Consider the following 45,334-nt stretch of genomic DNA (forward strand, 5'->3'; position numbering starts at 1 on the left):
TGGGGGAGGGGCGGAAGGTGAAGTGGTGGTGCATGACCGCGCCGCCGCGGCCGGCGACGGTGGTGGTCCGGCGGGGGCCCGCGGGCGCGACACGGCCCCGGCGGCCGTCCGGCTGGACGGGCCCCGGGGCTCAGGGGCGCAGCCGCACCGGAAGGGTCTTCCAGCCGCGCGCGTGCGCGCCGTCGGCCTGGGGCAGAGCGGGCAGCGACCCCCGCGTGATCCGCGGGAAGTGGGCCAGGAACCGGGCGAGCATGACCTGCGCCTGCATCCGGGCCAGGTGGTCGCCGATGCAGTGGTGCCGGCCGGGCGCGAACGACACGTGGGCGGGAGCGTCGCCGCGGGTGAACCGGTCGATCCGGAAGACGTGCGGCTCGGCGAACACCCGCGGATCCCGGTTGGCCGCCGGGATGGCCTGGATGACCGGGGTGCCCCGGCGCACCGCGTGCCCGCCCAGCTCGACATCGCGCAGCGCGACCCGGCAGGTCATGTGCACCGGCGGCGCGTAGCGCAGGACCTCCTCGACCGCGGCGCCGATGCGCCCGGGCTCCTCGGCCAGCCGGGTCCGCAGCCCGGGCATGTCCAGCAGCAGGTTGACCGCGTTGCCCAGCAGGTTCGCGGTCGCGTCGTTGCCCGCCGCCAGGATCAGGACGATCTGCGCCAGGATCTCGGCGTCGCCGTCGGCGTGGGCGGGGGCGAATTCGGGGCTGCGGGCGAGCGCGGAGATCAGGTCGGGGCCCGGGGCGCGCCGCCGCGCGTGCAGGGCGGCGCGCAGGTGGTCGACCAGCTCGTTGGCGGGCGCGATCCGCGGCGGGCGGGGGCTGCCCGACACCGGGCAGGGTCGCGCGTCGGTGGTGTGCAGCAGCGCCTGGCACCAGGAGCGGAAGCGGTCGCGGTCGGCGGGGTCGATTCCGAGCACCCGCGCGCTGACCGCTATCGGCACCTCGGCCGCCACCTCGCGCATGAACTCGATCTCGGAGCGGCCGCGCAGGAACAGGCGCGCGATGACGTCGTCGGACGCGTGCTCCACGCAGCCCGGGATGCGCTCGGCGGCCGCGCCGGTGAAGGCCGTCTTGAGCGCCCGCCGCAGCCGCTGGTGCCCGGCGCCGTCGCGGAAGACGGCCTGGCGCGACCAGATGTCGACGAACCGGCGCTCCTCGGGGTCGGCCGGGTCGTGCACCGCGGCGGAGGCGGACCGGAAGTCCCCGGCGCCGAAGGTCTCGGGGGAGTGGTGGATCCGGGTGATGTCGGCGTGCCGGAAGCACAGGTAGGCGCCGCGGGCGCCGATGCCCGCGTAGAAGTGCACCCCGGTGCCGGACTCCCGGAGCCGATCGTAGAGCGGCCAGGGGTCGTCGCGGCCCCGCAGCAGGCGTTCGATCAGGTCGTCCACGGCCACTGCTCACCGGTCCGGGGCGCACGGGCGGGGCGGGTGCGCGGGGCCGGCGCGGGTTTCGGGCGCCGACGGAACCCGGCCGCCGCATCGCCCCAGGGGCGGCGCGCCACCCGACGCGTCATACTGTGCTCCTCTACGGCAACGGACATGAGCGTTGCGGCCGCCTCCGTGTCCTGGCTGTGCGAGGCATTCTCCAGTATCGGGGAATGGTTATCAATGATCATTGAAAGATCTTCGGCGGCCACCCTCCGCCCGCGGTGCGTGCGGGCGGGGCCGGATGGAACGGAACGGGGGGACCACGGGCGTGCAGGGGAACATGGGTGGGAACGAGGGTGCCAGACTGTGGACCGAGAAGCCACGGCAACGGCGCAAACCGGCCATGCGCGACAAGATCATCCGCGCCGCCACCGAGTTCCTGGAGAGTGGCGGATCGCTGTCCGACCTCACCCTGACCGCCATTGCCCGCGAGGTCGGGGTGCACCAGGCGAGCCTGTACTACTACTTCTCCGACAAGTACGAACTCGTGGCCGAGCTGATGAACATCCGGGAGCTGCTCGCCGATGCCCAGGAGCCCCGTGAGGGCGAGGATTTCGGCTCCTACGCCGAGCGCCATCTCGACGCCCTCATAGCGGCCTACACCGACCGGCCGCGGGTGCTCCAGGCCGGGATCGACCTCATCTGCGCCGACCCCAAGTACCTGGCGGCCTGGAAGGACTACATGGAGTCCTGGGTGCCGCCGCTCGCGCGCACCGCGCGCGCCGACCCGCTCTACGACCCCGCCGGCCACGACGGGGAACTGGAGGAGGTCCTCACCGTCTTCATGTGGGCCGTCGAACGCAACTTCTACATGCTCTTCAGCACCCCGCCCTGGCCCGAGCGCGCGCAGGTCGAGCGGCGCAAGCGGACCGTCCTGAGGTCCCTGTTCGCCTCCCTGTCCTACCCCGCCCCGCCCGCGTCCCCGTGAGCCGGGGAACACGCGGGTCAGGGGGCGGGCGAGGGCACGGATGAGGTAGAACGTCAGTCATGACCGAAACGACCGACACCACGCCCGGCTGGCTCTCCCACGGGGAGCTGGAGGCCGCCCGCGGCCGGATGCCGATCCTCTACATCAACGCCGTCCCGGTGCGAGTGGACGAGTCTGGCACCGTGACGAGTGTCGGCCTGCTCCTGCGCGTCGGGCCGGACGGGTCGATCAGCAGGGCGCTGGTCGCCGGGCGGGTGCTCTACCACGAGCGCGTGCGCGACGCGCTCCTGCGCCACCTGGAGAAGGACCTGGGGCCGGTGGCGCTGCCGCGCATCCCGGTCTCCCCCCAGCCGTTCACCGTCGCGGAGTACTTCCCCACCCCCGGGGTGACCCCGTTCCACGACCCGCGCCAGCACGCGGTGTCGCTGGCCTACATCGTCCCCGTCTCCGGCGACTGCCAGCCGCGCCAGGACGCCCTCGACCTGGTGTGGTTCACCCCGGAGGAGGCGGCCGGGCCCGATGTGCAGCAGGAGATGGGCGGCGGCCAGGGCGCGCTCCTGCGCCAGGCCCTGGCCCACGTCGGCCGCCTGGAGTAGGCGGCCGGCCCCCTCGGGGCCGCGGCGGGACGGGCCGGGTTCCCGGGCCGGACGTGCCCGTCAAGGGGCGAGCCTGGGCAGCAGCTCCTCCGTGCGCGCCTGGTCCTCCGCCGTTCCGACCGTGATGGCCTGGACCTCGGTGGCGCCCGCGTCCGCGAACCTGCGGAGTTCGCGCGCGACCTGCTCCTCGTCCCCGGCGACCACGGTGTCACCGGCCGAGGAGGCGCCCTCCTGGTCGAGGAGGGCACGGTAGCTCGCCTTCTCCCGGATCCCGCCGAAGCGCGCGGACGTCCACTCCCGGACCCCGTCGGGGTCGGCTGTCACGCATACCGGGACGGCCGCCACCACCTCGGGCCCCGGACGGCCGGCCGCCTCAGCGGCCCGGTGGAGTTCCGGGGCGATGACCCCTCCGATGGTGGCCGGTCCCGCCCATACCGTGAGGGTGCCGTCGGCCAGTTCGCCGGCGAGGCGCAGCATCCTGGGACCCAGCGCCGAGATCAGCACCGGGGGAGCGGGCGTCCCCGGGGTGTCCACGCGACCGGCCACGGTCCAGTGCTCCCCGTGCTGGGACGCCTCCTCACCCCGCAGCAGCGGCCGCAGAGCCGTCAGGTACTCACGGAGGTTCCGTGCGGGGGCGGCGTAGGACAGGCCGTAGGCGTCCTCGATGAGCGGACGGTGGCTCGGCCCGATGCCCAGGATCAGCCGACCGCCCGTTGCCGCCTGGGCGGTCAGAGCCTGGGCGGCGAGCGCAAGGGGGTGGCGGGGCAGGGTCCGCACCACCGCCGTGCCCAGGGCGACCCCGTCGACCTCTCGCCCGGCCACGGCGAGGAGGGTGAGCGGGTCCCACCCGCCGGTCTCGCCCATCCACACGGTGCTGTACCCGGACCCGGCGGCGGCGCGGATGCGCTCGACCGCCTCGTCCAGGGCCGTTCCGTGGTTTTGCAGGCACAGGGCCATCCGCATGACGTGCATCTCCTTCGTATCTCCCGCCTGATTCGATCCAACCGGCGGGAAGTCCTGCGGCCAAGACGCGGTTGGCCTGTGTAGCGATAAGGGATCGTGATCGATGGCGGCCGGTGGAGGCGGATGTGGAACTTCGGCAGCTGCGGTACTTCGTGGCGGTCGCGGAGGAGCTGCACTTCGGCCGGGCGGCGGAGCGGCTGCACATCGTGCAGCCCGCGGTCAGCCAGCAGGTGCGCCGCCTGGAGCGGGAGCTGGGGGTGCGGCTGCTCGACCGGACCCCGCGCCGCGTGCGGCTGACGGCCGAAGGGCGGAGCCTCCTTCCGGAGGCCCGCTCGGTCCTGGAGGCCGCCGACCGGATGGCGACCGTGGCCATCGGGCTGCGCCCGGGCGCCGGCCGCGCCATCCGCATGGGGACCGGCGCGGGGCTGAGCGGATCACTGGCCGAGGCGGTCGGGCGGTTGCAGCGCTCCACCCCCGACCTGCGGCTGGAGCTGGACAGCCGGCCCGTCGCACGGCAGCTCGGCGCCGTGCAGGACGGCGAACTGGACGTGGCGCTCGTCCGCGCGGCCGTGCCCATGGAAGGGGTGCGCGTGCTGGAGCTGTGGCGGGAACCGCTGCTGGCGGCGGTCACCGCCGCCCATCCCGCCGCCGCTGGGGACGCGGTGGAGCTGGAGTGCCTGGCCGATCTGCCGTTGCGGCTGCCCGGACGCGACCGCGACCCCCTGCTGCACGACTTCGTCGTGCGCGCGTGCCGCGACGCCGGGTTCGAACCGCGGCTGGGGCGCCCGACGGGTGCGGTCGAGGACGCCGTGGTCGAGCTGGGCGCGGGGCCGCCCGCCTGGACCGTCGTCCACGCCGACACCCGCCCGCCGGCCGGGTCACAAAGGACCGCGGTGCTGCCGTTCACCCCGGCGCTGTCGGTTCCGGTGGCCCTCGTGGTCTCCCCGGGTAAGCCGAGCGACTGCGTGCACGGCCTCGCCGCTGCGTTCCGCGAGGAGCCGACGGCGGAGGGGTCACCGGAGCCCGCTCACGTCGCCTGAGCCCTGGGGATCGGGCTCGGCACGGGGTCCGCGGATCGGTTAGGCTTGCCTAACGGATCCGGGAGGCCGGACACCACGAGCGAAGAGGGCGGAACGCATGGCCGACCAGCCGGCACGCGCGAAACGACGGGTCCACCGCGGGCGGGTGCTGCACGCCGCCCCCGTGACACCCCACATGATCCGGGTCGTCCTCGGCGGCGAGGGCCTGGCGGAGTTCCACGCGGGCGACTACACCGACCACTACGTCAAGCTGCTCTTCCCGGCGCCCGGTGCCGTCTACCCCGAGCCCTTCGACATGGAGGCCATCCGGCGCGACCTCCCGCGCGACCAGTGGCCGCGCACGCGCACCTACACCGTCCGCGCGTGGGACCCCGCGAGCCGCGAGCTGACCATCGACTTCGTCCACCACGGCGACCGCGGCCTGGCCGGGCCGTGGGCGGCCGGCGCCCGCCCCGGCGACGAGATCCTGTTCCTGGGGCCCGGCGGCGCCTACGCCCCGGCCGCCGACGCAGACTGGCACCTGCTGGCCGGCGACGAAAGCGCCCTGCCCGCCATCGCCGCATCGGTCGAGCGGCTGCCCGAGGGCGTGCCCGCCCACGTGGTCGTCGAGGTCGCCGACCCCGCCGAGGAGCAGAAGCTCGCCGCGCACGGCGATGTCACGGTGCACTGGGTCCACCGCGGCGACCGCCGCGTGGGGGAGGCCCTGGTCGAGCGCGTGCGCGGCCTGGACACCCCTGAGGGCGCCGTCCACGCGTTCGTGCACGGCGAGGCGCACTTCGTGAAGGACCTGCGCCGCTTCCTGCGCGTCGAGCGCGGGGTGCCCAAGGAGAACCTCTCCATCTCCGGCTACTGGCGCACCGGGGCCGACGAGGACGGCTGGCAGTCGTCCAAGGCCGAGTGGAACAGCAGGGTCGAGGCCGAGGAATCCGCGGCCCTGGGCGATGCTTCCGGAACGGGTCAGGCCGGCGGGTCGGGGTCGGCGTAGACGGTGGCGGGCTGGTCCGACAGGCCGTCGCCCGTCCACAGCCACATGCCGTAGCGGAGCGGGTGCTTCGGGTAGAGCGCCGTGATCCGGCTGCCCGCGAAGTCCTCGCCGGCGTGCCGCGCAGCAGGAACCGGATGTGCTTGCGGCGGCTGTAGACGAAGAAGATGTCCCAGTCCACCTGGCCGGAGTAGGTCATCTCCAGCACGTGGCAGCTCGTGCCGGCCGATCCTGCGGGGGGCGGTGCGGCGGCCATCGCCGCCCTCCTTCCGGGGTCCGCACCGCATACCCGGGGGCCGGGCTTGGGGAACCCGCGGTGCTCTGTTGGGCGGGCGCGGGTTCCCGGCACCGCCGCTGAACAGGACATAACGCAACGAATTCCCCGGCGGTGCACGCTCCGTGCACGCCGCCATTCTTCGGGAAACGGGGCCATCATCCACCACAACGTGGGCGAAGGCGACCCGAACGCCCCCTTCCGGGCCGGCGTCCCCGCGTTCCCGCAACGGGCCGACGGCCCCCGGGTGACCCTCCCTTGTGGTGTCGCTTAGAGGGGTTTGACCCCCTTTGGAACGCCTGCTGCGCAAGGGATGCGGTGGTCGTCGGACGTTCCACGGGAGGTTGTTCATGGGTCGCGCGGGGTTCTCCTTGCTCCGGTGATGTCGGGTGTGCCTATGGTTCTTTCCCATGGAGAGGCAGGGTGCGCATGGTCGCGTGCAGAACCGCCGGAGCCGCCGGGTCCACCACCGGAACAGGTAAGAGGCGCAGCAGGGGCGCACCGCTCCCGGCTTCGCGGATCGTCGCACTCACGCTGGGGATGCTGCTCGCGGCCGCGGCCCTCGCACCCGGCGCCGCCGCCGAACCCGTCACCGATCCCGCAGGGCCCGGCGCCGCGCGTCCCGGGGCCGCCGCCGAGGGCTACGCGGCCGCCTCCGCAGACGGCTACGCCCCCGACGACGGGCGCGCGCTTCCGCTGGCCGACCTCATGGACAACATCGGGATCGCCCCCGGCGACGACCCCGCCGCCGCCGACCTCGACGGCACGGGCCGCGGCCTGACCGCCGCGTCCCTCGCGGCGGCCGGCTGGGGGCCCGGGCAGCCCATCACCCTGAACCAGACCCGGCTGACCTGGCCCGACTCTGCCCCCGGCGCGCCCGACAACGTCGTCGCCGACGGCCAGCGGGTGCTCGTGGAGGGCACCGGAGACGCGCTGACCCTGATCGCCACCGCCACCGGCGGGGACGCCACCGGGTCGGGGACCGTCCACTACGCCGGCGGCGGCACCGCCCCGCTCGCCCTGAGCGTTCCCGACTGGTCCACCGGGCCCCACCCCGCCAAGGCCGTGCAGCTGCCCGTCAGCAGCACCGCGGAGGGCGAGTCGGCGTCACCGGTCCGGCTCTACACCGTCACCGTCCCGGTCGACCCCGGCCGCGAGGTCGAGTACGTGACCCTGCCGCGCGCGTCGGGCCAGGCGCGGATCCACATCTTCGCGCTGGCGCTGCGCGAGCCCGCGCGCGACTGGACCGGCAGCTGGTCGGCGGGCACGGCCGGCTACGCGCAGGTCGGCACGTGGCAGGACCAGACCGTGCGCCTGGCCGTGCACGGCAGCGCCGGCGGTCCGGCCGTCCGGGTGCGTCTGGACAACACCTTCGCGTCCACCCCCGTCGACATCGGACGGGCGACCATCGCGCTGCGGGCCGAGGGCGCCGCCACCCGGGGCCGCCCCGTTCCGCTCACCTTCGGCGGCGGGGAGTCCGCGCGCATCCCCGCCGGCGGCCAGCTCGTCAGCGACGGCGCCGGCCTGCGCGTCCCCGAGGGCGCCGACCTGCTGATCAGCCTGCATCTGCCCGGCCCCGTCGAGGCCGCGCCCGTGCACACGGCCGCCACCGGCACCAACTACATCACCGACGCGGGCGCGGGCGACGCCACCGGCGACCCCGGAGCGGATGCCTTCACCGGCACCATCGCCACCTGGCCCTTCCTCACGGGGGTGGACGTCCAGGGGACGACCGGGTCGGTGGTCGCCCTCGGCGACTCCATCACCGACGGTGTCGGCTCCACCCTCGACGCCAACATGCGCTGGCCCGACGTGCTCGCCGGGCGCCTGCGCGACCAGGACGAGGTACCGCACTACGGCATCCTCAACCAGGGGATCTCCGCCAACCGCATCGTCACCCACCACTACTCGGGCGACGGCGTCAGCACCGCCACCGGCGGCGTCAGCGCCCAGGCCCGGCTCGACCGCGACGTGCTCGCCCAGCCGGGCGCGCACACCGTGGTCGTCTTCGAGGGGATCAACGATGTCCGGCACGGCACCGGCGCCGACGAGATCAACGCGGCCCTCGCCGACATCGCCGCGCGCTCGCGGGCGCAGGGGCTGCGCGTCATCGCCGCCACCGTCGCGCCGTGCACGGGCTGGCGCGACTGCACCCCGGCGGTGGACGAGCGGCGCCAAGGGGTCAACGCCTTCATCCGGGCCAATGGCGGGGAGGGCGGGGTGTTCGACGCGGTGCTGGACTTCGACGCGGTCCTGCGCGACCCCGACGACCCCACGCGCCTGCTGCCCGCCTACGACTCCGGCGACCACCTGCACCCCGGCGACGCCGGGCTGCGCGCGGTGGCGGAGTCCATCGACCTCGGCGTCCTGGTCCCGCCCGGCCGCGCCGCCTGACGGCCGCCCGCGAGCGGCCGTCCGCGACCGGCCCGCCCGCCGCGCCCGCCACGCGGCGGGCGCGGCCATGGGCGCTCCGGCCGGGTCAGCGCACGCCGAAGAGGTGGTCGGTGGCCAGCTGGTCGAGGCGCTCGAAGTGGTAGGCGCGCTCGCCGACCGCGTCGAGGTCGATCTCCTCGGCCAGCAGGTCCGACACCGACTCCCCGGGGGCCAGAGTGGGCCGGGCCAGCTCCGGGACGCGCGACGCCGCCAGGGCGGCGGCGACCTCGGGGTCGGCGCGGAACGCGGCCGCCTTCTCCTTGAGGATCAGGTAGTTGCGCATGCAGCCGGCCGCCGACTCCCACACGCCGGCCATGTCCTCGGTCCGCGGCGGCTTGAAGTCGAAGTGCCGCGGCCCCTCGTAGCCCGCGGTCTCCAGCAGGTCGACGAGGAAGAACGCCTCCTTGACGTCGCCCGCGCCGAACCGCAGGTCCTGGTCGTACTTGACGCCGCGCTGGCCGTTGAGGTCGATGTGGAACAGCTTGCCGTGCCACAGTGCCTGCGCGACCCCGTGGGCGAAGTTCAGCCCGGCCATCTGCTCGTGCCCGACCTCGGGGTTCACCCCCACCATCTCGGGGTGCTCCAGCTCGTTGATGAACGCCAGCGCGTGGCCCACGGTGGGCAGCAGCACGTCGCCGCGGGGCTCGTTGGGCTTGGGCTCCAGGGCGAAGCGGAGGTCGTAGCCCCGGTCGCGGACGTAGCCGCACAGCAGGTCGAACGCCTCGCGCAGCCGGTCCAGGGCGGCGCGCTCGTCCTTGCCCGCCTCGGTCTCCGCCCCGTCCTGCCCGCCCCAGCAGACGAACGTGCGCGCCCCCAGCTCGGCCGCCAGGTCGATGTTGCGCAGGACCTTGCGGATGGCGTAGCGCCGGACGTCGCGGCTGTTGGAGGTGAACCCGCCGTCGCGGAACACCGGATGGCTGAAGAGGTTGGTGGTGACCATGGGGACGGTGAGCCCGGTGTCGTCCAAGGCGGTGCGGAAGCGCTTCAGCACGGCGGCGCGCTCGGCGGCGGCGCTGCCGGGCGGGATGAGGTCGTCGTCGTGGAAGGTGATGCCGTAGGCGCCCAGGTCAGCGAGGCGGCGGACGGCTTCGGCGCCGTCCAGGGGCGGGCGGACCGCGGCGCCGAAGGTGTTGACGCCGCGCCAGCCCACCGTCCATAGGCCGAAGCTGAACTTGTCCTCGGGGACCGGCTGGTAGTCGCTCATGAAGGCTCGCTCATTCTGCTCGGCGGTGCGGCGGCCGGCGGCCCGGCTCGGGGCATGGCTCCGCCCCGGCGGCGCCCGGGCGGGAGCACGGCGTCCGATTAGTTTGGTTTCCGTCCGAATTAAAAGTCAATAGGTCGAACACACGGCCGGACGGCCGGAGCCGGGAGGTGCGACGCGCATCGGGGGGCGACACCGTCCGGCGGCCCGCCGCGGCCGCCGCGCGCGTCGCTCGGGGCAAGCTCGAGCGCGTGTCGAGAGCGCGGCAGGGCAGGGGCCGACCAGGGGCTATGGCGCCGAGGGCCGATCTACGATGCGAGAACACCGTCCGGTGCAGCGCCCCCTGCGAGAGGACCCCTGAATGCACCTGGAGTCTTGCCGGGAACTCAAGCGAACCCTCTTCGAGAGCCCCACCCCGCTCACCGCAGCCGCCGACGTCCCCTGGCTGGGACTCGGGATCACCCGCACCCCGTCGGGGGAGTACTCCCTGGCCGTCCGCGTCGCCGAGGCCGCCCCGGCCGCCGCCGTGCTGAGCAGGATCACCACCGAGGCCCGCGAGGAGGTCGACATCGTGGAGGTCGGCCACGTCCGGGCCCTCGCCTCGCCCACCCCCGAGGACCTCCAGGGCCGGCACCGCCCGCTCGTCCCCGGCATCTCGGTCGGCCACCCCGATGTCACCGCCGGCACCCTCGGCGGGTTCGCCGTGGTCGACGGAGTGGTGCACATCCTGTCCAACAACCACGTCCTGGGCAACAGCGGTGCCGCACAGGTCGGCGACCCCGCGCTCCAGCCGGGCACCGCCGACGGCGGCGCCGACCCCGGCGACGCCGTCGCGCGCCTCGCCGCCATGTCGGAGCTCTCCGACGACCAGCCGAACGTGGTCGACGCCGCGATCGCCCGGCTCGACGACGGGATCGAGCACGACCCCGCCGCCTACCCCGACGGCCCCATCGCGGGCATCACGCCGTGGCCGCCCACCGAGACCGACGTCGCCAAGATCGGCCGCACCACCGCCCACACCACCGGGCGGATCACCGCGTTCGAGGTCGACGGCCTCCAGGTCGACTTCGGCGGGCGCGTGCTCACCTTCGACGACCAGGTCGAGATCTCCGGCTCCGGCGGCCCGTTCAGCGACGGCGGCGACTCCGGGTCGCTGATCTGGACGGTCGAGGGCCGGCTCGCGGTGGGCCTGCTGTTCGCCGGCAGCACCGCGGGCGGCCCCGACGGAACCGGCCTGACCTTCGCCAACCCGATCCAGCGTGTGCTCGACGCATTCGGCGCGCAACTGGTGGAACCTGAGACATGAGCGATTACCGCCACGCGCAGGAGGCCAAGCGCCGGGTGCGCGAGCAGTACGGCGCCGACCCCCGTGTCCTGGGGGTCGGCGTCCGGATGGAGGAGGGCGCCGGCTACGGGGTCGAGGTCCTGCTGGAAAGTGCCCTCGACTACACGCCTCCCGAGGTGTGCCCGGCCGAGCTGGGCGGCGACCCGCAGGACGTCCCCGTCCGCTGGCGCATCACCGGCCCGATCACGCCTCTGTGAGCCCAGCGCCCCGGGCCACACCCGGCAGGTCGGGGACGCGCGGTTCCGGGCACGCCGAAGGCCGGTCCGGCCCCTCTGCGGGGCCGGACCGGCCGGGTGCGGCGGCGGTCGGTCAGCGGGGAGGCCCGGCCGCGTCCGCGTGGCCTAGCGGGCCGGGAAGCTCAGGTCGTCGAGGATCCGGTGCAGGTAGCGCGGGGTCTCCGACGCCGGCGCCGCCTCCAGGCAGAGCCGGTCCATGACCGCCATGTAGTCGTCGGTCTCCTCGGGCTTGTCGAAGTACAGCGAGCTGGTGAGCTGTTCGAGGTAGACGACGTCGGGCAGGTCGGCCCCGGTGAAGCGGAGGATGCTGAACGGTCCGCCCGCAGCGGCGTGCCCGCCCTTGTTGAACGGGACGATCTGGAGCGTGACGTTGGGCAGCGTCGCCATCTCGATCAGGTGCTCGATCTGGGCCTGCATGGCGCTCACGCCGCCCAGCGGGCGGCGCAGCGCGGCCTCGTCGACGACCGCCCACAGCCGCGGTGCATCCGGGCCGGTCAGCCGCTGCTGGCGGGTCATCCGCAGGTTGACCCGGCGGTCGACCTCCTCGGCGGGGGCCTTGCCGTGCGCGAGCATGATGACCGCGCGGGCGTACTCCTCGGACTGGAGGAGCCCCGGGATGAACTGGATCTCGTAGGTCCGGATGATCGCGGCGGCCTCCTCCAGGCCGACGTAGACCTCGAACCACGAGGGCAGCACATCGCTGTACTTGTGCCACCAGCCCGGCGTGTTGGCCTGGCGGGCCAGCGTGAGCAGGGTCTGGCGGTCGTCGGGGTCGGTCACCCCGTACAGGGTCAGCAGGTCGGCGACGTCGCGTTCCTTGAAGCTGACCTGCCCCAGTTCCAGCCGGCTGATCTTGGCGTGAGACGCGCGGATCTCGTATCCCGCGTCTTCGCGGGAAATGCCCCTGCCGGTGCGCAACCGGCGGAGCTGGGTGCCGAGCAGAATGCGCAGCACCGTGGGCCCGCCCCGTGATTGGGCGAGTAAGTTCGCGGGTGGCGTGTCGCCGTCCGGCCGCGCAATCTCCATGTGCCCTCCCCAGGCATGCGAATCGTGGCCAGTGAATCAGACCAACACGGTTTGCTGCAATTGCTGCTGCACGCGGCATTTTCCGTGTGCATGGGGGTGTTACCGCTGGTTGCGCTCATCCATGTGCATTGACGTGCGGTACCGACCAACCGGTCGGTTTTGTCGTGCACCGTCCGGAGCCGGATTCTTCCGCTCTGTTCGCAATGCGACTGCGGCCGCTGTGAGCCCGCCATCGGCGCCGGGCCCGGCCGCAGTGTCTCACAGGCCCTCCGGGACTATCTCGGACATCCGCCATCCGTGTGGGGGGTCGGATGCGGATGCGGGGGCCCGGCGGATCGGTCGGCCCGCAGTGGGCTGGGCGGCACCACGGGCCTGCGGCGGTCGGCGGTCCGGCTACTCGGCGTCGGCGAGGTGGTCGAACTCGCCGCGCTTCGCGCCCTGGACGAAGGCCGTGATCTCAGCGGGGGTGTAGATCAGGGCGGGGCCGTTCGGATGCCGGGAATTGCGCACCGCGATCGCCCCGTCGGCGAGCCTGGCCACCTCGACGCAGTTCCCGCTGGGGTTGCTGAGCGTGCTCTTGCGCCACACCGCTCCCCGCAGAGTGCTCGCGGGGATGCCGTTGTAGGCGTGCTGCATCTGTCCTCCTATCGGGCTATCGAGCCGGGACGCAAGATCATCCGCGACTGGCCGCAGACTACAGGATGCACGTGCATCTGTGTTTGCATCGGTCCTTGCGTTTGTAAAATACGTGATCCAGCACGAAAGGCGCCAAGTATGTGATCTTGGAACAAGTAGGACGTTGGTGCACGAGGTGGTCGATATGGCCCTGGGGATCGAGTGGCGGGCGCCGCGGTGGACCGCCGGGCTCGGCCCGAGCGGGGTTCGGTCGGCCTAAAGGACCGCGGTGACGTGGTCGAATATGGGAGTGAGGCGGGTTGCGACGCCGTGTGTCGCGCGCCGGTTGGCTTAAGTTTTCATAACAAAGAGGCCCGAGGGGGACAGGAGCCCCAGTACTCACTAGACTGCGTTTTGCACATGCATTCGTGCTTACGTCTGTAAGTAACGAGAGAAAAGGGTGCAAGTGACCCCAAACGGTGCAAGTAGCCCAACAGTGCAAGGAACACGATGACTGCGCACTCTGCCTACTTCAGAGCCGACGGCCTGTTCCTCCAGGCGAACGGCCTCCGGAGGTCTCCGCGGCGCGGCCTCGGTGACGAGCCGCGCGGCTGGCGCGGGCTGTCCATGGCGCCGTTACCAGTTGGCGGCCACTTCATCCGATCGGCCAGCGCGGTCCGCGGCCTGGGGTTCCACCCGGCCTCGGTCAAGGACGCCCGCGACTTCGCCGCCACGGTCCTCGGGGGATGGGGGCTGCTCGGGCTCTCCTCCGACATCCGGCTCGTGGCGTCGGAACTGGTGACCAACGCCTGCCGGCACGCGGCGCCCTCCGCCGCGGGGATGCTGGCGGACTGGTCCATCCAGTTCGGGCTGACCCGGGCGGCCTCGTCGGTCACCTGCATGGTCAGCGACCCCAGCCGGCGGGCCCCCGTGATGGGCGACCCCGGCGACCTCCACGAAGGCGGACGCGGACTCCGCCTCATCGAGTGCTACAGCGCCGAGTGGGGCTGGGACATCCTCGACGGGCAGGGCAAGGTGGTCTGGGCGACGTTCGCCATCCCCGGCGCGTCCTGAGGGGCACCACCGGCCCGTACCCGTCCTCCCGGGGTGCCGCCGCCCCGCCGGGGCGGCGGCACCCGTATCCGTCTACCGGCGCCGGTCAGCCGGCGCCGCCCGCCTTCTCGGTGCTCAGGTAGGTGGCGAACTCCTCCAGGGAGATGAGGCCGTCGCCGCTGCTGTCCAGCCGGGCGACGACCTCGGCGGCCTGCTCGTCGCTGACCTCGTCGCCCAGAGCCTGCATCAGCGCCACGAGCTCGGGTGCGGAGATGCGCCCGTCGCCGTCGGTGTCGACCAGGTTGAATGTCGCCGCGTATTCGGTGGTGTCGGCCAAGATGTCACGCTTCCTCGTGAGGGGCTGGATCCGCCGGCTGGGGCCGGGGTCATCGCACGATACCGGCGTATCCCCCCATTTCGCAGTCCGGGCCGCGCTCTCCGCTCCCGCGCCACCAGGGCGGATGAAGAAGATCTCATCTGAGCTTCATGATCGGCCGCGGGTCCATCGGGGATCCTCGGGGTATGAGATCGCTCTCCCGCATCGCCCTGCTCGGCGCCGTCGTGGTCGCCGTCCTGGCGGCGGCCGTCCTCGCCTGGGCGGCGGGGCGTGAGCCCGCGCCGCCGCGCCCACCGGACCGGGTCGTCGTGGGCGAATCCCCCGATTACGGCGGCACGCCCTCACCCGTGCCGTCGGACGGCTCCGGCCCGTCACCCGGCCCCTCCCCTTCCGCGGATGACGACGACGAAGACGACGACGTCGTCCCGCCTCCGCCCGCCGTCAGCGATGACGATGACGACGATGACGACGACGGGGACGATGACGACGATGACTGACGGCCCGCGCCCCCACCTCCCCGGACCCGACGACACCACCGTGCCCCTGACGCGGCCCGACGGCGACACCCGGCCACTCACCCGGCCCGCCGGGGACGACCCCCGCGACCATCCCGGGCCGGACCCCGGCCCCGCTGACCAGGCGCCCGACCCCGAACCCGCGGTCCGCGTGCGCGTGCCCGCGCGCGTGCGCATCATGGTGTGGGTCGTCCTGCTGATGGCCGGCCTGCTCGCCCTGGTCAACGTCGTCACCTGGCAGACGCTGCGCAACGAGGTCGACGACCGCATCGACCGCGCCCTCAGCCAGGAGACGGGCGAGTTCCGCGACTTCGCCGCCGTCGGCGTGGACCCCACCACCGGACGCGCCTTCACCGACGTCGACGGCCTCCTCCGGGTCCACCTGGGCGGCCAGCACCCCGACCGCAGCGAGATCATCTTCGGCTACGTCGACCCCGCACCCGGGGCCGGCGTCCCCACCGGCCGTGTCCGCCAGGGCCAGGAGCCCCTGTTCGACGCCTCCGCCGACCCCGCCGTCCGCGACGCCATCCTGCAAGCCCCCCACGCCCGCGGCGAGGTCGCCACCCCACGCGGACCGCTGCGCTGGGAGAAGCTGCGCGTGGAACCGCCCGAAGGCTCCGGAAACCCCGCCGGGTGGTTCGTCATCGGCTACTTCGTCGACGCCGACATGGCCGGGGTCAACGACACCGTGCGCACGCTCGTCCTGGTCAGCCTCGCCGGCCTCGCTCTGACCGGCGCCGCCGCCTGGTGGGTGGCCGGCCGCATCCTGGCCCCCATCCGCCTGGTGCGCCAGACCGCCGCGCAGATCACCGAGGAGGACCTCACCCGCCGCATCGACGCCCCGGGCAGCGACGACGTCGCCGCCCTGGCCGAGCAGTTCAACCTGATGCTCGACCGGCTGGAGGACGCCTTCTCCGCGCAGCGGAGGTTCGTCGACGACGCCAGCCACGAGCTGCGCACCCCCATCACCATCGTGCGCGGCCACCTGGAGCTCATGGGCGACGACCCCGAGGAGCGGCGCGAGGTGGTCCGCCTGGTCACCGACGAACTGGACCGCATGGCGCGCATCGTCGAGGACCTCCTGCTGCTGGCCAAGGCGCAGCGGCCCGACTTCCTGCGCCCGCAGCGAGTCCCGCTGGCCGAGCTGACCAGCGACGTCGACGCCAAGGTCCGTGCGCTGGGCGACCGCGCCTGGCGGCTCGACGCCATCGGCGAGGGCGACGTGCACCTCGACCCCCAGCGCGTCACCCAGGCCATGGTCCAGCTCGCCTCCAACGCCGTGCGCCACACGGCACCGGGCGACGCCATCGCGATCGGCTCCCGGACGGCCGAGGACGGGCGCACCGTCTCCTTCTGGGTCGCCGACTCGGGGCCCGGCATCGCCCCCGAGGACCGGGACCGCATCTTCGAGCGGTTCTCGCGGGGCTCGGGCGCCGGCGGGCCGGGCGACCGGGCCGGAGCCGGCCTGGGGCTGGCCATCGTGCGCGCCATCACCGACGCCCACCACGGCACCGTCGCCGTGCACTCGGCCCCGGGCGCGGGCGCCGAGTTCGTGCTGACCTTCCCCACCGATGTGAGGAGCCCGCACCAGTGACCAGCATCCTGATCGTCGAGGACGAGGACCGCATCGCCTCGTTCGTGCGCAAAGGGCTGACCGCCAACGGGTTCGCCACCACCGTGGTCACCTCCGGGGGAGACGCGGTCGACTACGCGCTCACCGGCGGGTTCGACCTGATGGTGCTCGACCTCGGCCTCCCGGACGAGGACGGGTTCAGCGTGCTGCGGCGGATGCGCGAGATGGGCGCCGACCTGCCCGTCGTCATCCTCACCGCACGCGACGGCGTGCGCGACACCGTGACCGGGCTGGAGATCGGCGCCGACGACTACATGACCAAGCCCTTCCGCTTCGAGGAGCTGCTGGCGCGCATCCGGCTGCGGCTGCGCTCCGACCGCGGGTCGGAGACCACCGTGCTGCGCGCCGGCACCCTCGCCCTGGACCTGCGCACCCGCCGGGCCTCCACCGCAGCGGGCACCGTCGACCTCACCGCACGCGAGTTCTCCCTGCTGGAGATGTTCCTGCGCCACCAGGACCAGGTGCTCTCCCGCCAGCAGATCCTCTCGCACGTGTGGGGCTACGACTACGACCCCGGCTCCAACGTCGTCGACGTCTACATCCGCGCCCTCCGCAAGAAGATCGGCGGCCGCCACATCGAGACCGTGCGGGGGATGGGCTACCGGCTGTCGGCCTGACGTCCTCCCCCCTGCCCGCGCGGGGGCCGGTCCCTCCCCCCGCGCCGCGACCGCCCGGAGCAGTACGGAGCCGCCCCGTGGCTCCGGGCGGTCCGCGTTCGTGACCGCGGCGCCCAGGAGGGGCGCAGGCGGTAGCCGCCCCTGAGCAGTCGCGGGCCGCCGGGTCCCCCGCCGTGGGGCCGGGTGTCCGGTCGCGCCCAGGGCCGGAGGACCGGGCGAGGAGCGATGAAAGGTTCTTCATGTCCGGCTCGGCGTCTCTTCATCCCCGGCGACCAGGCTTGCCCATGTCGCGGCGGGGCCACCGCCGCCCGTTCCGAACACGGGAGTCCGCATGCACGCCTCCGCCCTCGTCGACCTCTCCGCCGCGCGCCGCGCCGCGCTGAAGGTCTCCTACACCGCCCGCGCCCTGGACGGTGTCCGCCCGTATCACCTGATCACGGGGCCCGAGGTCCGGCCGCGCCACGGCGACTTGGTGGTCGCCACCGTCACGGAGATCGGCAAGCACACCCGGCTGGAGTCCCCGGCGGGACGGCGCGTGCACCTCTACCCCGGCGACGAGGTGGTCGTCGCCTATGGCGCCCGCTACGCCCCCGACCAGTTCGAAGCGGAGCCACCCACCGACCTGCGCCCCTGCGATCTGGTCGCCGCCGGGGGCATCGCCTCGCAGGTGCTCAGCGCCCGCAGCGACATCGCCCCGCCCACGCGGCTGGCCCCGCTGGGCCTGGTCGCCGACAGCACCGGCGCCCCGGTGAACATCGCCGACCTCGTCCGCCCCGAGGTGCCCCGCCCACTGCACACCGTCCCGACCATCGCGGTCACCGGGACGTCGATGAACGCGGGCAAGACGACCACCGGCGCGATGCTCGTGCGCGGGCTCACCGCCGCCGGGCACCGGGTGGGCGCGGCCAAGATCACCGGGACCGGCGCCGGGGGCGACCGGTGGATGTTCCACGACGCCGGAGCCGTGGAGGTCCTGGACTTCACCGACGCCGGCCTGGCCACCACCTACCGCGCCCCGCTGGAGCGGATCGCCGCCGCCGCGCGCGCCCTGCACGACCGGCTCATCGTCGGCGGCGCCGACATCGTGGTCCTGGAGGTGGCCGACGGCATCCTCCAGTCCGAGACCGCGGCCCTGCTGCACCGCGACGACCTGTCGGCCATGGTCGACGCCTGGGTGTTCGCCGCCGGGGACGCCGCCGGGGCGGTCTACGGCCGCGAGCGGCTGCGCGCGGCCGGGCTCCCCGTGGCCGCCGTGAGCGGCCGGATCACCGCGTCACCGCTGGCCGCCCGCGAGGCCGCCGGACGCCTGGACGTCCCGGTCTACGGAACGCCCGAGCTGTGCGACCCGGGCATCGCCGCCTCGCTCATCGCGCGCCCGCTCGTGGGCGCGGTGGGGGAGCGGTCGGCATGAGCACCCCCGCCACCGGCGGCCCGCACGGGGAAGAGCCGGGAGCGCGGGGCGTTCCTGGGCGGGCCGCGTCTGCGGAAGGGGGTGGTGGCTCTGGGAACGACGATGGCCCGCTCACGGGCCGAGCAGCGGGCGTCCCCGCGCGGGCTGCATCTGCCGAAGAAGGCAGCGGCTCCGTGAACGGCGGTGAACCGCCCGCGCCGGGGCGGCGCCGGGTTCCGGGGCTGCTCGCCGGGCGGCGCCGGTGGACGTTCGCGGCGCTGGTGGCCGTGGGCGCGGGGCAGGCCGCCGCGGCGATCGCCTGGGCCCTGCTGGTACGCGCGCTGGCCGGACCCGCCGGGACCGCCGGAGGCGCTGCGGCGGCGTCCACCCTCTCCTCGCTGCTGCCGTGGCTGGGCCTGCTGGTGCCGTCGTCCGGCGTGCTCCTCTACGCCGAGCGGGTGCTGGCCGAGCGGCTCGGCCAGTCGTGGGTGACCGACGTCCGCACCGCCCTGTTCCGTGGTGTCACCGCGGCGCCCGCCCGCGGGCAGGGGCGCGGGCGCTCCACCGGGGGCACGTCGCTGCGGATGATGGGCAACCTCAGCGCGCTGCGCCGCTGGGCCGGCCTGGGGCTGGCCAAACTCGCGGTCGCCCTGCCCCTGCTGTGCGGATGCCTGGCGGCGTTCGCGATGATCTCCCCCGTGGTGGCCGTCGCCGCTGCCGCCGTCACCGCGTGCGGCCTGGGGGCGTCGGTGGCGCTGTCGCCCTGGCTGAGGGCGTCGCACCGTGCGGCGCGCCGCCGCCAGGCGCGGGTGGCGTCGCACGTCGTGGAGCGTGTGGGAAAGAAGGCCGTGGTGCAGGCGTTCGGGCGCGAGCGGTCCGAGCGGCTCACCGTTGCGCGCCGGTCGCGCCGGCTCGCCGAGGCCCAGGTGCGCCGCGCCCGCGCAGTGGGGGCGGCGCGGGGGATCGGCGAGGCCACCACCTTGCTCACGACCGCCGTGGTGGTGATCACCGCCGCGGCATCAGGGGCGGGTGCGGCATCGGCCACGGCGGCGATCGCCGTCGTCGGGATCATGGTCACCCCGCTGCGCGAACTCACCCGCGTCAGCGAGTACCGCTCGGAGCGCACGGTCGCCCTGCGCCAGATCGACACCGAACTCGCCCGGCCGCGCCGCCCCCGCCCCGGCCGCTCCGCGCCGGAGCTGCCCGAGGGCGGCGGTGACCTGCGCCTTGAGGGCGTCCGGGTCGACGGGGTGTTCGCGCCGATCACCGCCCACGCCCCCGCCGGGTCGGTCGTGGCCGTCACGGGGGCCAACGGAACGGGCAAGTCCACCCTGCTCTCGGTCATCGCCGGGCTCGTCACCCCCGACGCCGGCCGGGTGCTGCTGGACGGCGCCGATATCGCGCAGGTGCGGGCCGCCTCGGTGCGCGCGGCGATCGGGCTGGCCGGCCCGCACCTGCCGCTGCTGCGCGGCACCATCGCCGACAACGTCCGCTACGCCGACCCCAAGGCCGGCGGGCGGCGGCTGAACGACGCCATCCGCGCCGGCGGCCTCGACCGGCTGCTGGCCGACCTGCCGCACGGCCTGCGCACGCCCGTCGGGGAGGACGGCGGGGGGCTGTCGGCGGGCCAGCAGCAGCGGGTCGCGCTCGCGCGCGCCCTGCTGACCGGGCCCCGGCTGCTGCTGCTCGACGAGGCCGACGCCCACCTGGACTCCGGGGCCGCCGACGTGGTGGACCGCGTGATCACCGGGTTCTCCGGGACCGTCATCGTGGTCACCCACCGTCCCGAGCGCCTGCGCACGGCCGATGTCGTGTGGCGGCTGGCCGGCGGGGTCCTGCGCCCGGCCCGGCCGGCCGCGCTCACGGCCGGCCCGGAGGGCGGCGCCGAAGCCGCCGTGGCCGCAGCAGGCACCCCCGGCCGCGCGGCCCGGTGACGCGCCCCGGACCGCGGGGACCGTCCTGCCCCGCGGCCCGGGCGCCCTATGCGTCGGGCCCGCGACGGCCCCTATGCCTGCGTCACGGCAGGGGATAGGGGCGGGTCTCCACGTGGGCGGTGCGGCCGCCGACCTCGATGGTGTTGCCGGGGCCCGGGCGGACGTCGATGCGGGAGCCGACGCCCTGGTGGATGGTCAGCGGCCGGCCCAGCAGCTGACCGAGGCGCAGGGCCGCGGCTCCGGTGGCCTCGTCCTCGGCGATGCCCATTTCATCGGGGAACACGCGGACGCGCACGTGTCCGGCGGCTTCGTCCTCCCAGGCCCACACGTGCAGGTCCACGCCCGGCTCGCCGCCGGTCAGGGCGTCGACCGCCGCCGGGTCGGCCAGCCGGCGGGTGTCGAACACCGGGGCGAGGTCGGGGTCGGCTCGGATCCAGAAGGTCTCACCGTCGGCCCAGGTGGGGATGGGCCCCGCCGGAGGGTTGAGGGTGTCGAGCGCGTTCCCGCGGTCGCGCAGCAGCCACGACGTCCCCACCAGCGGGTGGCCCGCCAGGGGGAGTTCCACCGCCGGGGTGTGGATGTGCAGTCGCCCGGTGGCGCGGTCCTCCAGGAACACCGTCTCGGAGAACCCGAGGTCGGCGGCGATCGCCTGGCGGGTCTCCTGAGGTAGGCCCGGGGAGTCGAGGAAGACGCCGAGTTCGTTGCCGCCGGTGTCGCCGTCGCCGAGGAAGACCGTGACGACGTCGAGTGTGGTCGTGTTGCTCATGACGGCAAGGATGCCAGGCTCCTGGCCAAGGCATTGCTCGATTTTTCCGTGATCGTGCCGGTGAGGCTCAGGCGTCCGCGCCCATCAGTCGAGGCTGAGCGTGTGCATGGGGTCGGCGGAGAAGAAGCGCTCCCGCGGACCGCGGACCCCTCTTTCCGCGTGCCAGCGCACCGCGAGCACTATGCCGCCGAGCATGCCGCCCGTGAACCCGCCCATCCACAGGGCGATGATCGCGAACGCCGGCCAGGATCCGTCGGACAGCGTCACGGTGTCCTCCAGCGCCGGCGTGGCCGCGGCGATCAGCACAGTGACAGCCGCCGTTACGCACGTGACCGCCGTCACCCATCGCGGAATGCACCGCTCGACGGTATACCGGCCGGGTACCGCTGAGGTCACGGGCCGTGGGCCTGCCGGCCAGTCGGTGCCCTTCCGACCTGCGGATTATTGCTCTTCGTCAGCGTCCGTATTTACCGTGTGGCGCATAGGCTGGGGTTTCCGCCGTTGCACGCGCAGAACGCGTTAATCATCCGTTAACGGCCGTCTCGTGGTGCGATCCGGCGATTAGGCTCGCCGGTGTGCTCACGATCTTCCCTCCGCGCAGCCCGCGGACGCAGGCCCGCCGAAGAGAGGTATCCGTGCCCCGTGTGACCGGTCTCGCGCACGTCAACCTGTCGGTGCGCGACCGCGACGCCAGCATCGAGTTCTACCGTGTGGTCCTGGGCTTCAAGGAGGTCCTGACCCGCGACGGCAAGCAGTGGCTGCACACCGAGTGCCGCCACCCCTCCGGCCTGGTCCTGGGCTTCACCCAGCACCGCGACCACTTCAAGGCCACCTTCGACCCGCGCCACATCGGCATGGACCACCTGTCGCTGCGGGTGGCCAGCGTGGGCGAGCTGGAGATCTGGGAAGAGCGGCTCACCGATCTAGACATCGACCACTCGCCGGTCGTGCACACGCAGCAGGGATCGACGCTGACGTTCGCCGACCCCGACGGCATCCAGCTCGAACTGTTCTGCCCCGCCGACCCCGACACCGGCGAGGACTGAGCGACCGGAGAGTCCCGTACCGCGTCCGGCGGGCCGTCCCTTCGGGACGGCCCGCTTCCGTTCACTCGGGCTACTCGGGCGCCACCAGCTGGAGTCGCACGTCGGCCTCGCGGATCTCGTCGATCGCCGACTGCGGCAGCCGGTCGTCGCTGATGATCAGGTCGAACTCCTCCAGCCGCGCCACGCGGAACGTCCCGAACTTGCCGTACTTGGTGCTGTCGACCGTCAGCACGCTCTTCGAGGCGATCCGCAGCAGCTGCTGCTTCGCCACGACCTTGGCCTCCGACGGCGTGGTCGAGCCCCGCTCGACGTCCCACGAGCTGCTGGCGATGAACGCCAGGTCGACGTTGACCCGGCTCAGGAAGTCGGCGGTGAACTGGCCGACCGAGGAGTGGTCGGCGTGGGAGACGACGCCGCCGGTGTGGATCAGCTCGATGTTGGGGTACTCCATGAGGTGCCCGACCACGTTGAAGTCGTTGGTCACGACCGTGAGCCCGACCTTGTCGGTGAGCATGGGCACCATTTGCAGCGAGGTCGTGCCGGCGTCGAGGAAGATGGTGAAGTTCTCGCGCACCAGCTCCGCCGCGGCGCGCGTGATCGCCCGCTTGGCCGGCACCTCGAGCTGGGCCTTGGCCAGGTAGGACGGCTCGCTCTTCAGCCGCGCCGCGAGCCGCACGCCGCCGGTGACGGACAGGACCTTGCCATCGTTCTCCAGCGCCTGGATGTCCCGCCGCACCGTCATGTGCGAGACGGACAGCATCGACGTGAGCTCGTTGATACTCAGCACGTGCCGTTCCTGCAAGAGCTTGAGGATGTGCTCGCGACGCTGGTCGGGGATCATCATCCGCCTTCGGGAGTCGATGCGATGTGCGTGTTCACCACTGTTACAGACGCACGGCCTACCTTAGAAGTTTCCCAGGTCGCCGACATGTACCGTGGTGTGCGCCCGGGTGACGCCGCTCGCACCCGTGTGCGGGCGGGCCGCGTAGGGCGGGCCGATTCCGCCGTATTTTGCCGTAGTCCCCTACGGGCGGGAGCGCTCTTTGGCACTCTTGTCTCCTAGCAGCCACGGCAGGATCGTCGAATCCGCGGTGTAACGGAGACAGCCTCATGACGCTGGCGATCGCCCTGCGCGGCGAGACCACCCGGTACCGGGAGAACACGCTCCCCGCCATCCGCTCCGCCTATTCGGCGGGGGCCGACATGGTGGCGGTGGACCTGAAGACGACCGCCGACGGCCACGTCGTCCTGCTGCGCGACGACACCCTGGAGAGGCTATGGGGCTCGCCCCGGGCGGTCGCCGACCTCCGCCTCGCCGACCTCGCGGTGCTGGGCGCCGAGGTCGAGCACCGCATCCCCACCCTCATGGAGGTCCTGGCCGAATCCGCCGGCCGCCGGTCCTCGCTCATGTTCAACGTCACCTCCGCCGAGACCGCCCTGGCCGCCGACACCCAGGCCGGTGAGCACAACATGGCCGACCGCGTCATGTTCACCGGCTCGATCGACGCGCTGCGGGCCCTGCACGCGCGGCGTCCGTCCGCGGCCATCGCGCTGACGTGGGACCAGCCCACCCTGCCGCCCGGCGAGCTGTGGAAGGCGCTGATGCCCCGCTACTACAGCACCGACTACCGCTCGATCACCCGCGAACTGCTCACCGAGGTCCAGCGCCACGGCTACAAGGTCGCGGCATGGACGGTGAATGATTTTCCGGAAATGGTGCGCCTTGTCGGTATGGGGGTCGATGCGATCCTCACGGACAACATCCGCGACCTCGCGAGCCTGGCCGGTGAGCCCCGTGTGTCCCCCGCGCCGCGGTTTTCCCCCCAGGCCATCGACGCCCCGGAACGGGGCTACGACCTGCGTAGAAGCAGGCACGGCGGGTGAAATAGAGCTGAATTCATTTCAGACTGTGGGTCACACGGTTCACATGCGCCCCGGAAATCGTTGCCTTTTCATATACGGCGAACAAGATCCGCGATTTTCCCCGAATCGTCCGCGGAGCGGCGCTATCCTCGGAACCGATTCGCAGCCGATCCGCCGATAGCCGGCGCCCGGTCGCGCCACCACCGCGGCCGGAGGACCCCCTCTGAGATGATCATGACGGCCGACCTCTCCCCACACGATGCGCGCTCGCCCGACCGCACGCTCGCCGCAGCGGCGGAGATCTTCGCCCGGCACGGGATGCACGGGCCGCCCATGGCCGTGCTCGCACGGGAGATCACCGGCCGCACCGGCGGCGACATCATCGCCTTCCGCCGCGCCTACCCCACCCGCCTCGACCTCGTCTACGCGGTGGCGCTGCATGCGACCCGGATCCTGGTGGCCGCCCAGACCGCCGACCCCGGCGGCGCCGATCCCGCAGCCGCCCGGCTGGGCCGGCTCATCCGGCGCCACGTCGCCCACTGCTGGGAGCACCGCACCGCCGAGGAGCTGCGGCGCACCCTGCAACCCACGCTGCGCGCGATCAACCCCGCCCGCCACCGCGAGCTGTCCACCCTGCGCCGCGACTACCGCGCGTTCATCCGCGACCTCATCGGCGACGGCGCCGCCGAGGGCGACTTCCGGGTGGCCGACCCCGCTGCGGCGTCCGGCGCCGTGCTCGACACCCTCGACTCCACCTTCACCTGGTACGACGGCGACGGCGGCATGTCCGTGACCGAGCTCGGCGACGTCTGCGTCGACCTGATCGTCCACCACCAGCTCGGCGCCGAACGCCGGTGACCCGGCCGGTGGTCCGGCCAGCACTGGTGACCCGCCGATCGCCTAGCCGGCGCCGGAGGATCCGGCCCCCGTGGCCGCGCCGAGCGCGCGGGTGCCTAGGTCGTGCAGGTAGGCGCGGAGCTCGGGCGGCTCGTGCACCGTGAAGTCGCAGCCGAGCCGGAGCAGCCGCCCCGCCAGCCACTCGACCGTGTCGGCGCGGCCGCGCAGCCGGCAGCTGTGCGCGTCGATGGGCTCGACCTCGCCCTCCGCGGCGCCCAGCCGGTGCGCCACCTGGTCGGCGGGCAGCCGCACGGTCGCCACGACCTCGTAGGTGGGCGCCATCGAGTTCAGCATGCCCGTGACGAAGGCGGCGGGGTCGCCTCCGGGGATCTCGCGCTGCACGAACCGCGCGCCGGTCGGGTGCGGGTCGGCGATCCGGTCGGCGCGGAACAGGCGCCAGTCGCCGCGGTCGTCGTCGTGGGCCAGCAGGTACCAGCGGTGCGCGGCCGCCACCAGCCGGTAGGGCTCGACCAGGCGGCGGGACGGCGTCGCATCGGCCCGCCGGTAGGCGAACCGCAGGCGCTCGCGGTTGACGACGGCGCCCGCGATCGCCGTCAGGTGGTGCGGGTCCACCCCCGGTGCGAAGCCGAGCGGCATCGTCGCCGTGGCCGCGGCGAGCACGCCGACGCGGCGGCGCAGCCGGGCGGGCAGCACCTGCTCCAACTTGGCCAGCGCCCGCACGGACGCCTCGTCGGCGCCCTCGACCGGGGACTGGGCCGCGGTGCGCAGGCCCACGGCGATCGCCACGGCCTCGTCGTCGTCCAGCAGCAGCGGGGGCATGGCCGCGCCCGCGACGAGCCGGTAGCCGCCGGCCGCCCCCTTCGTCGCCTCGACCGGATAGCCCAGCTCGCGCAGCCGGTCGATGTCGCGGCGGATCGTCCGGGGGGTGACCTCCAGGCGCTCGGCCAGCTCGCTGCCGGGCCAGTCACGCGGGGTCTGGAGCAGGGACAGGAGCGCGAACAGCCGCGCGGACGTGTCATGCATGCCCCTATGGTGCACCGGGATATGGGACGGATGCCGACCTAGATCGCTCCTACGGTTGCGTCATCGCCGGGAAGACCCGGCGCACCGACCACGGAGGAACGACGACGATGGCCACCGAGATCCGCCCATTCAGCATCGACATCGCCCAGGCGGCCCTGGACGACCTCGGCGACCGCCTGGCCCGCGCCGCCTGGCCCCGGCAGCTGCCCGGCGAGGGGTGGAGCCGCGGCGTCCCGGTCGCCTACCTCAAGGACCTGGCCGCCTACTGGCGCAGCGGGTACGACTGGCGCCGCCACGAGAAGCGGCTGAACACCTTCCCGCAGTTCCGGACCGAGATCGACGGCCAGGACATCCACTTCCTGCACGTGCGCTCGGCCGAGCCGGGCGCGCTGCCGCTGCTGCTCACCCACGGCTGGCCGAACTCCTTCGTGGAGTTCGCCGACGTCATCGGCCCGCTCACCGACCCCGCCGCGCACGGCGGCGACCCGTCGCAGGCGTTCCACGTGGTCGTGCCCTCGGTGCCCGGGTTCGGGTTCTCCGCGCCGCCGCTCGCGACCGGCTGGGACGCCGCCCGCGTGGCACGCGTCTGGGCGGAGCTGATGCGCCGCCTCGGCTACGACCGCTACGGCACCCACGGCGGGGACTTCGGCGCCTACGTCGCACCGGAGGTGGCGAACGCCGCGCCGGGCCGCGTGGCGGGCGTCCACATCACCGGCGGCATCGGCTTCCCGGCGGAGGAGGACCTTCCGTCGCTGACCGACGCCGAGCGCGCGGACTGGGCGAAGGTGATGGAGCTGGACTGGATGAACGGGGTCGACCACCACGCGCTGTTGCGGGCGGCGGCGCAGACCTTCGCCTACGGCTGGCAGGACTCCCCGGTCGCCGCCCTGGCCTGGATGGTGCAGAAGTTCAAGGAGTTCACCCCGATCGACGCCACACCGGAGCAGGTGATCGACCGCGACCTGTTCCTGACCAACCTCAGCGTGTACTGGTTCACCGGGACGTTCGGGTCCTCGTCCTGGCCCATGTACGACAGCACGGGCTTCGGCTGGCCGGCGGGGTCGGCGGCGGCGCCGACCGGCGTCTACAGCGGCCCGCCGGGGGTCCGGCGCCTGGCCGAGCGCCACACCACCGTCCTGCACTGGCCGGACACCACCCCCGGCGACCACCACTTCGTGGCCATGGCCCACCCCGGCGACCTCGCCCGCGACCTCCGCGCGTTCTTCGCGAAGGTCCGCTGACGGCGCCCGCGGACACGGCCGCCCCCGCACGCGCCGCCGCGCGCGGGCCGGGGCCTCCCGGACCCGGGTTTTGCGGGCCGCCGTAGGCTCCAGGGGAGACGGCGAGTGGAGGGTCGAGGAGCGGATGTCGGCGACGCGGTTGCTGGTGCTGGGCGTGGTGCGGACGCTGGGCCGGGCGCACGGCTATCAGGTGCGGCGGGAGCTGATCGCCTGGGGCGCGGAGGAGTGGGCCAACGTCAAGCCCGGGTCGATCTACCACGCTCTGCGCCAGCTCCTCAAGAGCGGCATGGTGCGCACCGCGGGGGTCGAGGAGAGCGCCGAGGGCCCCGAGCGCACCCTGTTCGAACTCACCGAGGACGGCACGACCGAGTTCGTCCGGCTGCTCAGCAAGGCGCTGTCGGTGGCCGACGTCAAGCCGGAGTTCTTCAGCGCGGGCGTCACGTTCATGACCGCGCTGCCGCGCGACATGGTGATCACCCTGCTGCGGCGGCGCCTGGCGCACCAGGAGGGGACCCAGCACCTGCTGAAGTCGGCGTATGACGGCGTCATCGCCGGCAAGCCGCCGCACGTGTGGGAGCTGCTGGAGTGGTGGAACGTCCAGCAGGATGCGACGGTGGCGTTCACCCGCGGCATGATCCGGCGCCTGGAGGAGGGCGCCTACGAGATGTCGGGCGAGATCGAGACGCCCTTCGGGCTGGGACCCCGGCCGGTCGCCCTGCCGGCACTGGACCAGGACTGACCGGCGCCGGGCCGCCCCCCGGCGCCCCTGAGCGGGCAGCACTGGTCGGCACCGGGCGGCCAGGTCCGGTGGCGCCGGCGCACCGTCCCGCCCTGGCCACGGCCGGTTCTCCTGGATCGCCCCTCTAGGTAATCAATTTTGACTAGTGTCCAGTGCTGATGCATTCTTGCCGGGTAATCAAACTTGACTACTGGGGTTGATGTGATCCACACCCGAGAACTCACCCGCCACTTCCGCGTCAAAGGGGCGACCGTCGAGGCGGTCCGCGGCATCGACCTCGACGTCGCAAAGGGCGAGCTGGTCGCCTTCCTCGGGCCCAATGGGGCCGGCAAGTCCACGAGCCTGCGCATGCTCACCACGTTGCTGCTGCCCACATCGGGCAGCGCGACGGTCGCCGGATGCGACATCGTGGCCGACCCCGCGGGGGTACGCCGGCGGATCGGCTTCGTCGGCCAGGGCAACGGCGCCGGCTTCGATCAGCGCGTCCGCGACGAGCTGGTCGGGCAAGGCCGCTGCTACGGGCTCACCAGGGCCGAGGCGCGCTCCCGCGCCGACGAGCTCATCGAGATCCTGGAACTGGGCGGGGCGGCCGACCGCGAGACCCGCCGGCTCTCCGGCGGGCAGAAGCGCCGCCTGGACATCGCAATGGGCCTGATCCACCGCCCCGAACTGCTCTTCCTGGACGAGCCCTCCACCGGGCTGGACCCGCACAGCCGCGCCAACCTCTGGGAGCACGTGCTGCGGCTGCGCGAGGAGCACGGCACCACGATCGTCCTGACCACCCACTACCTGGACGAGGCCGACTCCACGGCCGAGCGCGTGGTCGTGATCGACGACGGGACCATCATCGCCGACGGCACGCCCGACGAGCTGAAGGGCAAGGTGTCCGGCGACCTGGTCGCCTTCACCGCCGCGACCCCCGAGGCCGCGCGCCTGGGCGCGCAGGCGGCCGGGCGCATCGCCGCCTCCGGGTCGGTCGAGGTCGACGGCTCCGGCGTGCGGCTGCGGGTGCGCCACGGCGACGCCGTCCTGCCCGAGCTGCTGCGCGCCCTGGACACCGCCGGCGTCGACCTGCTCACCGTCCAGGTCCAGCGGCCCACCCTCGACGACGTCTTCCTCACCCTCACCGGCCGCAGCCTGCGCGAGAGCGCGCAGTGACCGAAGAGACGGCTCCGGCGCGCCCCCGCACCCCCATGGAAGGACCGATGAACACCCTCCGCGACACCTGGATCATCTACGTCCGGCAGATGCGCCCCACCATGTACAACCCAACCGTCGTCCTGTTCGGCATGCTCCAGCCCGTGCTGTACCTGGCGCTGTTCGCCCCGCTGCTGTCGGGGATGCCCGGCGCCATGGGGGAGTCCCCCTGGGAGTGGTTCGTGCCGGGCGTGCTCGCCATGCTCGGCATCTTCACCACCGCCTTCGCCGGGTTCGGGCTGCTGCCCGAGATCCGGTCGGGGTCCTATGAGCGGCTGCTCGCCACCCCTGTCAGCCGCACCGCGCTGCTGGCTGGCCGCGTTCTGCGCGACATCACCGTGCTGCTGGGGCAGGCGCTGATCATCATGGTGGTCATGGTGCCGTTGGGCCTGCGCCCCTCGCCCGTGGGGCTCGTCCTGGGCCTGGTGCTGCTGGCCGTCCTGGGCCTGGGCCTGGGCACCCTGTCCTACCTGGGCGCCATGGCGCTGAAGCTGGAGTACGCCTTCGCGACCCTCGTGCAGACCATCACCATGCCGCTCATCCTGCTCTCGGGTGTGATGCTGCCCATGGACCTGGCGCCCACCTGGCTCTACGCCCTCTCCCGGGCCAACCCGGTCAGCCACGTCGTCGACGCCGAGCGGGCGCTGTTCGCCGGCGACTTCACCGACCCCTCGGTCGCCATCGGCGCCGCGGTGGCGGTGGTCCTCGCCGCGGTGGCGCTGGCCCTGGGCATCCGCGCCATGCGCCGCCTCAGCGTCTGAAACCGGCCGCGCGCCCGGGCGCCCGTGCCCGCGGGGTCAGCGGGCACGGGCGCGGTGTGCGGCGACGTTCACGCGGTTCGCGCAGGTCACCGAGCAGAAGCGGCGCCGCCCGTTGCGCGAGGTGTCGATGTAGGCCAGGCCGCAGCCCTCGCGGTCGCATCTGCCCAGCCGCCCGCCGCCGGCGCCGCAGATCGCCACCGCCAGCCCGCCGGCCGTGGTCCCGCGCAGGCGCTCTGCGGTGGCGAGGGCCTGGCTGACGTAGTGCAGGTGGGGCGCCGAGCCGCCGTGCGTGGAGATCTGCACCTGGGTGGCGGCGTCGGCGAGGAGCCGGTTGACCGTCTCCATCTGGGTGGCCAGGTCGGCGCCGAAGACCGGGCGCAGCCGCTCGATCCACGGGCTCAGCCGCCGCGCCTGAGCGTCGTCGATGTCGGGATCGGTGATCTCGTGCGCGCGCAGGATCGGGGCGAGGGTCTCCGGGCGGTGGTCGGGGGCGTTGACGAGGGCCGCGGAGACGAACGCGCCGGTCCCGCCGTAAGTGTTGAAGTGCACAAGGCCATTACACCAAGGTGGGGTCATGGCTGTCAGCAACTGCGCTTCCTGCGGCGGTCCCAGGGACGCGATGCAGGTCGAGTCGTCGCACTACACCTCCGAGGGCATCGTGCGCTATCTGCTCTGCCCCTGCGGGGAGCGCCGGGTGGAGACGGCCCGGTTCGGCGCCGTGGTGGGCGTGGACGGAACTCCGTGGAGCACCGCCAACTGACGGGATGGATTCCCGGTGAGCGCAAGGGTGCCGTGGTGTGATGCATGCCCCACTTTGACCGGACCCTTGCATCGGGATCGCCTTGCACACAGGTGGTCCGGGATGCACGCGGGGTGATGGTGTCCGCCCTGGCCTGCGGCTTTACCGTTTAACCTCTCCCATTTTACTTTTGCGTGGGTTAGGTTCTCCCTTGATCGGTTCGTGATCCCGCGGTAAACCGCTGGTCAACGCCGATGCCGAGCCCCGGGCGCCACGCCATGGGGAGATCAAGGCCCCCACATGAATGCGGGGCCGGGCCGCGCTCAGCGCCTGCCCATCTGCGGCCACCGTCCCCATCGATGGCCATCCGCACGTCTGGCGATCCAGCCACACGGCGATCCCCAACGGCACATCCGGCTCTTCCGGCCGCCCTGAACCGCCATGCCCGGACTTCACGCAGCCATGTCGCCGGTCCGCTCGGCCCCGTTCCCGACCTGGGTATCCAATTCATGTCTTCTTCTGACACCCCGATCCAGTACGGCCACGTCAAGTCCTCCTACTTCTGGGACGACGGCTCCGGCATCAACGGTGACACCGGCGCTCCCGCAAGCGGCGAGCCCATGCAGAAGGGCCTGTTCGCCAGCCCCAGCTGGCCGCTGGGCACCGAGGGCTACGTCGAGTACAACGGCCAGCGCGCCGACTTCTTCATCGGCGACCGCGGGCCCGGCGACCCCGCCGAGGGCTGCAACGTCCTGCTCGACCTCGACGGCCAGACCTTCGCCGAGCTCACCGGCCAGAGCTGGGACGACACCTCGCTCACGGTCTCCGGTGGCGAGGGCCACATCGACCTCGAGTACTACATCACCAAGTGGGGCGACGGCCCCGGTACCCCGGGCGCCCCGCAGCCGATGAGCGGCAGCCAGGAGTGCACCGACGCGGTCTCTCCGCTGCCCGAGGACACCTCCGCCGACGAGCAGACGGCCGCCGACACCCAGGCCGCCGACGCGCAGGCCGAGGAGGAGCAGGCCGCCGCGGAGGAGAAGTCCGCCGAGGAGTCGCAGCAGGCCGAGGACGAGGCCGCCGAAGCCGAAGAGGAGCAGGCCGCCGAGGACTCCGAGCAGGAGGACGACGAGGCGACCGCCGCTGCCGCCCCGCAGGGCGACGACGGCTCCCAGACGGGCGTCGAGGCCGAGACCGCGGCCAACGACCTGTCCGGTCTCTCGCTGGCCGGCGCCGAGCTGCCCATCGCGGCAGGCGCGCTGACCCTGGCCGTCCTGCCGGCGCTGGCCGTGGCGCTGTTCTTCGCCAAGGTCCGCCCCGCGCTGGACTACGCCAAGGGCTCCGACGAGGACGGCCGGCACCGCGCCGCGTCCGTGTTCACCGCCGAGGGCATCCGCCGCGTGGCCGGAAGCGTGCGTGAGCGCGTGACCCGCCTGCGCGACGAGTACATGCGCTAAGGCACCCCCGGAGGCGGTCCCCGCACCGCCCCGCCCGGCGCCGGAGGGCGCGTCCGTTGATCGGACGGTCCTCCGGCGCCGCCCTTTTCCCGTTCCCGGCCGGGCCGTTGCCGCCAGGGCCGGCCGCGGCGCGCCGCAGCGGCGCGCCCCGGCGGACCCGTCAGGTCCGTCAGAGGTCGCCCAGCGCGATGCCCGGCCGCTCCACGCAGTCGGCGACGAACCGCAGGAAGCCGCCCGCCTCCTCGCCGTCGCACACCCGGTGGTCGAACGCCAGCGTCAGCTCCACGACCGGGCGCACCGCGACCCGGTCCTCGACCACCCACGGCCGCTTCACGATCCGGCCGATCCCCACGATCGCGGCCTCGGGGTGGTTGATGATCGCCGCCGAGCCGTCGACCCCGAACACCCCGTAGTTGTTCACCGTGAAGGTGCCGCCGGTGAGATCGCGGGGCGACAGCGCGCCCCCGCGTGCCCGCTCGGCGGCCCCATCCAGCTCCGCGGACAGCTCGCGGGTCGTCAGCGCGTGCGCCCCGTGCAGCACCGGCACCACCAGCCCCTGCGGTGTCTGCGCCGCGAACCCCAGGTTCACGTGCGAGAACCGCACCAGCTCGGCCCGCTCAGGGTCGACCCGGGAGTTCAGCGACGGGTACCGCCGCAGACCCAGTAGGCAGAACCGGGCGACCAGCGCGAGAATTCCCACCGGACGGCCGGGATCGGCTGCGTTCAGCGTCGCGCGCAGGTCGAGCAGGCCCGAGGCGTCGGCGTCGACCCACACGGTGGCCTCGGGGATCTCCCGGCGCGACCGGGTCAGCCGCTCGGCCGCGGTGCGGCGCGCGCCGCGCAGCGGGATGCGCTCGCCGCCGTCGGGCATTCCACCGCCGTCCAGCGATTCCGCGGGCACCACGGCGGCCGGGGCCGGATCGCGGCCCGCCGCGAGCGCCGCCTCGACGTCGCGGCGCAGCACCAGCCCGCCCCCGCCGCTGCCCGCCAGCGCCGTGACGTCGACCCCGTGCTCGCGCGCCAGGCGGCGCACCAGCGGCGAGACCACCGGTGTCCGGAGTTCCTGCGCGGGCGGTGCGGACGGGGCCGCGGACGCCGTTGTCCGCGGCCCCTCCGCTGTGCGGGCGCGCCGCCGCCGGCCCTGACGGCCGTGCGCGTCCCGGCCGGTGCCGTATCCGACGAGGACGGCACCGGAGCCCTGGAGATCCCCCTGCGAAGCGGAGCCGCCGCGGTCCGCCCCGGCCCCCTCGGCCCCGGGGGCGGGGCGGGCGGCGGGCACCACCGTCCCGGGTTCGGCGGAACCGGCCGCGGATTCGGCGGGGGAGGTGTCGATGCTGATCAGGGGAGCCCCCACGGCCACGCTGTCGCCCGGCGCGCCGTGCAGGGCGGCGACCGTCCCGGCGAACGGGCAGGGCACCTCCACCGCCGCCTTCGCGGTCTCGACCTCGGCCACGGGCTGGTCGACCGCCACGGTGTCGCCCACGGCCACCAGCCAGGTCAGGATCTCGGCCTCGGTGAGCCCTTCGCCCAGGTCGGGTAGGAGGAAGCCGCGCACCGCGCCGCCGCCGCTCATGCCCGCGCCCCGGAGCCGCGCGCGGGGGCGGCGACCCCCGGCGGGACGGTGTCGGGCACCCAGCCCGCCTCCCACTGGAGCCGGTCGACCGCGCCGAGGATGCGGTCGACCCCCGGCAGGTGGTGGTGCTCCAGCTTGGGCGGCGGATAGGGGATGTCCAGGCCGCCCACGCGCAGCACCGGGGCCTCCAGGTAGTGGAAGCACTGCTCGGTGACGCGCGCCGCGACCTCCGCGCCGTACCCGCCGAACGTGGCGGCCTCGTGCACCACGACCGCCCGCCCGGTGCGGCGCACAGACGCGCACACCGTGGCGTCGTCGAACGGCGACAGCGACCGCAGGTCCACCACCTCCAGCGACCGGCCCTCCTCGTGTGCGGCGCCGGCGGCCTCCAGCGCGGTCTCGACCATGGGGCCGTAGGCGATGAGGGTCGCATCGGAGCCCTCGCGCCGCACCACCGCGCGGTCCATGGGCGCGGTCCGGGCGGGCAGGTCCAGTTCGGCCCGGCTCCAGTAGCGGCGCTTGGGCTCCAGGAACACCACCGGGTCGGGCGAGGCGATCGCCTCGCGCAGCATCGAGTAGGCGTCGGCCGGCGTGCCCGGGGTGACCACGGTCAGCCCGGGGGTGTGGGTGTAGTACGCCTCGGAGGAGTCGCCGTGGTGCTCGACCGCCCCGATGCCGCCGCCGTAGGGGATGCGGATGACCAGCGGCAGGCCGACCCGGCCCCGGGTGCGGTTGCGCATCTTCGCCACGTGCGAGACGACCTGCTCGAACGCCGGCAGGGCGAAGGCGTCGAACTGGAGCTCCACCACCGGGCGCAGCCCGTTCATCGCCATGCCCACGGCCGTGCCCACGATCCCCGATTCCGCGAGCGGGGAGTCGAAGCACCGGTCCTCGCCGAACTCCGCGGTGAGGCCGTCGGTGACCCGGAAGACCCCGCCCAGCGGGCCCACGTCCTCGCCGTAGACCACGACGGCGGGGTCCTCGGCGAGCGCGTCGCGCAGGGCCCGGTTGAGCGCCTGCGCCGTGGAGACCTCGGCCATGTCACCCCTCCCGGATCTCGTCGATCAGTGTGCGGCGTTCCTGCTTGAGCAGTTCGGTGGGTTCGGCGTAGACGTGCGCGAACAGCTCCGCGGGGTCGAGCCGGTCGTCCCCGGCCAGGCCGTCGCGTACCGCCGCGGCCAGGCGCTCGGCGTCGGCGCCGACGGCCGCCATCGCGGGGTCGTCCACGACGCCCTCGGCGCGCAGCAGCGCTTCGAGCCGGGCGATGGGGTCGCGCCGCCGCCAGGCGGCCACCTCGGCGTCGTCGCGGTAGCGCTGCGGGGCGTCGGAGTTGGTGTGCGGGTCCAGCCGGTAGGTCTGCGCCTCGATGATCGCCGGCCCGCCGCCCGCGCGGGCCTCGGCGAGGGCGTGGGCGACCACGGCGTGGACGGCGGCGGCGTCGTTGCCGTCGACGTGGTGGCCGCGCATCCCGTACCCGACCGCCTTGTGCGCCAAGGTCGGGGCGGCGCTCTGCCGGTGGACCGGCACGCTGATGGCCCACTGGTTGTTCTGGATGAGGAAGACCACGGGCGCGTTCCACACGGCGGCGAAGTTGTAGGCCTCGTGCGCGTCGCCCTCGCTGGTGGCGCCGTCGCCCATCAGCACCAGCGCGGCGGTGTCCTCGCCCCGGCGCCGTGCCGCGTAGGTGAGGCCGACGGCGTGGGAGGCGTTGGTCGCCAGCGGGGTGCACTGCGGCGCGCACCGGTGGCGGTGGGGGTCGTAGCCGTGGTGCCAGCTGCCGCGCAGGAGGGTGAGGACGCCCAGCGGGTCGACGCCGCGCGTGACCAGCGCGACGCAGTCGCGGTAGGTGGGGAAGAGCCAGTCGCCCTCGGAAAGGGCGAGGACGCCGCCGACCTGGCACGCCTCCTGGCCGTGGGAGGAGGGGTAGACCGCGAGGCGCCCTTGGCGGGCCAGCGCGCTCGCCTGGCGGTCGAAGCGCCGCCCGATGACCATCGCCCGCAGCAGCGCCAGGAGGGTGTCGTGGCCCGGCGGGGTGTGGCCGGGGTCGGGCACGCGGGCGCCGCCGGGGTCGACGAGGCGGATGGGTTCCAGGGTGGGAAGTGCGGGAACCGGTCGGGGCCGGCCATCACTGCGCTTCATGTCTTGAATATGAGGTGGATCACCCCATAGTGTCCATAAGATCCGCGGGACCGTGGACGAATGGCCGGCATCCGCGGTCCGGGCGGCCGAATGCCCGACCGGCCCAGTGTCCGTCCGGTGTGAGGTGAGACACGTGGCCGTTGATCTCGATGACGTGGACCGGCGCATCATCGAGCTGCTGCGCGCCGACGGCCGGATGTCGATCCGCGCGGTCGCCGAGCGGGCGCACGTCTCGCGCGCCAACGCCTATGCGCGGCTGGACCGGCTGCGCTCGCAGGGGGTGATCCGCGGGTTCACCGCGGTCATCGACCCCGAGAAGTTCGGCACCGGCCTGGCCGCCTACGTGTCGGTGCGCATCCTCCAGCACTCCTGGGAGAGGTTCCGCGACCACCTGCGCGACATCCCCGAGATCGACCACGCGGCCCTGGTCTCCGGCGACGTCGACCTGCTCCTGCTGGTGCGCGTTGCCGACGCCGCCGACCTGCGTACCTTCGTCCTCGAACGCCTCCAGCGCATCCCCGAGGTCCGTAGCACCCAGACCATGTTCATCCTGGACGAGCCCCGCCTGGGCCGGGGCGACTGACCCCGGCCCAGGCGCGCCGTCAGGACACCCCATCGTGCTCGCGGGCGGGCTCCGGCGACGGCTCGGGACGGCCGCGCAGCGCCCGCAGCGCGATCCGGGCCACCGGCCAGAGCAGGAACAGCGCGACGGCGGTGTAGATCGCGATGCTCAGCGGTGAGGTGACCAGCCCGGCGAGGTCGCCGTTGCTGAGCTGGAGGGCACGGCGCAGCTGGAGCTCGGCCATCGGCCCCAGGATCACCCCGATGATCAGCGGGATGATCGGCAGGCCGAACCTGCGGGTCGCGAACCCCAGCAGGCCCAGGATCAGCAGCAGCACCAGGTCCAGCGCCGAGGAGCCGACCGCGTACATGCCGATGCTGGCGAAGAACAGGATCCCGGCGTAGAGGTAGGGGCGCGGGATGCGCAGCAGCCGCGCCCACACCCCCGCCAGCGGCAGGTTCAGCGCCAGCAGCATCGCGTTGCCGATGAACAGGCTCGCGATCAGCCCCCACACGAGGTCGGGCTCGCGCTCGAACAGCAGCGGGCCGGGTTGCAGGCCGTACTGCTGGAAGGCGGAGAGCATGACCGCCGACACCGCCGTGGTGGGCAGGCCGAGCGTGAGCATCGGCACGAGCACCCCGGCCGCCGAGGAGTTGTTGGTCGCCTCGGGGCCGGCGACGCCCTCGATGGCCCCCTTGCCGAACTCGGCCCGGTTCTTCGACAGCCGCCGCTCCAGCATGTAGGAGAGGAACGTGGGCAGCTCCGACCCGCCGGCGGGCAGCGCGCCGAACGGGAACCCGAGGAAGCTGCCGCGCAGCCACGGCTTCCACGAGCGCTTCCAGTCGTCGCGGCCCATCCAGACCCGGCCGATCGGGATCACCTCGGGCGGCGTGCGGCGCAGGCGCGAAGCCACCCACAGCGCCTCGCCGACCGCGAAGATGCCCACCGCGACGACGACCACGTCGATGCCGTCGGCCAGCTGCGGGATGCCGAAACCCAGCCGCGACTGCCCCGTGGTGGGGTCCATACCGATCAGCCCGATGCTCAGCCCGATGCCGAGGGAGGCGAACCCGCGCACGCGCGAGGCCCCCATGACCGAGCAGGCGGCGACGAACGCCAGCAGCATCACCGCGAAGTAGTCGTCGGCGCCGAAGGTCAGCGCAAGGGAGACCATCACGGGCGCGAAGAACACGAGCATCAGCGTGCCGATGGTCCCGGCGATGAAGGAGCCGATCGCCGCCGTGGCCAGGGCCTGCGCCGCGCGGCCCTTCTTGGCCATGCGGTTGCCCTCGACCGCGGTGATCACCGACGCGGCCTCGCCGGGCGTGTTGATCAGGATCGACGTCGTCGATCCGCCGTACATGCCGCCGTAGTAGATGCCGGCGAACATGATGAAGGCGCCGATCGGGTCCAGCTCGAAGGTGAGCGGCAGCAGGAGCGCCACCGCCATCGCCGGGCCGATGCCGGGCAGGACCCCGATGGCCGTGCCCAGCGCCACCCCGATCAGGGCGTACAGCAGGTTGATGGGGGTGAGCGCGGTGCCGAACCCATCGAGGAGGCTGGTGATGGTGTCCACTGGCTAGAGCACCCCCGTGAACGGCCCGGCGGGCAGCCACACGCCCAGCGCGCTGAACAGCAGGAAGCTGCCCACGGACATGGCCACGGCGATGAGCGGGTCGCGGACCCAGTGGCGGCTGCCCAGCGCGAACGCCGACCCCCAGAACAGCACCGCGCCGGAGATGATCCAGCCGGCGGTGTCGATGAGGGCGGCGTTGGCCAGGAACGCGCCGATCAGCAGGGCGACGGTGCGCCAGTCGGTGCGCGCCGACGGGTCGACGTCCTCGCCGGTGTCGGCGCTCCCGCGGCCCCCGCGCAGCACGTCGACGGTGAGCAGCGTGGCGACGACCAGCAGCAGGACGCCCACCGCGATCGGCACCGCCGCCGGGCCGACGGGCCCGCGCTGGGCGGGCCCGGCGTCCAGGCCGGCGGCGTCGACGAGGACGAGCGCCGCCAGCGCGTACAGGAAGGCGCACACGCCCAGCTCGGCCTTGCCCCGATGCCAGGGGGCGGCGGGCTCCGCCTGAGCGGGGGCGCCGGGCGCGGTCTCCGCGCTCACGTGAGGCCCAGTTCGGTCAGGATGCCGTCGACCCGGTCGGTCTCCTCGGAGAGGAAGGAGCCGAAGTCGTCGCCGGTGATGTAGGCGTCGGTCCAGCCGTTGGTGGTCAGGACGTCCTGCCACTCCTCGCTGCCGTGCAGCTCGTCGACGAGGTCGCGCAGCGCCTGCTCGTCGTCGGGGTTGAGGCCGGGCGGTGCGACCAGGCCGCGCCAGTTCGTGAAGTCGACCTCCAGCCCCTCCTCCTGGAGGGTGGGCGCGTCCAGCCCCTCCACCGGGTCGGCGCTGGTGACGGCGAGGACCCGCAGGTCGCCGGCCTCGATCTGGTCGGCGTACTCGGCCGCGCCGGAGACCCCGAAGTCGATCTGGCCGCCCAGGACGGCCGCCAGCAGCTCGCCGCCGCCGTCGTAGGCGACGTAGTTGACGTCGGAGGGGGTGATGCCGGCGGCCTCGGCCGTGAGCATCGGCGCGAGGTGGTCGGGGCCGCCGGGCGAGGAGCCGCCGCCGACCGTGACGCCCCCCGGGTCGTCCTTCCACGCCGCGAGGAGGTCGCCGAAGTCCTCGTACTCGGAGTCGGCGGAGACCACGATGACGTCGGGCTCCTCGGTGAGCCGCGCGATGGGGGTGGCGTCGCCGAGGGTCACGTCGGTCTCGTTGGTGAAGGAGGCGCCGACCACGCCCAGCCCCATGCTCATCAGCAGCTCGCCGTTGCCCTCCTCGCTGACGAGCCGGGCCAGGCCGACCGTCCCGCCCGCGCCGGGGAGGTTGAACACCTCGACGTTGCGAGCGGCGCCGGCGTCCTCCATGGCCGCTGCGGCGGTGCGGGCGGTGACGTCGTAGCCGCCGCCGGGCGCGTTGGGGACCATGATGCGCAGGCCGGAGAAGGGGGCGTCGCCGCCGCCGGCCTGGGCGCCGCACGCCGTGACCGAGGCCAGGGCCAGTGCGGTGACGATCGCGGGCAGTGTCGCCGGGGAAAACCTCTTCGCCATGGTGATTCGTCCTGACTGTGCTCCGTGCCGATGGCACGGGATCCGGTGGGCCGACGGTGCCCCCTCCCCGTTGGGGAGGGAGGTGGGAGGGGGCACACCCCGGGCCGGAAGGGATGGATCCGGTCCCCGGGCGGCGGCCCACCGGACGAGGTGGGATACGGAGCCGATACTGAAGATCACTGTGGTCCATGTCACTATTGCGAAGTTAAAAATGATTTCGGTCGTTGTGTACATAACGAGATGGTTGACAATCGGGGGAGAACGCTCGTCATGGACGCGCCCGTGTGTGATGGTTCGTGGCAAACCCCCGCGCACGTTTCCGGGTGAGGTGTCATGGCAGGTCAGAGGCGGCGGTGGTCGCTCGCGGGTCAGTTCCTGGTGTTCCAGCTCGGCATCATGGTCTGCGTGCTGGCCGCGGTGGCCGCCATCCCGGTCGCCCAGAGCCACGGCCGCTTCGAGGAGGTCGAAGGCCGCCGGTTCCAGGCCATCGCCGAGCAGGTCGGCGCGCTGCCCACGGTCCGCCTCGGACTCGCGCAGATGCTCGCCTCACCCCTGGCCGGCACCGTGCAGACCACCCGCGACATCACGGGCCTGAGCGACATCGCCATCACCGACGAGCACGGCGTCATCCTCGCCTCGGCCGACTCCGGCGACATCGGCCGGCGCCTCGACATGGGCGAGAGCACCGCGCTCACCGGCCGGTCCTGGATCGGGGCCCCGCCCCCGCATCCGTGGGAGCCCAACGGCGAATCCACCCTGGTGGCGCACGCACCGGTCTTCGACGACAGCGGGCACCAGGTCGGCGTGGTCTCCGTGGGCGACGGGCGCCCCGGCTGGTGGGAGCTGGTCAACAGCGCGGCGCCCTACCTGCTGATCTACCTGGGCGTCGCCGGCGGGCTGGGCGCGCTCGGGTCGCTGATCCTCGCCGCCCGGATCAAGCGCCAGACGCTGGGAATGGAGCCGCGCCAGATCGCGGCGACGGTGGAGCAGCGCGAGGCCATGCTCCACGGCGTCAAGGAGGGCGTGCTCGGCCTCGACCTGGACGACCGCATCACCCTCGCCAACGACCAGGCCGTCGCCCTGCTCGGGCTGCCGCCGGACTGCGTGGGCCGCCCGCTCGCCGGCCTCGGCCTGGACGCCGACCTCCACGGCGTCCTCGCCGGGGGCGGCGAGGGCGCGGAGCAGGTCGTCCTGCTCGCCGACCGCGTCCTCACGCTGAACCGGATGCCCATGACGTCCCGCGGCGAGCGCATCGGCTCGGTCACCACGCTGCGCGACCGCACCGAGCTGGTCGAGCTGCGGCGCGAGCTCGACGTCACCCGGCACACCACCGACGCCCTCCGCGCCCAGGCGCACGAGTTCTCCAACCGCATGCACACGATCGCCGGGCTCGTCGTGCTGGGGCACTACGATGAGGTCGAGCAGTTCGTCAACCGCACGGCGCGCGCACACGAGCGGCTGACGACCGACATCACCGAGCACGTGCGCGACCCGTCGCTGGCCGCCCTGCTGATCGCCAAGGCGTCCATGGCGTCGGAACGCGGGGTGCGGCTGGAGATCGCGCCCACCAGCGACCTCCCCGAGGTCGACCCCGACCTCTCCGCCGACCTCGTCACCGTGACCGGCAACCTCATCGACAACGCGTTCGACGCACTGCGCCCCGAGGGCGGCGGCACCGTCCGCGTCGAGGTGAACCGCGAGGGCGGCGGCGCGCGGGTCACCGTGGGCGACACCGGCCCCGGCGTCGCCGACGGACTCGGCGACGCCATCTTCCGCCAAGGGGTCACGACCAAGGACGCGGCCGACGGCGACCCGCGCGGCCTGGGACTGGCGATCATCCGGCTGATCTGCCGGCGGCGCGGCGGGTCGGTCTCGGTCCGCAGCGACGGAGGGGCGCTGTTCACCGCCCGGCTGCCGTCGGCGGTGGCAGGGACCGCGGCGGCGGGCACGGCGGCCGCGAGGGAGGGGTGACGGGGATGGGTGACATCCGGGTGCTGGTCGTCGACGACGACTTCATGGTGGCCAGGATCAACCGCGAACTGGTCGAGCGGTTCGCCGACTTCGCCGTGGTCGGCGAGGCCCACAACGGCGCGAGCGCCGTGCGCATGGCCGAGGAGCTGCGGCCCGATCTGGTGCTCCTCGACATCTACCTGCCCGACATCAGCGGGCTGGAGGTGCTGCGGCGGCTGCGCGCGCTGCCCGGCCCGCCGGTCGACGCCATCGTGGTCAGCGCCGCCCGCGACGTCGGCACGATCCGCACCGCCATGCGCGGCGGGGTCGTCGACTACCTGATCAAACCCTTCACCCACGAGGCGCTGTGGGAGCGCCTGGACCGCTACCGCCAGCTCGACCGGCGGCTGTCCGCCACCCCCGAGATCGGGCAGGCGGAGCTCGACCGCGTGTTCATCGGCGCCCCGGGCGGGCACACGCCCCCGCCGGCCATGCCCAAGGGGCTCACCGCCGCCACCCGCGACATCGTGCGCGGCGCGCTGCGCGACGCGCGCGGCGAGCTGTCCGCCGCCGAGTGCGGGCGGCTGGTGGGGCTGTCGCGCGTGAGCGCGCGCCGCTACCTGGAGCACCTGGTCGACGCCGGCGAGGCCGAGGTGCGGTCGCGCTACGGCGTGGCCGGCCGGCCGGAGCGGCGCTACCGGTGGGCGGGGCCCGGTTCGGCGGGGCCGCCCGTTCAGGCGGGCTCCGTGTCACGGGACCGGCACCACTAGGCGCCGACCCGCCGCCGCGCACGCGCGGGCCGGGCGTCGCCGAACGGGGCCTCAGGGCTTGCGGCCGACCGCGGCGACGATGAGGTCGCTGCCGGACGGCACCTGGTCCCGCGACTCGCCGGGGTACCAGGCGGCAGCGGGCACCAGGCCCGGCGGCAGGATCTCGAAACCGTCGAGGAAGCGCAGGATCTCGTCGCGGGACCGGTCGCTGACCGGGGAGGTCGCGCTCGCGTAGACCTCGCGGGAGCCCTTGGTGGCCTCGGGGCGGTCGGGGTCGGACAGGCCGTGGGAGAAGATCAGCCGGCTGCCGGGCGCCATGGCGTCGCGCAGCTGCGCGACGAGCGCGTGCGGGTCCTCGGAGTCGGGCACGAAGTGCAGGATCGCGGCGAGCAGCACGGCCACCGGCTCGTCGAGGTCGATGAGGGCGCCCACCACCGGGTGGTCCAGGATCTCCCGCGGCCGGCGCAGGTCGGCCTCGATGATGCGGACGGACGGCGTGGTGGCCAGCAGCGCCTCACCGTGGGCGACCACCACGGGGTCGTAGTCGACATAGACCACGCGGGAGCCGGGCGCCGCCTCCAGCGCGACCTCGTGCACGTTGTCGCGCGTGGGCAGGCCGGTGCCCAGGTCGATGAACTGCCGGATCCCGGCCTCGGCGGCGTCGCGCACCGCCCGGCCCAGGAAGTCGCGGTTGCCGCGCACCGTGGCGGGCAGCTCGGGGACCATCGCGACGACCTTGCGCGCCGCCTCGCGGTCGACGGCGAAGTTGTCCTTGCCGCCGAGGTAGTAGTCGTACATGCGCGCGACGTTGGGGATGGAGGTGTCGACGCCCTCCGGCGCGGGGCCCTGGCCGTCCACGGTGCCGTCTCCTTCTGCGATCCGGTGCGCCGCACGGTGGTCGGTGCCGCTGCCGGGTCACATGGAATCAGCTTCCGGGCACCGTGTGCAATTCGCCAAGAGGGTGGGCGCCCGGCCGAAACGATGCGCGCCCGGCCCGGCTCACCAGCCGGTGGCGGCGCGCACCTGCGCGTTGAGCAGCGGGGCCAGAGTGCGGGAGAACGTGGCGGTGAGGTGGTTGTCGTCCGACATCACCAGCACGTTGCCGACCACGACCGGACAGCGGCCGCCGGGGCACAGGTACCCGGTCATGTCGACGAAGCCGACGTTGCCGGGCACGCCCTCCAGGGACCGCACCGGCGACTCGGGCGCCATCGAGTAGGACGCCCGCTCCACGCATTCGTCGGGCCCGTGGCGATCCACGCATTCGGGCGCATCGAAGCTCAGCCGCGGGGTGTCGCGTATCGCCACGACGTCGATCCCCATGCCGTCGAGCTCGCGCCAGCGCTCCACCGAGCCGTCCGGCACCTCCTCGGGGACGCCGGCGCCGGTGGTGGTGGAGGTGGTGAAGACCGCATCGGGGCGCCGTTCGGCCAGTTCCGCCATGACGTTGTCGTTCCACACCTCGCAGCCGGTGTAGGGGGCGCCGGCCAGGTACTGCACCGCCGCGCCGAACCGGCAGCTGTTCTTGGTCATGACGATGAGCCGCCACCCGTTGGTCTCGGCGATGGCCTGCATCGCCGGGAACCACTGGCCGACGTGGGAGTTGCCCACCAGCGCGATGCTGTGCTCGGCCGAGGCGGGGCCGAAGGCGCACACGGTGACGCCGCTGCCCTCGATCTCGCTGTTGCAGCCGTTCACGTGGGTCAGCCACATGTCCCGCGGATCGGACAGGGCGGGGTAGACGGGGAGGTCGGGCAGGGTATCGGCCAGCCGGGGGTCGGTGACCACCTGCGCCCCGGGGTACAGGCGGGCGTCCGAGGCCACCCGGTCGCCGGCCTCCTGCCGGTGGTCGAGGCCGCTCAGCCAGCACCCCGCGGCCACGAGGGCCGGGGTCAGGAACACCGCCCCGACCGCGAGCGCGGCCGCGGGGGTAGGGCGCGCGGGGGCCAGCCGCAGCGCCCCGCCCTCGGCCAGGCGCGCGGTCGCCCACGCCAGGACGGCGGCCGCGCCGAGGACCCCCAGCCCGCCGAGGGGGCTCGCCGAGGCGGTCCGCTCGGTCATCTCCAGGTGGAAGATGAGCAGCGGCCAGTGCCACAGGTAGAGCGGGTAGGCGAGGTCGCCCACGCGGCCCAGCGGGCGCCACGACAGCAGGCGGTCGGGCCCCCACGGCAGGCCGGTCGTCCCCGCGAGGATCACCAGGACGGCCGCGCCCGTCGGCCACAGCGCCACATAGCCGGGGAACGCGGCGGAACCGCCGACCAGCACCCCGCAGCCCGCCAGCGCCGCGAGCCCCGCCCAGCCCATCGCCGCGCGCACGCCGGCGGGCAGGAACGGGCGGCGCGGCAGGAGCGCGACGAGGCCGCCCAGCGCCGGCTCCCACACGCGGGCGCCGCTGTCGAAGTACGCCCACTCCGGCTCGGCCGCCGTCAGGGACACCGAGTACCACAGCGACCCGGCGAACACCGCGGCCAGGACGCCCGCCAGCACCGGGCGCAGGGGGACCCCGCTGCGCCGCGCCGCCCACGCGGCTGCGCCCACCAGCAGCGGCCACACCAGGTAGAACTGGCCCTGCACCGCCAGCGACCAGAAGTGCTGGACGGCGCTCGCACCGTCCCGGGCCAGGTAGTCCACGGAGTGCGCGGCCAGCCGCCAGTTCTGGTAGTAGAGCGCCGAGGCGACGATCTCGGCGATCGTGCCGCGCCACTCGGGCCGCGGCAGCACCAGCCACGACCCGGCCAGCACCGCCGCCAGCACCGCGCCGGCGGCGGGGGAGAGGCGGCGGATCATCCGCGTCACGAACGCGACCGGGCGGAGCCGCCCGTCGCGTTCGACCGACCGGAGCAGCGACCCGGTGATCAGGAAGCCGGTGAGGAGCAGGAAGACGTCGACTCCGCCCGAGACCCGGCCGAACCAGATGTGGTAGGCGGCCACGAGCAGCACGGCGACGGCCCGCAACCCCTGGATTTCGGGCCGGTGGTGGGGGGACGGGACGGCGGGGGCCGCG

44 protein-coding genes are annotated in these 45,334 nt (G+C 73.6%); 25 read left to right on the forward strand and 19 right to left on the reverse strand.

The window, feature by feature from the left end; translation table 11 throughout:
* Nucleotides 1–130 precede the first annotated feature (130 nt).
* The gene (locus ACFOVU_RS07040; protein ID WP_378530963.1) at nt 131–1,387 is read right to left on the reverse strand and encodes a cytochrome P450; all 1,257 of its coding nucleotides are present in this window, start codon (nt 1,385–1,387) and stop codon (nt 131–133) included.
* 382 nt (nt 1,388–1,769) lie between these two features.
* Between ACFOVU_RS07040 and ACFOVU_RS07045 the strand changes: the two genes are divergently transcribed.
* Together ACFOVU_RS07045 and ACFOVU_RS07050 are read left to right on the forward strand one after the other, a co-directional pair.
* Complete coding sequence (locus tag ACFOVU_RS07045) at nt 1,770–2,354, forward strand: TetR/AcrR family transcriptional regulator (RefSeq protein ID WP_378530965.1); 585 nt, start codon at nt 1,770–1,772, stop codon at nt 2,352–2,354.
* Between the two features lie 59 nt (nt 2,355–2,413).
* The gene (locus tag ACFOVU_RS07050; RefSeq protein ID WP_378530967.1) at nt 2,414–2,950 is read left to right on the forward strand and encodes an NUDIX hydrolase family protein; all 537 of its coding nucleotides are present in this window, start codon (nt 2,414–2,416) and stop codon (nt 2,948–2,950) included.
* A gap of 60 nt (nt 2,951–3,010) precedes the next feature.
* On the opposite strand, the gene ACFOVU_RS07055 is transcribed toward ACFOVU_RS07050, so the two are convergent.
* Nucleotides 3,011–3,913 (reverse strand): TIGR03564 family F420-dependent LLM class oxidoreductase, encoded by a 903-nt coding sequence (locus tag ACFOVU_RS07055; protein WP_378530968.1) that lies wholly within the window; start codon nt 3,911–3,913, stop codon nt 3,011–3,013.
* Nucleotides 3,914–4,038: 125 nt separating this feature from the next.
* Between ACFOVU_RS07055 and ACFOVU_RS07060 the strand changes: the two genes are divergently transcribed.
* From ACFOVU_RS07060 to ACFOVU_RS07070, 3 genes are all read left to right on the forward strand, one after another.
* Nucleotides 4,039–4,953 (forward strand): LysR family transcriptional regulator, encoded by a 915-nt coding sequence (locus ACFOVU_RS07060; RefSeq protein WP_378530970.1) that lies wholly within the window; start codon nt 4,039–4,041, stop codon nt 4,951–4,953.
* Nucleotides 4,954–5,050: 97 nt separating this feature from the next.
* Nucleotides 5,051–5,938, forward strand: coding sequence for a siderophore-interacting protein (locus tag ACFOVU_RS07065; RefSeq protein ID WP_378530972.1), 888 nt, complete (start codon nt 5,051–5,053; stop codon nt 5,936–5,938).
* A 700-nt stretch (nt 5,939–6,638) separates the two neighbouring features.
* Complete coding sequence (locus ACFOVU_RS07070) at nt 6,639–8,603, forward strand: SGNH/GDSL hydrolase family protein (protein WP_378530974.1); 1,965 nt, start codon at nt 6,639–6,641, stop codon at nt 8,601–8,603.
* An 85-nt stretch (nt 8,604–8,688) separates the two neighbouring features.
* On the opposite strand, the gene xylA is transcribed toward ACFOVU_RS07070, so the two are convergent.
* Nucleotides 8,689–9,846 carry a xylose isomerase gene (gene xylA / locus ACFOVU_RS07075; protein WP_378530976.1) on the reverse strand — a complete coding sequence of 386 codons (1,158 nt, stop codon included), beginning with the start codon at nt 9,844–9,846 and terminating at the stop codon, nt 8,689–8,691.
* Between the two features lie 358 nt (nt 9,847–10,204).
* Here xylA and ACFOVU_RS07080 point away from each other — a divergent pair, with 358 nt between their 5' ends.
* Together ACFOVU_RS07080 and ACFOVU_RS07085 are read left to right on the forward strand one after the other, a co-directional pair.
* Nucleotides 10,205–11,149, forward strand: a complete 945-nt coding sequence (locus ACFOVU_RS07080; RefSeq protein ID WP_378530978.1) for a hypothetical protein — start codon at nt 10,205–10,207, stop codon at nt 11,147–11,149.
* Nucleotides 11,146–11,385, forward strand: a complete 240-nt coding sequence (locus tag ACFOVU_RS07085) for a hypothetical protein (RefSeq protein ID WP_378530980.1) — start codon at nt 11,146–11,148, stop codon at nt 11,383–11,385. Before ACFOVU_RS07080 ends, ACFOVU_RS07085 begins: the two co-directional genes overlap by 4 nt.
* A gap of 144 nt (nt 11,386–11,529) precedes the next feature.
* Here the strand turns inward: ACFOVU_RS07085 and ACFOVU_RS07090 are convergent, their stop codons facing one another.
* Nucleotides 11,530–12,450, reverse strand: a complete 921-nt coding sequence (locus ACFOVU_RS07090; RefSeq protein WP_378530982.1) for a helix-turn-helix domain-containing protein — start codon at nt 12,448–12,450, stop codon at nt 11,530–11,532.
* A 393-nt stretch (nt 12,451–12,843) separates the two neighbouring features.
* Nucleotides 12,844–13,086 (reverse strand): DUF397 domain-containing protein, encoded by a 243-nt coding sequence (locus tag ACFOVU_RS07095; RefSeq protein WP_378530984.1) that lies wholly within the window; start codon nt 13,084–13,086, stop codon nt 12,844–12,846.
* 489 nt (nt 13,087–13,575) lie between these two features.
* Between ACFOVU_RS07095 and ACFOVU_RS07100 the strand changes: the two genes are divergently transcribed.
* Nucleotides 13,576–14,139 carry an ATP-binding protein gene (locus tag ACFOVU_RS07100; protein ID WP_378530986.1) on the forward strand — a complete coding sequence of 188 codons (564 nt, stop codon included), beginning with the start codon at nt 13,576–13,578 and terminating at the stop codon, nt 14,137–14,139.
* Nucleotides 14,140–14,224: 85 nt separating this feature from the next.
* Here ACFOVU_RS07100 and ACFOVU_RS07105 read toward each other — a convergent pair whose 3' ends face one another.
* On the reverse strand, nt 14,225–14,455 hold the full coding sequence (locus tag ACFOVU_RS07105) for an EF-hand domain-containing protein (RefSeq protein ID WP_378530988.1): 231 nt from the start codon (nt 14,453–14,455) through the stop codon (nt 14,225–14,227).
* 185 nt (nt 14,456–14,640) lie between these two features.
* Between ACFOVU_RS07105 and ACFOVU_RS07110 the strand changes: the two genes are divergently transcribed.
* The 5 genes from ACFOVU_RS07110 to ACFOVU_RS07130 all read left to right on the forward strand — a co-directional run bounded on the left by ACFOVU_RS07110 (nt 14,641) and on the right by ACFOVU_RS07130 (nt 20,544).
* A complete protein-coding gene (locus ACFOVU_RS07110; protein WP_378530990.1) occupies nt 14,641–14,952 on the forward strand; it encodes a hypothetical protein in 312 nt (103 codons plus the stop codon).
* Nucleotides 14,945–16,564: a sensor histidine kinase gene (locus ACFOVU_RS07115; RefSeq protein WP_378530992.1), complete on the forward strand. Its 1,620-nt coding sequence runs from the start codon at nt 14,945–14,947 to the stop codon at nt 16,562–16,564. Before ACFOVU_RS07110 ends, ACFOVU_RS07115 begins: the two co-directional genes overlap by 8 nt.
* Nucleotides 16,561–17,220, forward strand: coding sequence for a response regulator transcription factor (locus tag ACFOVU_RS07120; protein ID WP_378530994.1), 660 nt, complete (start codon nt 16,561–16,563; stop codon nt 17,218–17,220). The genes ACFOVU_RS07115 and ACFOVU_RS07120 overlap by 4 nt, the downstream gene beginning before the upstream one ends.
* Before the next feature lie 331 nt (nt 17,221–17,551).
* Entirely contained in the window at nt 17,552–18,631 is a 1,080-nt protein-coding gene (locus tag ACFOVU_RS07125) for a DUF1611 domain-containing protein (protein WP_378530996.1), read from the forward strand.
* Nucleotides 18,632–18,804: 173 nt separating this feature from the next.
* The gene (locus tag ACFOVU_RS07130) at nt 18,805–20,544 is read left to right on the forward strand and encodes an ATP-binding cassette domain-containing protein (RefSeq protein WP_378530998.1); all 1,740 of its coding nucleotides are present in this window, start codon (nt 18,805–18,807) and stop codon (nt 20,542–20,544) included.
* Between the two features lie 82 nt (nt 20,545–20,626).
* On the opposite strand, the gene ACFOVU_RS07135 is transcribed toward ACFOVU_RS07130, so the two are convergent.
* Both ACFOVU_RS07135 and ACFOVU_RS07140 read right to left on the reverse strand, forming a co-directional pair.
* Nucleotides 20,627–21,310, reverse strand: coding sequence for a PhzF family phenazine biosynthesis protein (locus tag ACFOVU_RS07135; RefSeq protein ID WP_378530999.1), 684 nt, complete (start codon nt 21,308–21,310; stop codon nt 20,627–20,629).
* A gap of 84 nt (nt 21,311–21,394) precedes the next feature.
* A complete protein-coding gene (locus ACFOVU_RS07140; RefSeq protein WP_378531001.1) occupies nt 21,395–21,616 on the reverse strand; it encodes a hypothetical protein in 222 nt (73 codons plus the stop codon).
* 329 nt (nt 21,617–21,945) lie between these two features.
* Here ACFOVU_RS07140 and ACFOVU_RS07145 point away from each other — a divergent pair, with 329 nt between their 5' ends.
* Entirely contained in the window at nt 21,946–22,356 is a 411-nt protein-coding gene (locus ACFOVU_RS07145) for a VOC family protein (protein ID WP_378531003.1), read from the forward strand.
* A 70-nt stretch (nt 22,357–22,426) separates the two neighbouring features.
* Here ACFOVU_RS07145 and ACFOVU_RS07150 read toward each other — a convergent pair whose 3' ends face one another.
* A complete protein-coding gene (locus tag ACFOVU_RS07150; RefSeq protein WP_378531213.1) occupies nt 22,427–23,197 on the reverse strand; it encodes a DeoR/GlpR family DNA-binding transcription regulator in 771 nt (256 codons plus the stop codon).
* Between the two features lie 269 nt (nt 23,198–23,466).
* On the opposite strand from ACFOVU_RS07150, the gene ACFOVU_RS07155 reads away from it, so the two are divergent.
* Together ACFOVU_RS07155 and ACFOVU_RS07160 are read left to right on the forward strand one after the other, a co-directional pair.
* On the forward strand, nt 23,467–24,240 hold the full coding sequence (locus tag ACFOVU_RS07155) for a glycerophosphodiester phosphodiesterase (protein WP_378531005.1): 774 nt from the start codon (nt 23,467–23,469) through the stop codon (nt 24,238–24,240).
* A gap of 207 nt (nt 24,241–24,447) precedes the next feature.
* Complete coding sequence (locus ACFOVU_RS07160; RefSeq protein WP_378531007.1) at nt 24,448–25,077, forward strand: TetR/AcrR family transcriptional regulator; 630 nt, start codon at nt 24,448–24,450, stop codon at nt 25,075–25,077.
* Nucleotides 25,078–25,119: 42 nt separating this feature from the next.
* Here the strand turns inward: ACFOVU_RS07160 and ACFOVU_RS07165 are convergent, their stop codons facing one another.
* The gene (locus tag ACFOVU_RS07165; RefSeq protein WP_378531009.1) at nt 25,120–26,100 is read right to left on the reverse strand and encodes a helix-turn-helix transcriptional regulator; all 981 of its coding nucleotides are present in this window, start codon (nt 26,098–26,100) and stop codon (nt 25,120–25,122) included.
* Between the two features lie 107 nt (nt 26,101–26,207).
* Between ACFOVU_RS07165 and ACFOVU_RS07170 the strand changes: the two genes are divergently transcribed.
* The 4 genes from ACFOVU_RS07170 (at nt 26,208) to ACFOVU_RS07185 (ending at nt 30,038) form a co-directional block, all read left to right on the forward strand.
* Nucleotides 26,208–27,341 carry an epoxide hydrolase family protein gene (locus tag ACFOVU_RS07170; protein WP_378531011.1) on the forward strand — a complete coding sequence of 378 codons (1,134 nt, stop codon included), beginning with the start codon at nt 26,208–26,210 and terminating at the stop codon, nt 27,339–27,341.
* 124 nt (nt 27,342–27,465) lie between these two features.
* Complete coding sequence (locus tag ACFOVU_RS07175) at nt 27,466–28,080, forward strand: PadR family transcriptional regulator (protein WP_378531013.1); 615 nt, start codon at nt 27,466–27,468, stop codon at nt 28,078–28,080.
* 201 nt (nt 28,081–28,281) lie between these two features.
* Nucleotides 28,282–29,238, forward strand: a complete 957-nt coding sequence (locus tag ACFOVU_RS07180) for an ATP-binding cassette domain-containing protein (protein WP_378531015.1) — start codon at nt 28,282–28,284, stop codon at nt 29,236–29,238.
* A gap of 47 nt (nt 29,239–29,285) precedes the next feature.
* A complete protein-coding gene (locus ACFOVU_RS07185) occupies nt 29,286–30,038 on the forward strand; it encodes an ABC transporter permease (protein ID WP_378531017.1) in 753 nt (250 codons plus the stop codon).
* A 36-nt stretch (nt 30,039–30,074) separates the two neighbouring features.
* Here ACFOVU_RS07185 and ACFOVU_RS07190 read toward each other — a convergent pair whose 3' ends face one another.
* Nucleotides 30,075–30,587: a CGNR zinc finger domain-containing protein gene (locus ACFOVU_RS07190; RefSeq protein WP_378531019.1), complete on the reverse strand. Its 513-nt coding sequence runs from the start codon at nt 30,585–30,587 to the stop codon at nt 30,075–30,077.
* Between the two features lie 25 nt (nt 30,588–30,612).
* On the opposite strand from ACFOVU_RS07190, the gene ACFOVU_RS07195 reads away from it, so the two are divergent.
* Nucleotides 30,613–30,798: a hypothetical protein gene (locus tag ACFOVU_RS07195; protein WP_378531021.1), complete on the forward strand. Its 186-nt coding sequence runs from the start codon at nt 30,613–30,615 to the stop codon at nt 30,796–30,798.
* Between the two features lie 488 nt (nt 30,799–31,286).
* The gene (locus ACFOVU_RS07200; protein WP_378531023.1) at nt 31,287–32,234 is read left to right on the forward strand and encodes a hypothetical protein; all 948 of its coding nucleotides are present in this window, start codon (nt 31,287–31,289) and stop codon (nt 32,232–32,234) included.
* 169 nt (nt 32,235–32,403) lie between these two features.
* On the opposite strand, the gene ACFOVU_RS07205 is transcribed toward ACFOVU_RS07200, so the two are convergent.
* The 3 genes from ACFOVU_RS07205 to ACFOVU_RS07215 are packed head-to-tail and all read right to left on the reverse strand — an operon-like array spanning nt 32,404 to nt 35,946.
* Nucleotides 32,404–33,807 (reverse strand): dihydrolipoamide acetyltransferase family protein, encoded by a 1,404-nt coding sequence (locus tag ACFOVU_RS07205; protein WP_378531025.1) that lies wholly within the window; start codon nt 33,805–33,807, stop codon nt 32,404–32,406.
* Entirely contained in the window at nt 33,804–34,847 is a 1,044-nt protein-coding gene (locus ACFOVU_RS07210; RefSeq protein WP_378531026.1) for an alpha-ketoacid dehydrogenase subunit beta, read from the reverse strand. Before ACFOVU_RS07210 ends, ACFOVU_RS07205 begins: the two co-directional genes overlap by 4 nt.
* 1 nt (nt 34,848) lies before the next feature.
* Nucleotides 34,849–35,946 (reverse strand): thiamine pyrophosphate-dependent enzyme, encoded by a 1,098-nt coding sequence (locus ACFOVU_RS07215; protein ID WP_378531028.1) that lies wholly within the window; start codon nt 35,944–35,946, stop codon nt 34,849–34,851.
* Between the two features lie 133 nt (nt 35,947–36,079).
* Here ACFOVU_RS07215 and ACFOVU_RS07220 point away from each other — a divergent pair, with 133 nt between their 5' ends.
* Nucleotides 36,080–36,529 (forward strand): Lrp/AsnC family transcriptional regulator, encoded by a 450-nt coding sequence (locus ACFOVU_RS07220; RefSeq protein WP_378531030.1) that lies wholly within the window; start codon nt 36,080–36,082, stop codon nt 36,527–36,529.
* Nucleotides 36,530–36,548: 19 nt separating this feature from the next.
* Here ACFOVU_RS07220 and ACFOVU_RS07225 read toward each other — a convergent pair whose 3' ends face one another.
* Genes ACFOVU_RS07225 through ACFOVU_RS07235 form a run of 3 tightly spaced genes read right to left on the reverse strand, consistent with a single transcriptional unit; the run spans nt 36,549 to nt 39,610 of the window.
* Nucleotides 36,549–38,084, reverse strand: coding sequence for a tripartite tricarboxylate transporter permease (locus tag ACFOVU_RS07225; RefSeq protein WP_378531032.1), 1,536 nt, complete (start codon nt 38,082–38,084; stop codon nt 36,549–36,551).
* Nucleotides 38,085–38,087: 3 nt separating this feature from the next.
* On the reverse strand, nt 38,088–38,624 hold the full coding sequence (locus ACFOVU_RS07230) for a tripartite tricarboxylate transporter TctB family protein (RefSeq protein ID WP_378531034.1): 537 nt from the start codon (nt 38,622–38,624) through the stop codon (nt 38,088–38,090).
* A complete protein-coding gene (locus ACFOVU_RS07235; protein WP_378531036.1) occupies nt 38,621–39,610 on the reverse strand; it encodes a Bug family tripartite tricarboxylate transporter substrate binding protein in 990 nt (329 codons plus the stop codon). The genes ACFOVU_RS07230 and ACFOVU_RS07235 overlap by 4 nt, the downstream gene beginning before the upstream one ends.
* Before the next feature lie 333 nt (nt 39,611–39,943).
* On the opposite strand from ACFOVU_RS07235, the gene ACFOVU_RS07240 reads away from it, so the two are divergent.
* On the forward strand, nt 39,944–41,581 hold the full coding sequence (locus ACFOVU_RS07240; protein WP_378531038.1) for a sensor histidine kinase: 1,638 nt from the start codon (nt 39,944–39,946) through the stop codon (nt 41,579–41,581).
* Between the two features lie 5 nt (nt 41,582–41,586).
* A complete protein-coding gene (locus ACFOVU_RS07245) occupies nt 41,587–42,330 on the forward strand; it encodes a response regulator (protein ID WP_378531040.1) in 744 nt (247 codons plus the stop codon).
* 51 nt (nt 42,331–42,381) lie between these two features.
* Here the strand turns inward: ACFOVU_RS07245 and ACFOVU_RS07250 are convergent, their stop codons facing one another.
* Together ACFOVU_RS07250 and ACFOVU_RS07255 are read right to left on the reverse strand one after the other, a co-directional pair.
* Nucleotides 42,382–43,188 carry an SAM-dependent methyltransferase gene (locus tag ACFOVU_RS07250; RefSeq protein WP_378531042.1) on the reverse strand — a complete coding sequence of 269 codons (807 nt, stop codon included), beginning with the start codon at nt 43,186–43,188 and terminating at the stop codon, nt 42,382–42,384.
* Between the two features lie 141 nt (nt 43,189–43,329).
* The coding region (locus tag ACFOVU_RS07255) for an acyltransferase family protein (protein ID WP_378531044.1) at nt 43,330–45,334 on the reverse strand (2,005 nt) is incomplete at its 5' end.

Source organism: Nocardiopsis sediminis (assembly GCF_042650565.1).
GTDB classification, from domain to species: Bacteria; Actinomycetota; Actinomycetes; order Streptosporangiales; family Streptosporangiaceae; genus Nocardiopsis_B; species Nocardiopsis_B sediminis.

Bases quoted from the DNA above. Each gene is read 5' to 3' on its own strand.
- ACFOVU_RS07055 (WP_378530968.1), bottom strand. From the start codon at position 3,913: ATGCGGATGGCCCTGTGCCTGCAAAACCACGGAACGGCCCTGGACGAG.
- ACFOVU_RS07200 (WP_378531023.1), top strand. From the start codon at position 31,287: ATGTCTTCTTCTGACACCCCGATCCAGTACGGCCACGTCAAGTCCTCC.
- xylA (WP_378530976.1), bottom strand. From the start codon at position 9,846: ATGAGCGACTACCAGCCGGTCCCCGAGGACAAGTTCAGCTTCGGCCTA.
- ACFOVU_RS07125 (WP_378530996.1), top strand. From the start codon at position 17,552: ATGCACGCCTCCGCCCTCGTCGACCTCTCCGCCGCGCGCCGCGCCGCG.
- ACFOVU_RS07170 (WP_378531011.1), top strand. From the start codon at position 26,208: ATGGCCACCGAGATCCGCCCATTCAGCATCGACATCGCCCAGGCGGCC.
- ACFOVU_RS07115 (WP_378530992.1), top strand. From the start codon at position 14,945: ATGACTGACGGCCCGCGCCCCCACCTCCCCGGACCCGACGACACCACC.
- ACFOVU_RS07160 (WP_378531007.1), top strand. From the start codon at position 24,448: ATGATCATGACGGCCGACCTCTCCCCACACGATGCGCGCTCGCCCGAC.
- ACFOVU_RS07050 (WP_378530967.1), top strand. From the start codon at position 2,414: ATGACCGAAACGACCGACACCACGCCCGGCTGGCTCTCCCACGGGGAG.
- ACFOVU_RS07175 (WP_378531013.1), top strand. From the start codon at position 27,466: ATGTCGGCGACGCGGTTGCTGGTGCTGGGCGTGGTGCGGACGCTGGGC.
- ACFOVU_RS07240 (WP_378531038.1), top strand. From the start codon at position 39,944: ATGGCAGGTCAGAGGCGGCGGTGGTCGCTCGCGGGTCAGTTCCTGGTG.
- ACFOVU_RS07085 (WP_378530980.1), top strand. From the start codon at position 11,146: ATGAGCGATTACCGCCACGCGCAGGAGGCCAAGCGCCGGGTGCGCGAG.
- ACFOVU_RS07135 (WP_378530999.1), bottom strand. From the start codon at position 21,310: ATGAGCAACACGACCACACTCGACGTCGTCACGGTCTTCCTCGGCGAC.
- ACFOVU_RS07065 (WP_378530972.1), top strand. From the start codon at position 5,051: ATGGCCGACCAGCCGGCACGCGCGAAACGACGGGTCCACCGCGGGCGG.
- ACFOVU_RS07045 (WP_378530965.1), top strand. From the start codon at position 1,770: ATGCGCGACAAGATCATCCGCGCCGCCACCGAGTTCCTGGAGAGTGGC.
- ACFOVU_RS07100 (WP_378530986.1), top strand. From the start codon at position 13,576: ATGACTGCGCACTCTGCCTACTTCAGAGCCGACGGCCTGTTCCTCCAG.
- ACFOVU_RS07150 (WP_378531213.1), bottom strand. From the start codon at position 23,197: ATGATCCCCGACCAGCGTCGCGAGCACATCCTCAAGCTCTTGCAGGAA.
- ACFOVU_RS07245 (WP_378531040.1), top strand. From the start codon at position 41,587: ATGGGTGACATCCGGGTGCTGGTCGTCGACGACGACTTCATGGTGGCC.
- ACFOVU_RS07095 (WP_378530984.1), bottom strand. From the start codon at position 13,086: ATGCAGCACGCCTACAACGGCATCCCCGCGAGCACTCTGCGGGGAGCG.
- ACFOVU_RS07195 (WP_378531021.1), top strand. From the start codon at position 30,613: ATGGCTGTCAGCAACTGCGCTTCCTGCGGCGGTCCCAGGGACGCGATG.
- ACFOVU_RS07070 (WP_378530974.1), top strand. From the start codon at position 6,639: ATGGTCGCGTGCAGAACCGCCGGAGCCGCCGGGTCCACCACCGGAACA.
- ACFOVU_RS07110 (WP_378530990.1), top strand. From the start codon at position 14,641: ATGAGATCGCTCTCCCGCATCGCCCTGCTCGGCGCCGTCGTGGTCGCC.
- ACFOVU_RS07165 (WP_378531009.1), bottom strand. From the start codon at position 26,100: ATGCATGACACGTCCGCGCGGCTGTTCGCGCTCCTGTCCCTGCTCCAG.
- ACFOVU_RS07090 (WP_378530982.1), bottom strand. From the start codon at position 12,450: ATGGAGATTGCGCGGCCGGACGGCGACACGCCACCCGCGAACTTACTC.
- ACFOVU_RS07080 (WP_378530978.1), top strand. From the start codon at position 10,205: ATGCACCTGGAGTCTTGCCGGGAACTCAAGCGAACCCTCTTCGAGAGC.
- ACFOVU_RS07205 (WP_378531025.1), bottom strand. From the start codon at position 33,807: ATGAGCGGCGGCGGCGCGGTGCGCGGCTTCCTCCTACCCGACCTGGGC.
- ACFOVU_RS07185 (WP_378531017.1), top strand. From the start codon at position 29,286: ATGAACACCCTCCGCGACACCTGGATCATCTACGTCCGGCAGATGCGC.
- ACFOVU_RS07155 (WP_378531005.1), top strand. From the start codon at position 23,467: ATGACGCTGGCGATCGCCCTGCGCGGCGAGACCACCCGGTACCGGGAG.
- ACFOVU_RS07210 (WP_378531026.1), bottom strand. From the start codon at position 34,847: ATGGCCGAGGTCTCCACGGCGCAGGCGCTCAACCGGGCCCTGCGCGAC.
- ACFOVU_RS07235 (WP_378531036.1), bottom strand. From the start codon at position 39,610: ATGGCGAAGAGGTTTTCCCCGGCGACACTGCCCGCGATCGTCACCGCA.
- ACFOVU_RS07215 (WP_378531028.1), bottom strand. From the start codon at position 35,946: ATGAAGCGCAGTGATGGCCGGCCCCGACCGGTTCCCGCACTTCCCACC.